Below are 56438 nucleotides of genomic sequence, written 5' to 3'. Positions count from 1 at the left end.
CGCCGACGCGGGCGGCGAGCTGCCGATACGTGTCCTGTCGATCGCGCTCAATCTCATGACACTGCTCCTCGTCGGGCTGCTCGGCCTGGTGATCTACCCACCGCTCGTCGGCCGGAACAATCTGCCTGCACTGGTGCTGGGGTCGGTGGTCATGACACTGATCGTCGCCGCAGAGATCTGGATCGGCGGTACGGAAAACGATCCGGGCATCCTGTCCTGGACCGTGGGCGCGTTCGCCGGAGTCGGGTGGGCCGTTGCCGTGCTGTTCACCTCCCCGCCGGCCGTCCCGGAAATGGGCCGCCCTCTGCCGGAGTGACGACGTCGTACCCAACGTGACGGCATGGCCATCGGTGCGCACGCTCGGCGGCAGAAGAGGACGTCCGAGTGTGGTTCAGTCCGTGAGCTGCGTCCGATGCCAAATTTGCCGCGGCGCATACCCTTCCCGGCGCAGCCAGTGCTCGGTGTAAACGATGCGATCGGCTGGGACTACGCTGATGGGCCCGAGTGGTGGGTCGTCGAGATCGCGCGCTCGCTCGATGTGGTCGGATTGCCACCGAACCACCGGCCAGTAGCTCTCGAAGTCAGCGTGGCCCGGCTCCAGGATCCGAGCCTTGCCGAACAGTTGCGCGCCACGGCTGCTGGCCTGCCCGACAAGCGGCGCGAAGATGCCGATGGACACACGCGGGTCGTTGCGAATGTTGCGCATCTTCGGCGACGTACCCAGCGCCGTGAAGACGATGGTGAAATCCAGGTGGAAGTAGCGTACCGGGGTCGCGAGCGGCCCGTCCTCACCAACGGTCGCCAGAACGCACATGTTCTGCGAGGACAACAGGTTGAGGATCCGCTCCTCCAAACGCTCGGGCTCCAGCCGCCTCCTCGGGCTCGGACCGGCCAACCACGGGTTCGTCACCACCATGATCACAGCCTGCCAGGAGCATCCATTGACCTCACCAGCAGACTGCTACCCAACAGTCATGCCGCCACACAGACTTCTACCGGCAAGATCAGGCCCCGGCGAAGGCGGTCAGAACCAAGTCGGCGCGCTGCGCCGGTATGCGGCCATGAAAGCGCACCGAGAGCTGCGGCATGAACCGGAGGATCGCCCGGGCGATACGGTCGGCCGGTGGACGTTTACCTGCTGTGGCACGTTCGTCATTCGCGGTTCCTCGATGGCAGGCCCACTGAACATCGTGGCGCGGACGGCGAGTTGATCTGGGACGAGGAAGAAGGGGACGATCTGAAGATTCTCGGCACCTACTCCACCCTGCAGAAGGCCCAAGAACGCCTCGTCCGTGCCCGGGAGTTGCCCGGATTCCGCGACGAGCCGGACTGCTTCCTCATCGACCAGTACACACTCGACGAAGACAAGTGGACCGACGGCTTCGTCACCGTGCCGCCAGGCGATTGAGCCACCTCAAGCCGGAAATGACGCCGCGTAGCGACCTGATTGCGGCAAATCCGTGCGCCTGACCTTGGTTCTAGCATGTCGGCTCCCAGCTGGCCGGGAAACGCATTCATCTCGGACAGAAAGGACGTCGCGCTGATTCTGGCGAGCGTTGATGTTGACTCTCCTGCGACCAGAGGTTCGAAGCTTGGTGGGTGAACGGTGATGACCTGCTTAACATCGGTGCGTTCGCTGCGGCGACCGGTCTGACCATCCCTGCCCTGCGTCACTACGACGAGATCGGGCTACTCAAGCCCGCTCAGGTCGATCCAGGCACCGGCTACCGGCGCTACGGCCAAGACCAACTCGACGATGCTCGCCTGATCTGCGGGCTGCGCGCCGTGGGCGTGCCAATCGATGAGGTCCGTGCGGTGGTAGGCCGGTCTCCAGGACAGGTGCGGTCAGCGCTGGACGTGCACCGAGAGCGGCTGGTTGCTCAGGTCCGCGAGGTGTCACAGCGGATCGCCGCCGTCGACGAATTCATCGAGAAGGGAACTCCGATGCCCACATTACAGACTATTCGCCCCGTTCAGATCCGCATCAGGGTCGCGGACGTCCAAGCGGCGGCCGGGTTCTACACGACCGCGTTCGACGTCGTGTTCAACGAATCGATCTCGTCGCTACAGTTCGGCACGTACCGAACGGACCGGTTCTTCTTGATCACACTTGAGGAGCATGACGGAGCTGCCTCAAGGCATGAGGGCACACGATTTGGGCTGCTCGTTGACGACGTCGACACCGCTCACGCCCGTGCGGTCAATGCCGGGGGTGTGGAAGTTCATCCCCCGACCGATTTCGCTTGGAAACCGCGTACGTCGTGTGTCCGCGATCCCGATGGGAACGATATCGACCTGAGCCAAGCATGACTCCCGACCGCACAATGGGACCGCAGCTGCACCCACGGCTGACCCGCCGCGCCGCGTGGATCGACCACGACGAACCGCTGCCGATCATCGCCGGAACCGTCATCCGGCTTACCGTCGACCATCTGCCCAGCCGGGCGAGCCGAAACCGGTCTGGCTGTGTTGGTCCAAGGTCGGCGCCACCGCTGCGGATGTCGACCGGTGCTGGCAGGCGTTCTTGCGCCGCTTCGATCTTGGACACACCTTCTGGCTGCTCAAGCAGACGCTCGGCTGGACCGCGCCGAAGCTCCGCGACCCGGACGCGGCCGACCGGTGGACGTGGCTGGTCCTGGCCGCGCACACTCACTGCGCCTCGCCCGGCCGCTGCCCGAGGACCTGCGCCGGCCCTGGGAACGCCCCACTACCGCCGGAGCGGCTCACGCCAGCCCGGAGGTGACCGGCAGAGTCGCTCTCATTTCGGCTGAAGTGCGCACCTGACCATGGCCATCCACGGGGGCCGCTCGTTCGCCGAGCTCCTGCCCGGATCGCCGCGACCGCGACCGCGTCAACGTCAACGTCAACGTCAACGGATCAGACGACAGCATCATCAATCGCAGCGGCCCGTGACGCGCTCAGCTGCGAACGTCAGCGTGACAAATCGACCCGGCACCCACTCCACCATTCCCCCACCCCTGGCAACTCAGGCCTGCGGCATCCTTGCCCACGGACAGTCACCGGCGCCGGCGATGGACAGCGAGTACGTAGAAGGTTCGTTGGGACGAAGCTGGACCCGAGGGGCGCACGCTGGAGAGTGCCGATTGGGCTTCGCTTCAGACTGCTGGCGGGCCCGGGACCGCGGTCCCCGCTCTCCTGCGGCAGCTCTGCTCCAAGCGACTTCGACGAACCGGCGGACGTGGGGAGGGGCTCGTCGCCGGGTGGCAGCAGCACCTCGGCGTGGTCGTCGAGGGCGCTGCCGGCCAGGGCGGCGGCGCGTCCGCGTGCCCTCGCGGTGGGGTTCCGGCCGCTGTGGGTCGAGGCGGCCGACGCGTTCGAGTCGGGGTTCCTCGCCGACGCCGAGGAGTGGCTGCTCACCCACCCGGATCACGTCCGGGCCGAGGCGGTCCGGGCGTGCGCCGACGACCACCGGCAGCGGTGGCTGCACGGGTACCGGAACAACTTCGGCTTCGGCTACATGACGCTGGGGCGGCCGAAGCTGAACGGATGATGTCCATCGATGGAACAGTGGGTGACGATAGGGTTACCGACAAGGAGGTTGGACCATGATCGAGCTCCCTATAGTCGGCGGCCACGGCCGCGACCCGAAGACCTGCCTCTACCGCTGCGGCAACGCCTGCGACCACCCGGTGCCGAACCGGTCGGCCAACCCGTACCTGGGTGACATCGTCAACGCCGCGCTAAGCCGCCGCCGCGTCGTACAGGCGGGGGCCCTGGTCCTGGGGGTGGCCGCGGTGACGAGTCCCGCGCCGGCCGCGGCGAAGGGACGCCCGGGGGAGTTGACCTTCACGCCGGTGCCGCCGAACGAGCTGGACCGGGTCGTCGTGCCGAGCGGCTACCAGCACGCCGTGGTGATCCGCTGGGGTGACCCGGTGCTGCCCGGCGCGCCCGCCTTCGACCTGAACGCGCAAACCGCCGCGAAGCAGTCCGCACAGTTCGGCTACAACAACGACTTCCTCGGTGTGCTGCCGCTCGGCGGCGACGGCACGCGGGCGCTGCTGGTGTCGAACCACGAGTACACCAACGAGGAGCTGATGTTCCCGGGGTTCACCAGCCAGGAGGCGCTCACCGTCGAGCAGGTGCGGATCGCCATGGCGGCGCACGGGATGAGCGTCGTGGAGCTGGAGCGGGTGGGGTACACCGGGCGGTGGCGGCCGGCGCGCGGGCCCCGGCTGCGCTACAACCGGCGGTTCACGATGCTGGCCACCCCGTTCCGGCTGGCCGGGCCGGTGGCGGGCAGCGCGCTGGTGCGCACGGCGGCCGACCCGCGCGGGCGGGCGGCGATCGGCACGCTCAACAACTGCGCCGGCGGCGTCACCCCGTGGGGCACGGTGCTCTCCGGCGAGGAGAACTTCAACCAGTACTTCGTGGGCGGCGACCAGGCCCCCGAGGCCGCGAAGCCGGGGCTGGCCCGCTACGGCGTCCTCACCACCGGGCGTTACCCGGACGAGTCGCGGCGCTGGGAACGCGCGCAGGAGCGGTTCGACCTGGCGAAGCACCCGAACGAGGCGAACCGGTTCGGCTGGATCGTCGAGGTGGACCCCTATTCGCCGGACGAGGCGCCGCGTAAGCAAACCGCGATGGGGCGCTTCAAACACGAGGGCGCCAACGTGATCGTGGCGCGCAACGGGCAGGTCGCCGCGTACATGGGCGACGACGAGCGGTTCGAGTATCTCTACAAGTTCGTGTCCGCGAAGAAGTACCGGCCCGGCGACCGGCGGCACAACCTGACGCTGCTCGAATCGGGCACCTTGTACGTGGCGCAGCTGCGCGGGGACAGCCCGCCGGCCGAGATCGACGGCACCGGGCGGCTGCCGTCGGACGGGCGGTTCGACGGGACCGGCCGGTGGATCAAGCTTGTGTCCGGCGACCGGTCGTTCGTGCCGGGGATGACGGCGGTTGAGGTGCTGACGTTCGCCCGGTTCGCCGGGGACGCGGTGGGCGCCACGAAGATGGACCGGCCCGAGGACGTGCAGCCCAGCCTCCGTACCGGAAAGATCTATGCGGCCCTGACGAACAACACGAACCGGGGAGTCGGCACGTATCCGGGAGTGGACGAGGCGAATCCGCGCACGGCCAACCGGCACGGGCAGATCTTCGAGATCGTCGAGGACCGCGGCGACCACACGGGGGAGACATTCACCTGGTCGCTGCCGATCGTGTGCGGTGACCCGGCCGACCCGGCGAGCTACTTCGCCGGGTTCGACAAGAGCAAGGTGTCGCCGATCTCCTGCCCGGACAACGTCGCGTTCGACCGTACGGGCAATCTGTGGATCTCCACGGACGGCAACGCGCTCGGCACCAACGACGGCCTGTTCGCGACGCCGATCGAGGGGCCTGAGCGGGGACACCTGCGGCAGTTCCTGACGGTGCCGCCGGGCGCCGAGACGTGCGGGCCGTTCATCGTCGAGGACGAGCGGTCGGTGTTCGTGGCCGTGCAGCACCCAGGCGAGATCGACGGGGCGACGGTGGAGAATCCGGCGTCGACATGGCCGGACGGGGGCTACGCGAAGCCCGCCGTGGTCGTCACGTGGCGCCCGGACGGAGGCCGGATCGGTAGCTGAGCTGTCGGGCAGCGTTAACCCCGCGCTCGCCCGGCATCGGTGTTCGTCGTTCGGTGGCTCTCCTAGCGTCCGGGCAGGCCAACCGACCTTAGAGAGTCCCCCGAATGACAGACACCACGCGCCGCTTCCTGACCTTGCTCGGGCACAGCGGCGGCAGCCGTTACGCGATGACCTGCCTCTACCGATGCGGCAACGCGTGCGACCACCCAGTGCCGAACGCGCTCACCACCGACGAACAAACCATGCTCGCCCAGGTCCGAGCCGAATGCCCACACCTGGACCGGCTGCCACCCACGTCACCACGTTCGCGACCATGCTCATGCACCGCCAAGGCCAGCACCTCGACGCCTGACTGACCGCCGTCCGCGCCGACGACCTCCCGCACCTGCACTCCTTCGCCACCGGGCTCACGCAGGACTACGACGCCGTCGTCAACGGCCTGACCTTGCACCACAGTTCCGGCGCGGTCGAGGGCAACGTGAATCGGATCAAGATGCTTAAAAGGCAGATGTATGGGCGAGCCGGCTTCGATCTGCCCCGTAAGCGTGTCCTGCTCAGCCGCTGATCAGAGCCATCGGGGTCAGATGCGATCACGAAATGGGGGTCAGAACCAGTTTTCAGCCGCCGTCGACACCCATTGTCGCCGATGCGGTTGCAGGCACTCGCTCTCCGGCACAGGCGCGCACCCAACAAAGTCGATCGCTACACGCAGCGTAACGGCGCATTTGGCGCTGGCACGCCCGGATCGCGGCAGATCAGTGAACCCTCACACCACGACGGCCGGTGCATATCTCGATGTTTCGACTGCGGAGATCGCCGACAACGAGCATGAACTGCAGGGTGCCGGTCGGTAAACTAGGCGGGTGAGCGCCACCGAGCTGACCAGTCATCTGCACGACCTCGCCACGGCCGTCCGCTCGACCGCGCCCGGCCTCGAGCGGCTCCGCCGACTCCGGGCTGAGCTGGAGACCGCGGCGGTCGCGCCGGATCTGTGAAGGGATCCCGCGCGTGGGCGGGCGGTCGGCGTCCGCCTCGCCGTCGTCACCCGCGAGCTGACCCGCGCCGAGACGGTGCGCAGGCGGCTCGACGATGCGCTACAGCTACTCGCGCTGGCGGTCGACACCCACGACGATGCGGTCCTCGCTGACCTGCAGGCCGAGGCCACCGCACTGAGCAATGCCGTCGCGGACCTGCGGACCCGGATGCGCCTCGACGGCCCCTACGACCTTCGGGGCGCCGTGGTCGTCGTTCGCGCCATCGGAACCGACGAGGACGCGGTGACCATGGTCGCGACCGTGCTGCGGCGATACCGCGAATGGGCCGAGCGGTACGGCCACGTCATCGTGGTACCCGACAACGTCCCGCCGGAATGGCGCCTGCGGGAAGGAGCGCTGGTCGTGGCCGCGCCGTACGCGTACGGCCTGCTGCGCGCCGACGCCGGCCGGCATCACGCCGGGGCAACCAAGGTCACCGTCACCGTAGCCCCGCTGGTCGAGGACGATGATCCGGAGACCGTCCGGGCTCAGGATGTCCGGCTGGATATGGTGTGCACGCGGAATCCGGCCACGGCGTCAGTTCGATTCACCCATCTGCCGACCGGCTGGAGCGTGTCCTTCCGCAACGATGCGCGGGCCAGGCAACAGCAGGAGGTCGCCTACCGGGTACTCCGTTCGCTACTGCTCGTTGCGGGCGTCGGCAACCGCGGCTATTCGAGCCGCTCAGGCCGGCTGGCGGACCGTCCTGCTCGTAGTCGACCGCAGTGCTAAACCTCGCTGCGCGCCCGGATCGCGGCATTATGCAGGTAATCCTTGTCAAGTTGATCAAGGGTGGTGTGTGTTCGGAGGCTGGAAGAGGTCGCCTTCGGCGTCGCCGCCGAGCAGGAAGATGAAGCGGGCGAGGGTGGTCGATCACGACGCATACACACCTTGGCTAGATACTCATGTTGCTTGTATATTTGGCCGCCATGCGATCAACTTCGCGTCCCGCGCTGCGGGAACCGTCGTACTTTGTGCTTGCCGCCCTGCTCGGTGGCCCGCTGCACGGCTATGCCGTGATCAAGCGGGTGACCGAGCTGTCCGACGAACGGGTGAAACTCGCTGCCGGCTCGCTGTACTCGGTGATCGACCGGCTGCTCGGCGAAGGCCTCGTCACCGCCGACGGTGAAGAGATCGTCAACGGTCGCGCCCGCCGCTACTACCGGCTCACCGACGAGGGGCACCGCGTGCTCACCGAGGAAGCCGACCGGCTCGCCCGCGCCGCCCGGGTGGTCATGGACCGCCTGCAGCATGACGGCTTCCCGCAGGGAAGCACACGTATCCCTTCTACCGCGAGGATCAGACCAGCATGAGTTCCGACGTTCTGGAGAAGCGCTATCGCACGCTGCTGCGCGCCTATCCGGCCGAGTACCGCCGCGAACGTGCCGACGAACTGATCGACACGTTGATCGGCGACGAACCGACCGCCCGCCGCTGGCCCACCCTCCGGCAGGCGGCCGCGCTGATCCGCGGCGGCCTTCGGGTGCACAGCGGCAGCACTGCGGCCCGACCCACCGCCGTGCGGCTCTGGCAGGGAATCCACCTGGGCGCCATGGCGGTGCTGGCGCTGGGTACGCTCTTCGGCCTGAGAGGCGTTCTCGAGGCGTTGCGGTCCGGTGGACTTTCGGATCCCCTGGTGGTCCTGCGGGATCACGGTGTCTACGAAGTCATGGTGGGCGCGGCGCTGGTGGCGCTTGCCGCGGGCCGCGCCCGAACCGCCGCCGTCCTGACGGTGGCCGCGGCGGTGGTGCCGACCGTGATCTCGCCGTACCTGTTCAGCGACGGCCTTCCGCAGTGGTGGGTACCGGTTGTCGCCGACGGCCTTCCGCAGTGGTGGGCACCGGTTGTCGCCACGCCGTTGGTCATGGTGGGCCTGCGGCGTCCGGCGGACGTGCCGCCCGCGCCTCGGGTCAACGCCGTCTTGGTCACCGCCGGCGTCCTCGCCCTGCACCTGCTCCTTGCGGAAGGTTTCCGCAACGTCGACAACATGACCTCGCAGATCCTTGCCGCCGTCGTGGTGATCTGCGGGACAGCGGCTTTCCTGTGGGTGGCCACGGCCGACCAGCGGCTGCTGCTCGCGGTGACCCCCACCTTCCTGCTGGGAACGCTGTATCAACTGAACACTCTGTACGGCGCATATGGCGCGCTGTCGACAGGCCACGTCGACGGCGCCGAGGTGGCAAAACACTTCTACCAGCCGTACGCCCCGCCATCGCTGGTCGTCGCAGCCGTCATCACAGCAGGCATAGTCGGCTCCACCCGCCTGCGGCAGCACAACCGCGCCTGACGAACCGAGAGCGACCCGGCCTACCGCCGAACCACCCGGACGAGAATCGGCGAAACACTGATGACAATGCCTCCGAGTGACGCGTTCCGAAGTCGCAATGAATCCGCATTTCCTTGCGGAACGCTCACCCAACGGATGCACTGTTCTCGGCAGATCAGTGAAACGGGCGGCTTTTACCGATCGCGCCACGCCAGAGGAGACAGTGTTACCGCGGCCTTGGCGATTCGTCGGCTCGTCTCGGTGTGCAGGTCCTTGCGTGCCGAGGCGATCCAGCCGTCCACGCGGCTCACGCCGATGTCTCGGTACTCGATGGCTTGCAGGAGCATCTCCAGTTTGTCGGCGTCCTTGGCGCACAGCGCTTCGAGGGTTTGACGCGTCTCGTACTCGTCGACTGCGGCGCGGACCGTGTCGCGAGAGCGCTCGGGAAGCCGTTCGGTCTGGTCGGCGGTGATTCGGCGCGGGTCAGGCTTGGCCAGGTGGGCCGCCGCGGTGTGCGGGAGGTCGCCGGTGCGGGTTTCCTGGGTGTCGTGCCAGAGGGCGAGGAAAGACGCACGAGCGGGATCGGCGCCCTCTTCGGCCGCGATGAGGGCGGCCAACTGGGCGGTGCGCATGGTGTGTTCGGCGACCGACTCCGGATCACGGACGCCGGCGTGCCACCAGCCGGTTCGGCGGATGCGCTTCAACAGGCCGAGTTCGTATCCGAAGCCGGCGATTGCCTCGGCGTCTTCTGACACTTGGGTCCTTCCTGAAGCCCGGCGAGTCGGGGTGGAAGAAAGCCTATCGAGCGAGGGTCTGATCGGACGTCCCGCCCGGCAGCCGGGCGGGACGTCCATAAAAGGCGTGCTCAGGAGAGGTACGGCACCGCCGACACCAGCTTCGACGTCCACTTCGGGCTGGTGCCCGGAGCCGGCGAGAGAACCGTGATGTCGGTGCCGACCCCGTCGAGCGGAGCCGCATCCTTGACGCTCGTGACGGTGTTGTCCGCGGACACCGCGTAGTACTGGCCGTTGCCGGGCGAGGTCAGGCGGGTGTACCCGGCCCAGCCGGTGGTCTTCAGGGTGTACGGATCCCAGTCACCCGCACCGATGATCTTGTACGACACCAGCCGGCCGTCGCTGACCGTGCCGAGGATCCAGCCGGGACCGGCGGTGGTCAGCGTCTTGAGCGTGAACCCGGCGCCGACCGCGATGCCGCCGGTGATGTTCGCCTCGACCGGCTTGGCGCTGGTCAGCGTGTACCGGCGCAGGTTGCCCGAGGCGATGCCGTAGAGCGAACCGGCCCCGTCGTAGGCCAGCATGTCGTGCGTCCAGCCGCCCCTGGTGTCGATCCGCGTCGAGGTGAACGTCAGCGCCGGGAGGGTGCCGGACACGTCGACCCGGTACAGGAAGCCGTCGGTGGAGTTGATCAGGACCGTGGTGTAGTTCAGTGCTGCGATCGCCTTGGCCGTGAACGGCAGCGCCGCCGCCGAGGCCACCGTCGCGATCGGGGCGCCGAGGCTGTCGGTGGCCGTGTAGGTCAGGTGGTTGTCCGCGTCGACGCCGAAGACCGACAGGTCGGCGGCGTGCTGCGGGTACGAGCGCAGCGGCACGGCCGACAAGGCCACCTGGTTCCAGCCGCTCGTGGCGACCGGGTCGTTCGGGTAGGCGGTGATGTCGGCGCCGTTGCCGTCGACGGGTGTGGCGTCCTTGAACCGCAGCAGCCCACCGGCGGCGGTCCGGGCGTAATAGAGGCCGTTGCCCGGGGACGTCAGCGCCGTGTAACCGCCCCAGCCGCTGGCAGCCACGTTGTACGGCGTCCATGTCCCGGCCGGGCTTACCGCGTACCCACGCAGCACACCGGCGGCGGTCGCGCCGATGAAGAAGTCGGGGCCGGTGGTGGTGAAGTTCTTCAGGGTGAAGCCGCTGGCACCGACCGACGTGTTGTTGATGACGCTGCCCGGGCCGGGTTTCGCGCTGGTGATGGTGTAGCGGCGTACCGCGTCGCCGGCGAGGCCGAACAGGGAGCCGTCACCGTCGAAGGAGAGCCAGTCGTGGGTCCAGCCGCCCTTGGTGTCCAGTTGCACGGGGGTGGCGAACCTGACCTCGCCGGACAGGCCGGTGACGTCGACCCGGTAGAGGTGACCGTCGGTGCTGGTGATCAGCACGGTGTCGGCGTTCAGCGCGGCCATCGCCTTGGGTGTGAACGGCAACGCCGCCGTCGAGGTCACCGTGCCCAACTGGTCGCCCGAGGCCGAGTCGATCGCGGTGTAGGTCAGGTGGCCGTCGGCGAGGGCGCCGAAGATCCCGACGTCACCGGTGGTCACGCCGAGCCAGCCGGCCAGGTCGTCGGCGCGCAGTTCGGTCGCGTCGCGCCGGGTCTCGGTCTCCGCGAGGCAGCCGCCCTGCCAGGACCGCTGGGTCACGGCCACCAGTTCCATCCCGGCGGAGGTGGTGCGCAGCGCCGGGCCACCGGCGTCGCCTTTGCAGACCACGGCGGTGGTGGAGGCCCCGAGCACGGTCAGCGTGGCCGTGTCGGCGGCGGTCACGCCGAACGTGGCGGCGTGCAGCTTCTTCGGCACCCATTCGGTGGCGGTCCGGCCGTATCCGGCCACCGTCAGCTGGTCACCGACTGCGGCGGGGGTGGCGGCCAGTGTGACGGGGGTGATCCCGGTGGCCGGCGTGGCCAGTTTGGCCAGGACGACACCCCGGTCCGGGTGCGGTACCAGGCGGACCACCGGCGCGACGACGCCGTCGGTCTCGGTGAGGTCGGCCCGGCCCAGGGTCACGGTGGTGGGGGTGGCCGGCGCGCCCTCCGCAACCGCGCCGGCGGCGGCGAAACAGTCCACCGCGGTGAGCACCCACTGTGGCGCGACCAGCGCACCTGTACAACCCGCACCCACACCGGCGGCGCCGACGTCGACCTTCGCGACGAAGTCGTACGCCGTGCCGGTGACCGCGTTGCCCTCGACGGCGATCACCGGCACCGCCGGGCTCAGCCCGAGCACGACGGCGGCCAGCCCGACCGCGAGGGCCTTCCGTGGCACTCGCCTCGGCCGACTGGTTTCCCCGTTGTTCATCTTTGTTCTCCCCAGTGCTTGAACGGCACGAATCAGGGGCGGAAACAGATGCACGGCGAACGGCGATGGCACGCCTTGACCAGGGAAATCCGCCCCCGTTGCGAACGCCCCGAAGGCACCTTAAGACATAGACGGTTACTTGTACATGAGATCAATATGGATTCTTACCCATTACCGGGTTCGCACCGATCGGTCCAGGTATTGCGGCCGGCTGATCGCGTACACGTCGACGGTCCGGTCGTTGCCGGGTGTGGTGGTGCGCCTGTCGAAGGTCAGGCCGAGTTTCTCCATCACCCGGGCCGAGCGCACGTTCTCCACCTGGCGGATGCTGACCAGCCGGTCCAGCTCCCGATCGACCAGGCCGAAACGCAGCGCCGCCCGCGCGCCCTCGGTGGCCAGGCCGGCGCCCCAGAACGGCCGGGCCAGCCGCCACCCGATCTCCACCGTCGGCATGACCTCGGGCAGGAAGTACGGCACCGCGAGCCCGACCCAGCCGGTCAGCTGCCCGGTCTCCACCAGCTCGGCCGCGAACAGCCCGAACCCGTGCTCGTCCCAGTGCTGCCGCATCCGGTCCAGGTGCGCGGCGGTCTCCGCCCGGCTCTGCACCGAGCCGTCGCGGATGTAGCGCATCACCTCGGGATCGGCGTACATCTGCGCCAGGGCGTCGAGGTCGTCGTCGCGCCACTGTCGCAACAGGAGGCGGTCGGTGCGCAGTTCGATCATTTCCCGATTATCGGCGCGGTGGTAGGAAAGCCGACATCTGGGTGGTTTGCCCGGGAGCGACCACTTCGACGATGATAGACCCGTGTCACTGGAGCCGACTCTGCGCGTCGTGGTCGCCGAGGACTCGGGGCTGCTGAGGGAGCTACTGGTCCGCCTGCTCACCGAGAACGGGCTGGTGGTCCACGGCCAGGCCACCAACCTGCCCGAGCTGCTGGCGATCGTCGCGGCCGACCCGCCCGACCTGGTGATCTCCGACATCAGGATGCCACCGGCGTTCCGTGACGAGGGCATCGCGGCGGCCGAGCAGATCCGGGCCCGGCATCCCGGGGTCGGCCTGCTGATCCTCACCCACTACCCGGACGCGGCCTACGCGGTCCGGCTGCTCGAGTCCGCCGACCGTGCGGTCGGCTACATCGTGAAGGATCGGGTGCAGGACACCGCCCGGTTCCTCGAGGCGGCCCGGCGGGTCGCCGCCGGCGAGACCGTCATCGACTCGCAGATCGTGCAGGAGATGTTCCGCCGCCCGCGCCCGGCCAACCCGCTGGACCAGCTCGCCCCGTCGGAACGGCGGATCCTCGCGCTGATCGCCGAGGGCCACTCCAACTCGGCGATCGCGACGCGCCTGAGCTACAGCATCAAGACCGTCGAGAAGCGGGTCACCTCGATCGGGCAGGCGCTGGGGCTGCCGTCGGTGGACGACGGCGATCGCAGCCACGTCAACCTGAGAGTGCTGGCGGTGCTCGCCTACCTGCGGCAGGCACAGCACTGATGATCGTCCGGCCGGGGCGACGCCTGTGGATCGGCCCACCGGCAGCCGTCGTGGTGGGTTGCGCCCTGGCGGTGGCCGCACAGTGGCCGGTCCTGCCCTACCGGCCGGCGCTCGCGGTCGCCAACGGGCTGGTGGGTGTGCTGTTCCTGCTCACCGGCGCGTTCCTGGGCGCGGAGGACGACCAGTACGGCAACGGGCGCCTGTTCGTCCTGGCCGGAGTCGCCTGGGCCGGAATCGGGCTGGAGAACTGGGGTTCGCCGCCACTGAAACTGGCCGGATGGCTGTGCAGCGGGCTGTTCTCGGTCGTCGGCGTGATCGTCCTGTTGCGCTACCCGGAGGACCGGCTGGCGCACCGGCACCAGCGGGTGTTCGCCGTGCTCGCGCTCGTCTGGATCGAGGGCGCCGCTGTGGCCATCGCGGCCACCGCGGGCGTCCCGACGCGTGGCGGCCGGCCGGCCGTGCTGTTCGGGGGCGCCGGCAGCCCGCTGGCCGGCCAGCTCGTCGAGACGATCGGCCGGGCCGGTCTCGTCGTGATCGCGCTGGTCTTCGTCGGCCTGCTGGGTGTCCGTCTCGCGCAGGCCCGGGGCCTGGAAAGACGGACGCTGACGCCGGTGCTGGTGGCGGCCATCGCGGTGGGGGTCGTGACCGGGGTGCGCCGGGCCGCGATCGTGCTGTCCGACGCGCGGGTGCCGGCGATCCTGTTGCAGCTGATCGAGCCGATCGCCATGATCGCCATCCCCGGCGGTTTCCTGCTGGCGGCGCTGCAACGACGGCTGGCCCGCGCGGCCGTCGCCGACATGGTGCTGTCGCTGACCCGGCCCGGCGGCGGAGGCGATGTGCTGACCGCGCTGCGCGCCGCCCTGCACGATCCGACCCTGGAGATCCTCTACTGGGTCGACGACGAGACGGGCTACCGGCGAGCCGACGGCACCCCCGAAAACCGGGTCGACGGCACTCCCGGCGACTCCACCGGCCCGCCGGCCGGCCGCCTGTCGATACCGATCACCACCAGCACCGGTGACCGGCTCGCGCTGGTGCACATGGACGCCACGCTCACCCGGCACGCGTCGGTGGTCGACGCCGCGTTGAGCGCGGCCATGCTCCTGCTGGAGAACGCCCGTCTGCAAGCCGGGATCCGGGCGCAACTGGCCGAGGCCCGGGCCTCCCGCGCCCGGATCGTCGAGGCCGGGCTGGCCGAGCGACGCCGGCTCGAACAGAACCTGCACGACGGGGCGCAGCAGCGGCTGCTGGCACTGTCGATGCAGCTGGCCGGGCTGCGCGCAGCCGTGCCCGACCCGGCGGCCGGGCGCCTGATCGACGACGCCAGCGCCAATCTGCGGGACGCGACCCGCGAGTTGCGGGAGCTCGCTCACGGCCTGCACCCGGCGATCCTGACCCAGGCCGGGCTCGGTCCGGCGCTCGAATCGGTCGCGCAGCGGCTCCCGCTGCCTGCCCTGATCACCATCCCGGACCGGCGCTGGGCCGAGGCGACCGAGCTGACCGTGTACTTCGTGGCCTGCGAGGCGCTCACCAACGCGGTCAAGCACGCCGAGGCCACGCGGGTGTCGGTGACGGTCACCGAGGACGACGGTCACCTGCGACTGCGGGTCGACGACGACGGGGTGGGCGGGGCGAGGAACACCGGGCACGGCCTGACCGGGATCCGCGACCGGATCGCCGCGGCCGGTGGCACCTGGAGCCTCGCCAGCCCGCCGGGTGAGGGCACCACCGTCACGGCGATGCTGCCGCTGCGCCGGTAAGGCGGGTTTTCCCTCCCGGTCCGGCGGGTCAGCACCACGGTGCGGCATCCGGCCCCGGAGGCAGACTGGCATCCACCGGCTGGCCGGCGGCGTCAGCGAGGGGGCGACGCCGCCGGCACTCCTCATTTACCCGGCAGGTAATCGTCAGCGCGGCGGGGCGGCGGCACGATCAGATTCATGACCGCTTACGCCGTAGCCCACCTGAGGACCACGTCGACCCACGACGACGTGCTGACCTACATCGAGAAGATCCAGAAGACCATGCAGCCGTACGGGGGACGCTTCCTCGTGCACGGCTCGGCAGTCGAGGTCGTCGAGGGCGAATGGCCCGGCGCGCTGGTCGTGTTGTCGTTCCCGGACATGGCAGCCGCGCACGACTGGTACGCGTCCCCGGCGTACCGGAAGATCCTGCCGTTGCGGACCGATCACCTTGCCGGTGACGTGGTCCTCGCCGAAGGCGTGGGTCCCGGCTACGACGCGCGGGAGACCGCCGCCGCGATGCGCGCGGCCCGGACCCTCTGATTTTAGGAACCTTTACTTATAGACTGTCGTCGATCTACGGATCCCCCGTCCCCGCGTGGAGAGGCACATCCGCATGAACGACAACAGGCGCCTGGCCGCCACCCTCGGCATCGCCGTCGCGCTGATCATCACCGGCGCTCCCACCCCCGCCACCGCGGCGCCGCAGAGGTTCGAATTCCCGGCCGAGGCCCGCCGGCAGATCCCGCTCGTCCAGGCGGCGAGCACGATCCGCCACACCATCGACCCGAGCGCGAACACCGGCTACGCCGGCCTCGAACTCCAGGACGACCGGGTCGTCCTCTGGTGGAAGGGCACCGTGCCGGCCCCGGTGCGCCGGGCGGTCGGCGCCGCCCAGCGCACCGCCCCCGTCCAGATCGCCACCGCCGCCCACTCGCTCCACGAACTGCGGGCGGCCGGCACCACACTGCGTGCCTCGCTGACCGCCGGGAAACCGCGCATCAAGTACGCCGTCGACGGCAGCCGCGTGGTCGTCGACATGGCCGGCACCACCACCGGCTTCACCACCGCGCAGATCCCGGCGGTCGGAGTGCCGGTCGACGTGGTCGACCAGGGCGCGAAGGTCCTGACCAGCCGCCGCGACGACTGGCCGCAGTGGAAGAGCGGCGCCGACCAGATCAACGGCAACTCCCGCTGCACCACCGGCTTCCCGGTCCGTAACGCCGACGCCGAGTTCATCCTGACGGCCGGCCACTGCGGCAGCAACGGCAACACGATCCGCGACGGCGTCGGCGAATTCGTCGGCACCTTCACCGGCGACCGCGACGACCACGACATCGCGCTGGTGCACACCCCGAGCGGAGCCGACAACCTGATGTACGTCGGCGGCCTGGACAGCAACGTCGTCACCACGGTCGAAGGCTGGGACTGGGTGTTCCCCGGCGAGTACCTGTGCCAGTCCGGGGGCTCCTCGGCCCGCGACACCGGCGGCCCGGTCTGCGGCCTGCGGGTCGAGAAGTTCAACACCGACTCGGGCGACGCCGTCGAGGCCCGGCAGGTGGACGGCCGTCCGGCGGTACGCGGCGGCGACAGCGGCGGCCCCGTCTTCGGCCCGTCGGCCAGCGGCAACGTCATCGCCAAGGGCATCAACAACTACACGTACGTCGGCAACAACACGATCCTGGGCTTCCAGGACTTCGGCACCGCGACCCGCGACTACGGCATCTGGATCACCGACTGACACACGCTGACCGGGCGGTTCCGGCCGCCCGGTCAGCTGGCCAGGCCGTTGCGGTACGCGTAGACCACGGCCTGGACCCGATCCCGCAGCTCCAGTTTGGTGAGGATCCGCGAGACGTACGTCTTGACCGTCTCGTGGCTGATCACCAGCGCCGCCGCGATCTCGGTGTTGGACAGACCGTTCGCGATCAGCCGCAGCACCTCCAGCTCACGCGTGCTCAGCGGCGTGCCACCCGAGCCCGCCGACGGCAGGATCCGGGACGCGTACCGGCCGACCAGCTGGCGGGTCACCTCCGGCGCGAGCAGCGCCGCCCCGGCCGCCACCGTGCGGATGCCGTGCAGCAGGTGCGCCGGCGGCGCGTCCTTGAGCAGGAACCCGCTGGCCCCGGCGCGCAGCGACTCGTACACGTATTCGTCGAGGTTGAACGTGGTCACCACCAGCACCTTCACCGGCCGCTGCACACCGGCTCCGGCCAGCCGGGCGGTGGCTTCGATGCCGTTGAGGCCGGGCATCCGCACGTCCATCACGACCACGTCCGGCGCCAGCTCACGCGCCAGCTCGACCGCGGTGTGGCCGTCGCCGCAGTCCCCGGCCACCGCCATGTCCGGCTGGGCGTCGATGATGGTGGCGAACCCGGTCCGGATCAGCGGCTGGTCGTCACAGACCAGCACCCGGATCACGACGCCACCCCGGTCGGGATCCGCGCGGTGACCAGGAAACCACCCCCGGCGAGCGGGCCTGCGCTGAAGTCGCCGCCGAGCGTACCGACCCGGTCCCGCAGCCCGGTCAGGCCACGCCCGCTCCCACCGGCCGACCCGGCGCCGGCGCCCGACCCGTCCGTGCTGATCCGCATGTCTATCTCCTCCGGCCGGTACCGGACCGTGACGCTGGTCCGCGCGCCGTGGTCGTGCTTCAGCGCATTGGTCAGCGCCTCCTGCGCCACCCGGTAGACGGTGGCCACCGCACTGCCGGCAGCCTCCGGCAGGCTGCCCTGTTCGACCAGCTCCACCGGCTGCCCGGCCCGCCGGGTCCGCTCGACCAGCGCCTGCAGCTCACCGCCGTGACCGGGATCGAGCAGATCGAGCACGTGCCGCAGATCGGTGACCGCCTGCCGCCCGGTGTCCGAGATCGCCGCCAGCGCCTCGTCGAGCCGGTCCGGCGCACCGGTCAGATACCGGGCCGCCTCGGCCTGGACCACCATGGCGGTCACGTGATGGGTCACCACATCGTGCAACTCCCGGGCGATCCGGGTGCGCTCGGCGGCCCGGGCCGCGTCCGCCAGATGCCGCCGATGGTCCAGCTCGGCGAGCCGGCTGCGCCGCAGTGTCGCCCCGACCACCCACATCGAACCGAGGACCAGGTAGAACAGCGCGACCACATCCGGTCCCAGCTGCCCGACCCGGCCCAGCACGACGGCCAGGGCCAGGAAGGCGGCGGTCGCCGCGACCACGATCGCCCGCCGGTGCCGGTCCGCGTGCAGGCCCACGCTGATCAAGGCGACCGGCAGGGCGGTGCCGCCCAGCGTGTTGTACCCGGACAGCTGGTCGGCCGCGAACCCGGCGAACACCAGAGCGAGACAGATCGTCGGCCGGATCCGGCGCACCGCCAGCGGCAGGCACTCGACGACGACGATCAGCACCCCCCAGCCGTCGAACGGCCGGGCCGGCACCGCATCGGCGAGCCGGGTGCCGTGCCGATGCCAGTCCGGGACCAGCGCCAGCCCGGTCAGCAGCAACGCGAACAGGAGATCCCGGACCACGACGTCATAGCGGCGCCACCGGTCCCGCAGACCGGCGAAGTCGATCACCCAGCGATTTTAGACGGCTGGGCGGCACGGCGCATCGGCACGAGACGGCCACGCCGCGCGGCCAGCCACAGGAACACCGACGTGACGACCACGCCCGCGACCAGGGTGAAGACGCTCGCCTCCGGACCGAACTGCCCACCGCTGATCAGGGTGTTGCCGCTCGACTCGGAATGCAGGATCCCCTCCCGGACGCCGTTGCCGGAGACCTCCGAACCGAAAATCGCCGACTGGGCGTAGTTCCAGCCGAAGTGCAGGCCGATCGGCAGCCACAGATCGCGGGCGGCGATGAACGCCGAGGTCAGCATCCCGCCACCGGCAATCGCCACACACAGCGCGCCCCACCAGGTGGCGTTGGTGTTCAGCAGATGCACCCCGCCGAACACCAGCGCCGACACCGTCAACGCGAGCCAGGTGCCGGTGACCCGCTCCAGATGCCGGAACAGCACACCCCGGAAGAGCAACTCCTCGGCCGTCACCGCGGCGGCCATGAACCCGGCCAGCCCCACCGCGTTCACCGGGTCCGCACCGAACCCGATGATCCGGTAGCCGCCGTTGACCGCGATCACCCCGATGACCACCGAGAAGACCGCAACCCCCAACAGCAGACCCCGGATCAAACCCGATGCGGCGGTACGGCCAGAGGTCTCGGTCACCACGCGTTTCTCGGTCGCCCGCACCACTGCGGAGTAGACGATCGTCGCGACCACGGCGGCGCCGAGGCCCACGCCCAGCGAAAGCCAGGGCTGACCATCGACCAGGGCGACCGCCTGACCGGCCAGAAAAGACACCGCCAGCACCGCAATAAGCTGGACAACGAACCGCATGGCACACCTTCCGCAGGTTTCCGGGACGAGCCAGAAACCTACGGATTCGCACGGCCGGTGAATGTCCCCGTACAACGGTCACTTGCCTGTAGCTCGCCCGAGCTACAAACCCCAGAAATGGTGCAGCACCCGGTCGGCGATCGAGCGGGCCACCCCGGCGAGAAGCCCGGTGACAGCGGCGGCCGCGATCCGGACGCGGCCTCGTCTCGGTTCGTCGTGGGGACATTCAGTGCGTCGTCCGGAATCGGGCATGGCCTAACCTTCCAGTCTTCGTCGGCAAAACAGCTGGTGGACGCAGGAAAGCCGGAAACCCGTACGGAGTGGTTCGCTGCGAACCACTCCGAACAAGGCCGAGCAGCGAGGTGCGAGTGCCCGACAGCGACCCGAAGACAAGACTGAAGCTGCTGATTCGCGACGCGATGAACCAGCGTGGATGGTCGCCGGCCACACTCGCCAAGAAGTCCGGACTGAGTGCCAGCACCGTCTCCGAGGCACTGAACACAGCCAAGGGAGTGCCTGGCACATCCACGATCGACGCGCTGTGCGACGCCCTGTGCGCGGGCCCGGAAGAGCGCCGGCGGCTCCAGACCGAACTGGTCGACCTGCGCAATCAGGCCGCAGCCGCCACCCCTGCGGCCGCCACCCCTGCGGTGGCCGGCCGGCCGGTGGCCGACTGGAACCCGCAGGTGCTCGGCGTGCACCCAGCGGTGGCGGCCGGCCGCAACGTGACCTCCGAGCTGCCACCCTTCGTCACCCGGGGCCATGACACACAACTGCGGGACGCCCTGGTCGCCGCGACCCGACGAGACCGGCACCACCTGCTCGTGCTCATCGGTGGCTCCTCGACCGGCAAGAGCCGCAGCGCCCTGGAAGCGGTGCGGGCCTGCCTGCCTGACCATCCGGTGGTGGCGCCGCTCGACGCCGGCGAGCTGCGGGACACCCTGCGGGACTGGTCGGCCCACCAGCGGCCGATGGTGCTATGGCTCAACGAGATGCAGCGATTCCTGGACAGCCCCGAGGCAGCCCTGGAACTGCGCCGCTGGCTGACCAGACAGAGCCGGTCGGTGGCGCTAGGGACACTGTGGCCGGACTACTTCTACGACCTCACCTCGGTCGTGGCCCAGGACCACGACGGGCGCCGCGACTCCCGTGAACTGCTCAACAGCGCCGAGGTGATCGTCGTACCGGACACCTTCGAGGAGACGGCCGACCTGGCGAACCTGCGGGAGGCTGCCCGGCACGACGACCGGCTGGCCGAGGCCGCCAAGGCGCCCCGGGGCCAGGTCATCCAGGCACTGTCCGGCGGCCTCACGCTGGTCGACTGGTATGAACGGGTCCTCGAGCCGCGCTGCCGGGCGCTTGTCAGCGCCGCGATGGACGCGCACTGGCTCGGCTTCACCGGGCCGCTGCCGCCCACCTATCTGGAGGCCGCGGCGGGAACCTACCTCACCGGGCCACAGCGGGTCGCCGAGCCGACCTGGTTCGCTGAGGCGATCGGCCGGGCCGCCGCGACGGTGAACGGCGTGGCCGCGCTGACGCCCACCCGTTCCGCCCCCGACCTCGGTCCCGCCGACGGCTACCTGCTCGCCGACTACCTCGCTCAGCACGGGCGGGCCGCTCGGGCCGCCGGCCCGGTGCCAGCCCAGGCGTCACAGGCGCTGGTCGACCACCTGGTTCCGGCGGCAGACCGCAGCGCCGCGGCACGCCGGGCACAGGACCGGGGATTCTTCCGCTTCGCCGAGCAACTGCTGCTGGCCACCGGCCCGGTCGGCGGCGACGACCTGCTGCTGCTGGCCCGGCTGCTGGAACGCCGCGGCGACGTGGCCGGCGCCGAGGCCGCGTTACGCGCCGCCCTCGGCGCCGGCCACATCCTCGCGATGAGTGAGCTGATCAAGTTGCTGAACGGGCACGGCCGGCCGGAGGACGCGATCACGGTGCTGCGCGAGCACGCCGAGCGCGACGACCGCGGCGCCATGCTGGACCTGGGCGCGACCCTGTGGCGCCGTGGCCGGGCGCCGGAGGCTGAACGCTGGCTGCGCACCCTGATCGACCTCGGTGACCAGGCGCCGTCGCATCCACCGAGCATCGATCTGATCTGGACCGGCGCGCTGTACGAGATGGCGCTGCTGCTGGAGCGGACCGGCCGGGCCGGTGATGCGGACGCCATGTTGCGGCAGGCCGCCCGCGAGGGCTGCGGCGACGCCATCCGGCTGCTGGAGGAACGTCATCCCGACGATGCCGTCCAGCGGCTGAAGGAGGATTGGCTGGCTGGCGCCGAGGCCGAGGACTGGAACGCGATGCGCCAGCTCTGCTTCGGGCTGGCCGAGGCGGGCGACAAGGAGGGGTCCGCCTACTGGCTGCGCCGGGGAGCGGTGGCCGGTGACCTGGAGGCAATGGTCGACCTGGCCCGGGAACTGCGCGGGGAGGGCCGCGTCGAGGAGGCCAAAGACTGGCTCCGCAAGGCCGTCGAAGGGTGGAACCACCCGTACATCGGATGCATGCTGCCGTTGCTGGAGACGCCGCCGAAGCCACCCGGCTGGCGGATCGAATCGAACTGCCTGACGACCGCGACCACCGCGCTGGAGGAACTCAGCGAGATCATCGAGGCCGAAGGCGACATCGAGGCCGTCGAGGCGCTCTGGCAGGCGATGGACGAATTCGGATACGGCAGCGCATTACGGCACCGGGCACTGCTGCTCGGCCGCCTTGGCAGATGCCAGGAGGCCGAGCAGCTGGTCCATGCCCGCTTCGAGGACGAGGACAGCGTTGGGCCGCTCTTCGTGCTCGCTGACCTGTTTCGCGAGACCGGCCGCCCGGAGGCGGCCGAGGAGCCGCTGCGCGAGGCCGCGCTCCGGGGGAACAGCTACGCCCTCGACAAGCTGATCAAACTGCTCGACGAGCTGGGCCGAGGAGACGAGGGCGAACAACTGCGGCGGCACGGCCTGTGATCACCGTGGCCACCCCGGGCGTCAGCAGTTCTTGAGGTGCGGCTGGACGTCCGCCGGGACGAAACCGTCGCAGTAACCGGAGGTGCCGCCGCTGACCGCCTTCCATTTGCCGCCGGTGTACTGGAAGACCACCTGGGCGTTGTCGGCCTGCTTCGGGTGGGTCAGGCCCAGCGCCCAGCCCTGGTAGCAGGTGATGCCGGTCAGTGTCTCGGTCGGCGCGAGGGCGTCATTGATCTTGCTGGTGCGCAGCGCCTTGAGCAGGGTCGCCTCCGACGGCGTGCAACCGTCGCCGGCGGCCGGCTTCGTGGTCGCGGAGGTCGGCGCCGGCGCGCTCGTGCTGGTCGCGGTGGGAGCGGTCGTCGCGGCGGCGCTCGTCGCTGTCGCGGTGGTGGTGGCGGGCGCCGGGCTGCTGGTGGTCGTGGTGCTGGAGCAACCCGTCAGGGCGACGGCGGCCATGGCGATCACGATGTACGGCGTACGAACGTTCACGATGTTCTATTTCTCCCCGAGGAAACCTGTCCCGCATCCGGTGATGCGCGGACGACCAACAGCATGATGGCCCGCACCCACCCGGCGAATCCCGGAAACATGCCAGCCGCACGCATCCAGTCGAACACCCTGAGTCACCATCTGGCACGCCGCCCGCGTTGTCCGCCGCCCCCGAGAGACTTAATGTCGTCGATAGAGGCTCTCCCCCTCGGGCACGAAAGCGTGGTCCCCCATGCGCCGTCGTCTCTGCTCCCTCGCGCTCGCCGGCCTCCTGCTCAGCCTGACGCCGGCCGCCCCCGCCCGCGCCGCCGACCTGACGCCGACGCTGGCGAGCCGGATGGCCGCGGTGCTGACCGCCAAAACGATCAACTACTACCCGTCGAACGCCGGCTGGACCTTTATGTGGACCAGTTTCGACCCGGTGCGCATCGACACCGACCTGGCCCGCGCCGCGACGCTCGGCGCCACCGACGTCCGCGCCATCATCTTCCCGCAGGCCTTCGGCTTCCCCACCCCCACCACGGCGTACGCCCAGAAGCTCAGCCAGTTCGTGGACATCGCCGACGCGCACGGCCTGACCGTGAAGCTGACCCTGTTCGACTGGTGGTCCGGCTACTCCGACGTGGCCGGGAGCATCACCTGGGCGCAGGCCATCGTGGGCCCGTACGCCGACGATCCGCGGGTGATCGCGGTCGAGGTGAAGAACGAGTTCCCGCCGGCCAACACCGCCGCGGTCACCTGGGTGAGCCAGGTCATCCCGGCGATCCGCAGCACCGCGCCGGCCATGCCGCTCACCCTCTCCGTGGACGGTGCCACCGGCGCGCCCGGCATGGCGAGCCTCAAGTCGCAGCTGGCCGGCACCCCGCTGGACTACTACGACTTCCACTTCTACGGCGCCTCGGAACGGTCGCTCGCGGAGATCCGGCGGGCCCAGAACGCGGTCACCCCGAGCCCGGTGGTGATCGGCGAGACCGGTGTCAGCACCCACACCGGCACCGAAGGCGAACAGGGCGCCTACCTCGCCCGCGTGTACCGCGCCGCCGCCGAGGCCGGGGTCGGTTCGGTGGCGCCGTGGACGCTCAACGACTTCTCCCCCGGTGCCATCCCGCCCAACTCGGTGGTGTCCACCATGCCCGCCCAGTACAAGTTCGGGCTCTTCCGCACCGACACCAGCCCGAAGATCGGAGCGGGTGTCGTCGACGACGCGTGGACGTCCGGCACCACCTCGAACAGCATCCTGAACCTGGGTTTCGAGGCGGCCGCCGTCGACTCCCCGTGGCGCAACTACCTGCCGGCTGCCGGCACCGCGGTGATCACCACCGAACAGGCGCGCTCCGGCACCCGGTCGGCGCGGTTCACCGGCACCACCCGCAGCGGCAGCAACCTGCCGTCGCTGCTGACCTCGCCGGTCACGCCGGTGCAGGGCGGCGCGTCATGGCACGCCGAGGCGTACGCCCGCGGGATCAACGCGACCGGCATCACCGAGATCTCGCTCAGCTGGTTCGACATCAACGGTGCCTGGATCAGCCAGAACACCTCCAACCGGCTGCCGGTCGGCAACTCCGGCTGGACCAAGCTGTCGGTGGACGCCGTCGCCCCGGCCACCGCGACCAGCGTCCAGCTGCACCTGAAGTGCGGCGACAACACCGGCACCGTCTACTACGACGATGTGGCGATCACCTGAGCCACCTGCGGCTCGGTCGGGTCAGATCTGGTGGAAGCGCCGGAACAGATAGCGGCCGGACGGCAGATCGGCGGTCACCAGGTCCCAGCCGTCGTTGCTCAGCCCGGCCAGCCAGCCCATCACCTCGGCGTGGCTGCGGGCCTCCCACTGGACCGGCTCGGCGAGCACGCTGGTCGACCACTCCGCCGTCCACACGTGTGCGTCGACGACGGTGGTCCGGGTCCTCAGGCCCCGGCGCTGACGCTGCTCGACCGGCAGACTGATGTGGCTGAGGATGGTGAGTTGCCCGTACTCCCAGGTCGCCATGGTCAAGTGTAGATCCGCGTCGCCGGCGGTCCCGAGAACGCAGTCACAGCGGGCACGGAACCGGCGTGCTGCTCAGTGGCGGGCGGGAGCGAGCGCGTACTCGTCGGCCAGGTCCTCGGCCGGCACCGCCCGCTCGAACAGCCAGCCCTGGCCGAGCTGGACACCCAGAGAGGTCAGTGCGGCCGCATCCACCGCGGTCTCGATGCCCTCGGCGACCACGGTGGCGCCGATCGCGCCGGCCAGGTCGACCAGGGACCGCACGACCACCGCCAGGACATGGTCGTCGCCGACCCCGCTGATGATGCTGCGGTCGAGCTTGATGACGTCCGGGGCGGTGGCGACGATGTGCCGCAGCGACGAGTAACCGGCGCCGACGTCGTCGATGGCCAGCCGCATGCTCCGGGCCCGCAACGGCGCCAGGACGGCGCGCAGATGATCGTAGTCGTCGACCGGATCGTGCTCCGACAGTTCGAGCACGATCCGGGCCAGCGGCAGCCCGGCCAGAAACGCCGCCCCGGCCTCGGAGAACAGGGTGTCCGGGGAGATGTTCATGGCGATGTACCCGGACACGTCGGGCAGGTGGTCGGCCGCCCGGCGCAGTGCGGCCAGTTCGAGGTTCACTCGTTCGCCGATCAGCTCGGCGTCGGCGAACACCTCGTCCGGAGGCTGTCCCCATTCCTGCGGGAACCTGCTCAGCGCCTCCGCACCGATCCGGCGGCCACTGGCCAGGTCGACGATCGGTTGCAGGAGGACCACCGGGCCGTCCCGGTCCAGCAGGGGACGCAGCCGGCCCTCGATGCCGGCGTTGCGGCGCCGTTTGTCGATGTCCGGTTCGAGGATCATGGCGGCGGCGTGGGCCAGCACATCCATCAGTGCCCGGTCACGCTCGCTCAGCAACGGGTCGGCCTGGAGTCCGGCGCCACAGAACGTGCCGTACACGGTGCCGTCGCTCAACTCGACGGTTGCCGAGATGTAGCTGCGGATCCCGGCGGCGGCGCCGGGCAGGCTCATCGCCAGCGGGAACTGAGTGACGTCCGGGATCACCGGGGGCAGGTTGCCGTCCAGGATCGCCTGACAGAACGTGGTCTCCTGGGGGTGCATCGTGCCCTCCAGCGCCGCGAACGGGAGGGCCGAGTCGACCACTTCCAGGTGCTGGGTCGTCCCGTCCAGGCGGCTCAGGAAGGTCAGGTCCATGCCGAGCGACTTGCGGGCGGTGTGCAGCAGCTCCGCCACCTGCCCAGCCGCTGCCGAGCGTTCCGGCATCGCCGCCTCCTCGTGACCCGCGACAGTCTCTCCAGACCCCCATCGGCGTCGAACCCGGGACCCTGAGCAGGTGGTCAAGGGCCGCAGGGGACGTTCAGCCAGTCGGTGGCGGGAATGGCGGTGCGGACCTGGTCCAGCTGGCGCAGGATCGGGTCGAGGCGGTCCGGGGACTGGAGGTACTCCAGGATCGCGCGGTAGAAGGCGTTCGTCATCGCGCTCGGCATCAGGTCGGAGGCGTCGAAGCACAGGGCCGCCTCCCCGGTGAGGGTCTGTGCGATGCGCCGGCTCACCGGGTTGTCGTAGATCGCCTGGTCGACGCCGCGGTTCGCGGAGAACACCGAACCGTGGCTCGCCGCCGGCCAGATGCTCTGCGCCTCGTCGGTGGCCAGGAAACGCATCAGCTCGCGGGCCTCCGGCTTGTCGGTGAACAGGGCGGCCAGGTCGGCCGAGACCTCCCAGGCCCGGGGGCCGTCCGACGGGAACGGCACGAAGTCCAGGGCGGCGCCGCGGCTGTCGCCGATCACGAAGGACGCCTGGTGGTGCAGGAGACAGCCGGGCGGGTCGGTGTGCATCGCCTGGCCCGCGTCACCGAACTCGGTGAACAGGACGCCGCCGCGGACGTGACCGGGCCGCAGCGCCACCTGGCTCCACGCCGTCCACGCCTGGCGGATCTCCGGCGCGGTCCACGGCACCTGCCCGGCGGCCCAGCGCTGGTACACGGCGGGGCCGGCCCGGTGCAGCACCAGGTCCTCGATCCAGTCGGTGCCGGGCCAGCCGGAGACCGGGGTGGACCCCATGCCCATGCACCAGGCGGCGGTGTCGCCCGTGCTGAGCCGCCCGCTGAGCTCGACCAGCTCGTTCCAGGTCGGCGGGCGGTCACCGGACAGGCCGGGGACGCGGCGTGGGTCGTACCAGATGAGGCTCTTGAGGGAGGTTTTGATCGCCACCGCGTAGCGTCTGCCGCCGATCTGCTCCAGGCGCAGCCATTGCGGGCTGTGTGACTGCTCGGCGCCGGTGTCGATCACCTCGTCGAGCGGGCGGACCGCGGACCGGCGGACGTAACCGCCGAGGTCGCCGGGGCTGGGCAGGACCGCGATGTCGGGCGGGGCGCCTTTCTGCACCTCGGCGGTCAGCACCTGGTTGAGTGCCCGGGTGCCCCGGTAGTCGACCCGGATGCCGGTCTGCGCGGTGAACCGGTCCAGGACCTGCTGGAACGCCTCGGCCTCGCCGCCGGTCCAGGACGCGAGGACGGTGACGCTCGAACGTTCGCCGCCGGCGCACGCCCCGATCCCGGTGACCAGCAGGGCGACGGCGGCCAGCGTGACGGCCCGCATCGTACGCATGGATCGCCCCTATCTGTATTCGTCGATGCGCGGGTGCAGGCCGAGCGGCACCAGCGCCATGGCGATCAGCGCCGCGAGCATCAGCGGCATCGGCCGGCCGGCGGTGTCGGCGGCCGCCGCGGCGTGCCCGTCGACGTCCTTGATCCGGGCCGTCAGGGCCTCGTCGCCGGGTGGCTCGCCGGTCGCGCCGGGCGTCGCCAGGAGCCGGCCGATGGTCTCGTCGCACCCGTCGGGGCAGGTCTGCGCGACCAGGTCACCGAGCATCTGCTGACCGCGCCGGTCAGTCGCGGCGATCCGCGCCTGCCAGCCGCCGGCCAGCGCGTCGCCCGCTTCCTGGGTCGCGGCCAGTTCGCCGCGGGCGGCGAAATCGAACGACATGCCCCCGGCCAGGACCAGCACCGCGGCGGTCGCCCCGAGCAACGGCAGATTGAAGGTACGGCGGAAGCGGCGGCTCAGGAACACCTGGGTGCCCACCAGCAACACGAGCAGCACGATCATCGGCACGATCCAGGTGGCCACCCAGCCCGCAGCCATCCGGCCGGCCGTGAGTTCGCGGGCCAGCGCCTGCCGTTCGATCGCCAGCAGGTCGTCGAGCTGCGCGAGGATGCCACCGGCAGGCATGTGCAGCAGGCGCGAGGCGTACCAGAGGTCGGCGCGGGCCAGCTCCGAGCCGGGATCCTGGCGGTAGTGCGCGTCGGCCTGCTCGATGAGCCCGGAGTAGGCGGCCAGCTGCCCCTGCACGAGCTGGATGCTCTGGCCGACCCCGGCGCCGGCGATGCTGTCGACGGCGAGCTGGGTGAGGTTCTGACCGGCGAGGGCGATCTGGTTCTGATACCGCTCACCGGGACCGGTCAGTCCGACCGCCCCGGTCCGGAAACTGTCGACGGCGGCCTCGTCGGCCTCCACGAGCGCGGCGTGGGCGGCCAGGATGTGCTGGATCGAGGGGGCCGAGTGCGACCTGACCCGTTCGGCGGCGGCCTGGGTGCCCTGCGACACCCAGGCCGCCGTGCCGAGCGCGACGAGCAGCGCCAGCTCCAGCACGATCAGCGAACGCCACAACGTGGACCGGGTGGTCCGCACGCTGATCCCGAACCCGGTCAAATTCGGACCCTCCCGTACGGCGCCCTCGTTTCGAGGCACAGTAGCGGGCTGTGTCCACCCGGTTACAGCGGCGGGAACCGGAGGATACGGTCGTCGTCGGCGGCCGGAGTGCCCCGGCCGTCCCGGTTACTGGTGGTCACCCACAGTGCGCCGTCGGGGGCGCGTTCGACGGTGCGCAGCCGGCCGTACTGCCCCTGGAGCAGCCCGGTCGGGGTGCCCGCCCCGCCGGCGCCGTTCAGCGGCACCGACCACAGGCGCTGGCCACGGAGAGCGGCGACGTACAGGGTCTGGCCGTCGATGGCCGCGCCGCTCGGCGAGGCCTGCGCGGTGCTCCACACCACGATCGGGTTGCGGAAGCGGGTGTCGGTGCTGTTGCCCTCGACGGTCGGCCAGCCGTAGTTGCCGCCGGCCACGATCTGGTTGACCTCGTCCCAGGTGTTCTGGCCGAACTCGGCGGCGTACAGTCGGCCCTGCGCATCCCACGCCAGGCCCTGCGGGTTGCGGTGGCCGAGGCTGTAGACCAGCGAGTTCGGGAACGGGTTGCCCGTCGCGGGCACCCCGCCGTCCGGCCGCATCCGCAGGATCTTGCCGTTGCGGCTCTGCTGGTTCTGCGCGTTCGACGTGACGCCCGCGTCGCCGACCGTGGCGTACAGCATGCCGTCCGGGCCGAACGCGATGCGCCCGCCGTCATGGATGCTCGCCTTGGCCAGGCCACTGAGGACGACCTGCTGGGTGGCCGGGGTGTCGAGGCGGAACCGGGCGATCCGGTTGTCGGTGGCCGAGGTGAAGTACACGTACACCAGATTGTCCTGCTCGAACGTCGGCGAGACGGCCAGGCCGAGCAGACCCGCCTCGCCGGTGGGGGCGACCCCGGCGATGGTGGTGACGGTGACCGGGGCGCTGCCCGGCTGCACCCGCAGGACGCGGGCGCTGTTGCGTTCGGTGACGAGCGCGCTGCCGTCGGGCAGGAAGTCCAGCCCCCACGGCACCGTCAGGCCGGTGGCCACCACCTGGGGGTTGTCCAGGTCGGGCGCCATCGCGGCGGCGGTGTGCGGAGCGGTCATCACCAGGACGGCTCCGAGACCCAGCGCGAGGATTGTACGGTGCATGAGCACCTCCCAATAGATTGACAAGAATCAATCTACGTCGGGTCTGGCAGAGCCGCGAATCGGGCGATCTTCGCGAGACGGGCCGCGGTGTCCGGGCTGATCCGGTGGCCACCCGACGTGAGGATCTTGTCCAGCTCACGATCGGTGGCGACCAGGCAGCTCGGCGGCACCCCGTTGGTGCTCACGGCGCCCACGCCGGTGAAGGCCAGCACCGCGACGACCGGCACCTTGACGGCCGCCGCCTCGGACAGGGCCACGGCGGCACGGTCGGCGGCACGGCGGGCCTCCGCCACGTACGCCACCCGGCGGCCGTTGATCTGCACCATGTCACCGGCGATCAGCACCCGGAAGAGCCCCTGGTCAGCGACGGTGACCGCATAGACCCCGCCCGGCCCGACAGCCAGGAAACCGGCCCGGGCGCCCAGCGGGTCACTCTCGTCGTGCCGCCGGGACAGGCCGGTCTCCGACCAGTCCACGATGTGCCAGCTCTCGCCGAGGCTGTCGAGCCGGCCGAACGCCCGCGCGCCGGCGACCTCGAGCCGCTTGTCGACGAGGTCGGCCCGGCGCCGCCGCACCCATTCCGCAGGGGACAGTCTGGTAGCCATCAGCCCACCGTAGTCCTCCGCTCAAACGCACGTTCGGGTGCCCGCAATACCCCTAATCCTGCAACAAAGCTGCAAACGATTCGCATTGACTCAAAACGATCTGCGATGACATGTTGGAGATGTCCAACCGGCCTCATCCCCATGACGTCACACGCTGCTGTGACGACAGCCGGTTCCGCCCACCGCCCTCGATGGAGGTGGGCCTCCCCCAAGGAAGGTTCCACATGAGAAGACCGCGTGTGCTCATCGGCGCCGCCGTACTGGCCGTAGCGCTGGCCGGTTCCGTCGCGACGGTGAACCTGGCGTCCGCCGCCACGGACGTGCTGGTCACCGCATCGATCAAGGTGTCCGGCACGTTCGACGGCGGCGGCAAGCGCTACATCGGCTCCGGCGACCTCGGCAGCGGTGGCCAGAACGAGGGCCAGGACCCGATCTTCGACCTGGCCGCCGGCGCCACCCTGAAGAACGTCATCCTCGGCGCCCCGTCCGCCGACGGCGTCCACTGCGCCGGCAGCTGCAACCTGACGAACGTCGTCTGGCAGGACGTCGGCGAGGACGCGGCGACCTTCCGCGGCACCAACGCCACCGTCGTGATCGACGGCGGCAGCGCGGCGAGCGCGTCGGACAAGGTCTTCCAGGACAACCGGGGCGCCGGCGGATCGGTGACCATCAAGAACTTCAAGGTCTCCAACTTCGGCAAGCTCTACCGCTCCTGCGGCAACTGCTCCACCCAGGCGGCCCGCAAGGTCACCATCCAGAACGTCACCGCCACCAGCGGCAAGGTGATCGCCGGCGTCAACACCAACTACGGCGACGTGGCGACACTGAAGAGCAACAGCATCGGCAGCATCCCGACCTGCTGGCTCTACACCGGCAACAACACCGGCGCCGAGCCCGTGAAGACCGGCACCGGCGCGAACGGCAAGAACTGCATCGTCTCCTGACCGCAGGAGCGACCAGACACACCGCAGCCGTCCGGGCAAATCTCGCCCGGACGGCTGCGTTGCGCGCGCGGCACAGAATCAGGTGATGGAGTACTTCCGTGATGTCTCGTGCGCCTACCGGGACCTCGATGCGGCCCGACGGTTCTTCATCGAGGCTCTCGGGTTCGTCGAGCGGTCGGCGCAACCCGACCGGGCCGAGCTCGTTTTCGGCGTGTACCAGCGGCTGATCGCGACCCGGGCCCTGCCCGGCCAGGTGGAGGAGCCGGCGCAGCGATACCGGGGCCGGTTCACGATGGGCGCCAACATGTTCGCCATGGACCGGCTGGTCGAACGGGCGAGGGCGGCCGGCGCCGAAGTCGTCGACGTGGAGGAGGGCTCCTACGCCGACGGGGACGAGGTCGAAGGCGTGTACACCTTCACCGTCGTGGATCCGGAAGGTCACCGTTGGCGCTTCGACGGAGTCGTCGCCCTCACCGGCTGACGCCGACCTGCCTGCGGGGTCTCGGCAACCGGTCCTGGGCCGATACGTTGAGGCGGCCTCCGGCTGCGCTCAGTTCGCCGGCCCGTCGAGGTAGGCGGCCATCCGGCCGCGGTAATCCTGTTCGGCCCGGTCGAACTCGCCGGGGGCCAGCGACAACGGGGTCCCCGACGGCCGGCCGAGTTTGCGCAGGCCTGCCAGGATGCGGTCGGTGCGCCGCTCGGACACCGGCCGGCCGGCCTCGGTCAGCCAGTACTCGCCGTCGCCGAATTCGGCCAGCCCGGCGGCGACCAGGTTGCCCATCCCGCGGGTGAACTCGGATTCGTCGAAGACGGCCCGCTCGATGAAGTCGCCGATGCCGATCAGGTCGGCCAGCGGCGCCCGGTTCTCGTTGTGGGTGCCTTTCAGGGTTCGCAGGACCCAGACGTCGGTACCTGTCCACTCGCTCACGAGGATCGCCTCCATTTATCGTCGATGCGACGATAATGCCAGACGGTCTTTGGGTTCGCTGTGGGTGGCGGATGTGATGGTCGCTACTGCGACGTCCGCCAACCCTCACCGGGTCCAGCGCCCCGCTCTTGGCCGGTTCGCCACCGCTCAGAAGCTTCTTCGGCCCCGGCCGGCCTCGTGGATCTTGCACGGTACTCCGCCCTCGCGGCGACCTTGCATGGTTCTTCATGTCTGGGTGCGGTTTGTCGTGCAAGATCCACTGCGCCGGGGAGACCTTGCAGCTTTCTTCCTGTCGGGGTCTGGAAAGAGCTGCAAGATCGGCGCGAGGGTGAAGATTCGTGCAAGATCCGCGAGAGACGAGCCGAGACGACGAGCCGGGGCGCCGAGCCGTGGGAGGCGTCGCGGGTGAGGAGAGGTCATCCGCCTGCAGGCTGTCCTTTCTCAAGCTGAGGTGGCTGTCCAGAAGTCTCTTGCAGGTGGGTCAATCGCTCAAGAACAGTGGAGTGGCAACCCGGCGAAGGTTGGTGGACACCGCACTACCGACCGGCGAGGCTGTCGCGTAGGCGGGCGTGCCGGAACTGGTAGACGGCGCCGTGGCGGCGCAGCACGCCGATCCGGTGTGCGTCGGCCAGGAACGCGGTCAGGTTCCAGGGCAGTCTCCGGCGCAGCGTCAACCACACGCGGGCCGCCTGATAACGCGGCCAGGCCGCGGTGAAGCCGAACGCCACGGCCAGCACGAACGCGCCGCCCAGGCCGGCGCTCACCCCGTGCACGACGGTGTCCGCGACGCCCTGGTCGAGGGAGACCAGCGCGCCGAGGGTGAAGGCGACCACGATCGTCGCGGTGACCATGGCCAGCAGCGTCAGGTACTGGCGGCGGTCCACGGCCAGCGTCGACCGCAGGTCGTGCGCCTGTTCGACGGCGATCGGGGTACGGGACCAGTGGATCAGCGCGGACGCCGGCCCCACCACGAGACCGAAAACGAGACCGGGCAGCAGACCGAGCACGAGGTCGTCGTCGTAGCGCACTGCGGCGTGCCGGGCGAAGGTGAGCACGCCCTCCTCGACGACGCCGATCACGAGCCCGACGACGACACCGGCCGCGGCGCCCCAGCCGAGCATCCGCGCCAGTCGCCGGCCCCGGCCGCGCAGCCGCAGGTCGGTGGCGGTCGGGGTGGGCACGGCGGCGATCACCGCGCTGAGCCCGAACGCGAATCCCAGCCCCAGGCCGTACGCGACCCCGGCGACGACTCCCCCGGCCGCCGAATCGTTGCCGAGCGCCGCACCGACACCCTGCACCAGCCCGAGCGCGCCGCCGCCGGCCGCCCCGGCCAGCAGAGCCCCGGTCAGCACCCGCCGGCGCCGGGGTGTGTCCTCCGGGCCGGGTGGCGTGATCGCACCGACGCACAGTGCGGCGGCCAGCGTGCCCAGGCTGTACGCGAGCCCCTGTTTGACGGCCAGGACCGAGCATCGTTGCAGAGCGGCGACCAAACCGATCTTGGAAATGTAGTCGGGCAGGTCCTTGACCAGCACGATGACGACCGCGATCACCATGATCAGACCGGCGGCGACGACGGCCCGGCCGGTACGGCTCGCCAGCGCCCGGACCGACCCGGCGAGCTGCCACCAGGCGAGGTCGTACGTCTGCCGGTCGCGCGCGTGGCGGGCCAGGAACGCCAGCCGTTCGTGGAAGACCCGGTCGTTGCGGGCCGTCCGCCCGTCGTCGCGGTGCGCGTCCTGTTCGAGCAAGGTCGGCACCAGCATGGCGAGCAGATGTTCCTCGATCGCCTCGCGATCCGGGAACCGGGCCCGATCCAGCAGTTGCGCCGGGTCGCCGGCCCCGGAGTACACGAGCCGAGTCAGCATCAGCACCAGCGGGCTGGTCAGAGCCGTGGCGAGCGGCCCCTCCGGACGCTCGGTCAACGCGGTCAGGACCGGATCCCAGCGATGTTCACCGGACTGGAGAGCGCCGGCGGCCCGCAGATATTCCACGGCTTCGGGCAGGCGTACCGGCTGCGCCTCAATGATCGTCGCCGCCGTGAGTTGCTCGCCGTCGGCGACCGCGGCCCGGTATTCCGCCGCCCGGGAGGTGAGCACGAACGCGTCACCGGCCAGCACGGCCCGGTTGAGCGCCCGGATCGCCGCGGTCCGGCGGGCGGCCGGCAACTCGTCCAGGCCGTCGAGGACCGGCAGGATCCGCCGGTCGGCCACCAGGTCGGCGATGGCGGTCGGCCCGAATCGGGCCTGGTCCTGCAGCATCGGGTACTGCTCGGCGAGCTGCCGGCGCAGCCAGGCGTGCAGGTGCTCCCGGCCGGGCTCCCAGGAGGACAGCGCCAGCAGCACCGGCACCGGCTCGCCCGGCTGCCGGCGGGCGGCCAGTTCCACGGTCAGCATGACCGCCAGCGTGGTCTTGCCCGCACCGGCCGGTCCGAGCACGACCAGACGCCGCCGGTCCAGCGCCTGGAAGGCCGATGCGACGGCTGCCACGTCAGCGGATCCGTCGCTCCACCGCACCGGGATCGGGTACGGGTCCGACAGCTGGAGCAGGGCGATCTCGTCCTGCCACTGCCAGCGGACCGCACTGGTGAGGGTCTGCGCGGCTGCTTCGAGCCGGTCGGCGGGAAGCATCGACGGCACCCGCGGGACAGCCTCCGGAGTCGACAGCTCGTCCGCCAGGGCGTACAGAAGCGTCGGTGTTGATCCGATCTTGTGCAGCCGGGCGATGGCGTCCTGGCAGGCCGAGACGGCCGCGGACGACTGGCCACTGCGGTGCAGGGCGCTGACCAGCGCGTGGTGCAGGCGCTCGCTGGCCGGGAACTCCTCGATCCAGCGGCCGAGCCCGACGTCGGTGAGCAGCTCCCGGTAGCGGTGCAGGCGCAGGTACGCGTCCGCGGTCGCCTCCAGGGCCTCCAGCCGGGCGGCGTCCAGCCGGGCGACGGTGTCCCGGGCGAACGCCTCCCCGTGCAGGCTGCCCAGCGGACGGCCCCGCCACAGGGCGAACGCGCTGTCGAGCCGTTGCGCCGCGGCGGCCGGCCGGTCGGCGGCGAGCGCGTCCTGCCCCTGCCGGATCAGGTCACGGAACTCGGTCTCGTCGACGTAGCTGTCCGGCAGGTCCAGACGGTAGCCGCCGTCCTCGGTGACCAGCAGCGTGTCCTGGCCGATCGCCTCGGCCACCGGCGCGAGCGCCACCCGCAGGCGGGCGATGTAGGTGAACAGCGCCCCACGTTTGCGGTCCTCCAGCTCCCAGCCGTCGAACGCCTCCGCGTCGGCCGACCAGACCTCCTCGATCAGGGTGCGGCGTGGAACGTTCTCGTTGCGGCGCAGCAGCAGCGACGCCAGCACCCGGCGTTGCAGGGGCGGCCCCAACGGGATGGACTCGCCGTCCAGCAGGACAGCCAGCGGCCCCAGCACCTGGAACTGCAATCGGGCCTCCACAGGCGACACCGGCGGGGAGTACGCGCGCCATCGTACTGACGCCGCAAAGGCCGCTAGACTGGCGGCGGCTGCCAGGGAGCCACCGGTCCGCGGGAATGGGCTCAGCCCACCTGGCCTGTGGTGCATGCTCACCCTTGCTCTCCTTTCGGCCTGACCGAGCGGACATCAGGCGTACGGGAGGAGAAGAACCGTGCCGACCCTCGACATGCCCGAGCGCCCCGACCTCGGCAGCTTCCGCCGGCAGGCCCGGTCCCTGCAACGGGCCGCGCAGTCCGGCGACCACACCGCACTGGCCCGGCTGGCCCGCCATCTGCCCGGTGACCTGCGCCTCGCCGCCGCCCAGCTGGTCATCGCCCGGGAGTACGGTTTCGCCAGCTGGCCGCGGCTCAAGCGATACGTGGCCACGGTGGCCGAACACGGCTGGGAGACCAGACTCGGCACCACCCCGGCGGCCGGCCCGGCTGACGAGTTCTGCCGGCTCGCCTGCCTGAGCTACAGCCGCGACGACGGACCCGGCCGCTGGGCCCAGGCCCGGCAGTTGCTCGCCGAGCGGCCCGAGCTGACCCGGACGCACATCTGGGCCGCCGCGACTGCCGCCCGGCCCGGCGACGTCGCCCGGCTGCTCGCCGAACGGCCCGGGCTGGCCGTCGAGCGGGGCGGCCCGCACCGCTGGCGGCCCCTGTTCCATCTCGTCTACTCACGGCTCGACCCCACCGTGCCGGCCGACGACGTGCTCACGGTGGCCCGGCAACTGCTGGACGCCGGCGCCGACCCGAACGAGGGCTACCTGTTCGACGCGCTGCCGTCGCCGTTCACCCTGATCACCGGGGTGTTCGGTCACGGCGAGCTGGGCACCCGGCGCCAGCCGAGCCATCCGCACCAGCTCGCGCTGGGCCGGCTGCTGCTGAGCCGCGGCGCCGACCCGAACGACGCGCAGACCCTCTACAACCGGATGTTCGACGCCGACGATTCGCATCTCGAGCTGCTGTTCCACCACGGCCTCGGTGCGGGCTCCGGCGGCCCGTGGCACACCCGGATCCCGGAACTGGACCCGCCCGCGCGGATGCTTCGGCTCCTCTCCCGGTGGGCGATCCAACATCATCAACCCGCGCGGGTACGGCTACTCGCCGAGCACGGTGTCGACCTTCGCACGCCGTACGAGGAGGGCGGCCCGACCCCGGTCGAGCTGGCTCACCTCAACGGCGACCCCGGGATCGCCGAGCTTCTGCTGTCGCTGGGTGCCGCCGTGCCCGGCCCGGACCCGGTGCGGGACCTGATCGCGGCGGCCTTCCGCGCCGACCGGGCAGCGGTGGAGCAGATCCGTGACACCCGTCCGGAGGCGGTGGAACAGGCGCGTCGCACCCGGCCCGGCTTGATGGTGTGGGCGTCCACCCGGGCCCCGGCGGAGACCGCGACACTGCTCGCCGAGCTCGGGTTCGACGTCAACGCGTACGGCCGCGGCGACGCGCCGATCGAGGAACCATGGGAGACGGCGCTGCACCACGCCGCCGGCGCCGGCAACGTCGAGCTGACCCGGCGGCTGCTCGAACTGGGCGCCGATCCGACGTTGCGCGACAAGCGGTTCGACGCGACGCCGCTGGGCTGGGCGGTCCACCTCGGCCACACCGAAACCGCATCCCTGCTGGAGCCGGTCACGCCCTGAGCCCGGCGAACCACCGCCCACCGTGCCGGCTGCGGGCGCTGATGCGCCTGCCACTCGATGCCGACCCGGCCCGGATCAGCGAGGGCCCGTGGCCAGCTCACAGCAAGAAGGAGCTCGGACCCGACTCAGATAGACAACTGTTCGGCCAGGGCAGACGACGAAGCTCACTTGCCGACGGTCCGGCCGGACTCAGTTATTCCGGACCCACGGCTTTGTCAGACACCTCGAGGCTGGATCCGGGTTGGCGGTGGTACGGCCGGTAATTTTCCCATGTCAAAGGGTCGTGGGCGACTGCGGACAGCTTGTTCGCCGTCGATGGGGAGATCTTCGCACCGCCGGCGATGAGCAGGCGGTCGAGCTCCTTGTCGGTGGAGACAAGACAGTCCTTCGGCAGACCGTGCACGCTGATCACGCCGTTACCGACGAAGGTGAGCACGGCGGTCACCGGCACGTTGAGCCCGACCACGGAGGTGAGCGCCTTGGCGGCGCGGCGGGCGGCCCTGCGGGCCTCGGGCACGTACTCCGGGCGCTTTCCGTTGATCTGGACCACGTCACCGGCGATCAGGACGCGGGAGCGACCGTGGTCGACCACCGTCACGGCGTAGACGCCGCCGGGGCCGATCGCGAGGAATCCGGCCCGTTCGTCGGCCGGGTTGGGCTCGTAGTAGGCCTGCGAGACATCGGTCCGCGGCCAGTCCACGATGTGCCAGTTCGGTCCGAGGCGGTCGAGCCTGGTGAGTACGCGTGCTCCGGCCGCCTCGATGCGGTGGACACCACGCTCGGCGCGACGACGGCGCGCCCATTCGGCCGGCGTGGTCAACCGCGGAACCTCAAGTAAAGCTGGCGAAACGGGCTGACGCTCGGGGCGGGTCAGCGGCAACGTGCCGAGCAGGTCGACTGCACGATCAACCGATCGATGGGCGCCATCGCCGGTCTCCGTAGCGACCTGCTGTCTCCGCAGCCTTTCCAGTTCGGTTGCGCGGCGGGTCGTGGAACCGGCGCCATGCTCGCGATCCGCAGCGATGTAAGTCAGTTCCCGCTCGGCGGTGACGTAATTGGCCTCGGCAGCGACGGTGCCAGCGTTCTGGCTGCCCAGAACCATCCTCGCCCCGATTCGGGCATCGCCCATTTGCACCAGTGCATGCTGAGCGGCGACGAGGTCGCGACGGGTCCGGGCCAACTCGAATCTGGCAGCAGCAACGCTGACCGCGGTGGTGACCGTCTCCGGATGCGTCGGGCCGAGCATCGTGACCTGCAAAGCCGCCGAGGCTTGGAGACGTTCCCACGCTTCGGTGACCGGCCCTTCACGGCCTGTCCCGCAGGCATGCTCGAACCCCGCCAGGTCCGCTGCGAGTTGTGCCCGTATCGCGTCCGGATGTGTCGCTCCCAGCGCAGCAGAGGTAAGCATCGCCCCGGTTTCCAGAAGCTCCAGAGCATCTCGACGGGCGTTCGGGTCACCCATCGAATCGGCGGCCTCGAACCTGGAACGCGCAACCCGCACGAGGAGGATAGGCAGCCGTGGATCGTCGGGCTCCAGGGGACTCGTCACGACGATCCGGGTGTCCGGAACAGTGAACAGTCGATCATGCAGCTCGACCATCGCGATGCGGACCATCGGAGAAACCACGGCGGCGGGAGCCGCAGCGGCTGCCTCGGCTTCCGTCAGAAGCTGCCAGGCCTTTGGGAGGTCGCCGACTGCGAATTTCAGCGTGGCAAGGCTGACGAGCACTGCGGGACCGGGATCACCCACCTCACAGAGCATGGCGATGGCATCCTCAGTAGCGCCGTTGACGGCTGCGTGTTGCGCCGCCGTGACGATCAACCTGATCTCGTCCGGGGTGCCCGAGTAGGAATGCCTGCCGAACCCCAGCACAGCCGCAGCCTTCGTGTGGAACCCCGCTTCCGCAAGAAGATCCGCGAGGCAAAGGATGTCTTCGACCGCGGGACGAGGCCCGTCACCCGTCAGCAGGTCGTCGATCATCCCGCTGAAATCTCGCGGAAGTTGACCCGTTTCGTTGTATCCGCGCTCGGCCAACTCGGCAACACGTTCCAGGACCGGCCGCCAGCCGGGGTCACCCACCTACATCACCCGCCGATGGTCGGATCCAGTCTTCGAGAATGCGCAGCTCGAAGATCTTGGCCGTCCGGTTGGAAATCACTTCGGTCTCCCGCCATACCCGCAGTCTCCGCAGGCGTCGCTCGACCTCGGTCTCGTCGACCGCTCCCATCCGGCCAGGCAGCACCATGCCGGGGAACAGGTTGGCCATGTCGAACCGGCGGAAGCGCAGAAGCGCCTGCTGGATCCGGGCCGCGAACAGCACGTTACTGGCCCGCTCGGGGTGCGACCGGTCTGGATACTGCTCGAGAAGCACTCCGACCAGGCGTGGCCTTCCGTTCAATTCCGCCTCAACCGGGCCCCCGCTGTAGCCGGCGTAGCTACCGAGAAGCTGATTCACTCCGAGTTGGAGAGCTCGAACCTCGGCACCACCTGTCAGACCATAGGTGCACTCGTCGACGATGACCTGGCCGTCGAGATGTGGATCCGTCACGGATGGCCGGTAGGGCGCGGACCAGGGGTCCTTGGACCGGCACGAATCGGAGTGCGGCGGCGGCACGTCGCACTCTTCGGGATTGACGGCGACCAGCAAGGCCAGATCCCAGTCCACGACCTCCTCGACTCGCACCCGGAGCTTCTGTCCCGAACCGAGAGTCGCGTCAAACTCTTCCTGGTCAGGCGGTAGACCGCGCAAGCAGTGGGCAGCTGTGAGAATCACGCCGCCACGTTGAATCAGCAATCCACCACCGAGGATGTTGCCGTCATGCGACAGCTCCACCCAGTACCTACTGCGGGTCGACTGGCCTGTCCGAGCCATTGGATCAGATTGCGGCACTCCTCGATGCGACGGCAATCGTCCGGAGGTGTCAAAAAATGGCAGCACACCTTCTCGCCCACTCCTGGTCTACTCTTCGTGATTCTCCAGACCGCTTGACGAGGGAAGAGGAAACGATCATGAGTGAGGGCGCCGCCCCGGAGGGGAGGGTTTCCATCGAGACCTTCGAGATCATTGACGGCGGCCGGCAGATCTCCTCTCGGCGCCGGATCAGCGAGCGTCTCGCAGCACGACAGGCAGACGTTGCAAACGCGATCAGCGAGGCTGCGCGACTCATCCAAGAATCGGCGAACGCGGTTCCCGAGCGACGAGGCTGGCGAGTCAGCGGACTGGAAGCGAAATTCGGCATCAAGTTGTCGGCCGGTGCCGGCGTCATTCTCTCCAGCGCGTCAACCGAGGCCTCCTTCGAGATCGTCGTCAAAGTCACTTCAGACTGATCGAATCTCACTCCCGGCAACTGCCCCGTCCAGGAAGACTCTTTCCTCCGGATATGAAAGTTCCAGTACATCGGAATTGGCTGTAGGCCGCCGCCGGAACCGAACGGTGAGTGCATACCAGCCCACCGCACCTGCTCTGGTCACCCTGCCACTCGCCCGCGCCGACGCCGACGCGGTGGCCGTCTGATGCGGGAGCCGACACCAGTGCACTGCTGCCCGGCCAGGTGCCGTAGATGGAGCTGTCGATCGCGATGCTCGGCCGTGAGCTGGCTGCGACCAGCTGGATCGACGACTACGCCACGGCCGGCGTAGTCGTCGATCCACATCTCCATGGTGATCTCGGGCTCGTCAATCGGGCCCGTTGTTGTAGATCGGGCCGGTGCCGGCCTCGGCGGTGCCGCACGCCGTGAGGGTCGCGATCACCAGGACGGCGATCAGGGCAGGGGCGGTCCGTCGGCCGCTGAGCATGTCGTCACTCCTCGTCTGACCTGTGCGAACAGCATGCGGACCGCCGCCCAGAATCCACCGAAGGTCAGAGCAGCGTGCGCCAGTAGTCGGCGAACCTCACCCCGATCAGCGCGGTCAGGACCAGCAGCCAGACCAGCGGCACGGTGCTGTGCACCATCAGCAGCGCCCCGGTGATCCGGCGCGGGGCCGGCAGATGCCCACGTTCGGCGTTGTGCAGCGTCAGATAGGAGAAGATCAAGATCATGACGATCCAGACCACCATGCAGTACGGGCAGAGCGCCCCGATCCGGTAGAGGCTCTGCACGAACAACCAGTGCACGAAGACCACCCCGAACAACGCGCCGGCCTGTAGCGACAGCCACCACCAGCGCGGCAGCCGGGCCCCGGCCAGCACGGCCGCCCCGGTCGCCGCGACCACCGGGAACGCGGCCACCCCGATCAGCGGGTTCGGGAAGCCGAACACCTCGGCCTGCGCGGTCGTCATCACCGAGCCGCACGACAGGATCGGGTTGATCGAGCAGCTCGGCGTGTACGCCGGGTCCTTGAGCAGCGCCACCTTCTCGACCATCAGCACGAACGCGGCCAGCGCGCCGACCAGCCCACCGACGGTGAGGACCCAGCCGATCAGCCGGTCGGTGAGCACCTGCCTCACTTGCTCAGCTCCTCGTCGACGACCGCCTTGAGAGCCTCGTAGGAGGGCTGCCCGGTGAACCGCTCACCGTTGACGAAGAACGTGGGCGTGCCCTGCACCCCGAGAGCCACCCCGTCGGCCGCGTCCGACTTCACCCGCTCGGCGACCTCCGCGCTGGTCACGTCCGCGCTGTATTTCGTCATGTCCAGCCCCAGCTCACCGGCGTACCCGGCGAAGACCGACGCTCGCGACTCCTGGCTGTGTCCCCACCCCTGCTGGTTGTCGAACAGCTTGACGTACATCTCCTCGAATTTGCCCTGCCGCGCGGCGGCCTCGGCCGCATGCGCCGAGTTGAACGCGTTGGGGTGGCTCGCGATCGGGAAGTACCTGACCACGTAGGTGATCCGGTCGCCGTATTCGGCCCGCAGCCTCTCCACGCCGGGATAGGCGGCGCCGCAGGCCTCGCATTCGAAGTCGAGGAACTCGACGACGGTGACCTTGCCGTCGGCGGCCGTGGACAGCCGGTGGCTGTCGGCGCGGACCACCTCGGTGGCGGCGGGCGGTTTCGGCTCGGTCAGGTTGACGACGACGATCAGCAGCAGCACGGCCAGGGCCGCGCCGAGCACACTCAGGGTCACTTTTCAGGTTGGTGCTCATGCCCGGCGCCTTGGTCAGCTGTCGTGTAGCTTTAGAGGCTTTTGTCCGTTTGGTTGTCGACGGCACGATGGGTCCTTTCACGGCGATGAGCCGGCTGGCGGCAGCGCGTGGGGACACGGCGGCGGCAGCCGAGAGCTCTCGGTCAGGAAGAGGCGGAGACGAACGATCCGGCGATGGCGCGGACTGCTATATGCGCAGGACACCCAGGTCGGCCGGGACCACGGCGGACTGCGCCGTGGAATCATCGGCCGGTGCTACCGCAACCGCGAGAAATGGATCGGGCAGCAGAATGCCGGCCGTGTCGGCGGGCGGGCGCAGCAACGGCGCCGGGGCCGGCGCCGCGACCTCGCCCTGCTGGTGCTGGGACGGCGTCGTCTGATCACCGGTGTGCGGGTGCCCGCAGGCCGCCTGCACGAGAACGACGACCGGGCTGTCGACGGCCGGACCGAACGCCCGTTTCACGTTGCCCGGCGAGGAGAGCTGGCTCATCGCGAGCAGCAGCAGCGCCAGGGCGGTCGCCACGATCGCGAGCGGCCGGAGGCCGAGGCGACGTGGGAGCGCGGACATCGCATCACAGTACAACAGCGGATGTCCTCAACCTTTGTGCCGCCGACTTCGTCTACCGAGCATGAAGATCAGACGCCGCCGTCACAACGACGAGACGTTCATCGATTTCGTGGCGCAGCGTTCAGGTCGGCTCGTCGCACATGCGGAACTGCTCTGCGGCAATCACGAGCAGGCGCGCGATATCGTGCAGTCGGTGCTGGTGCGCGCCTACCAGCGATGGCGGCACATCGAGCACGACGACCCGTACGGCTACGTGCACCGCGCGGTGACCAACGCGGTGACCGACTGGTGGCGCACCGCCCATCAGCGCCACGAACAGCCGGTCGGTGAACTGCCCGACCAGCCGGCCACCCCGGAGAACACCGTCGAGGACCGCCGGGCGCTGCTCGCCGCCCTCGATCGGCTGACCAGCCGGGAACGGACCATCGTCGTGCTGCGCTACCTGGACGACTGCTCGGAACGCGACACCGCCGAGGCGCTCGGGGTCAGCCTCGGGACGGTCAAGTCGACCTGCTCACGGGCGCTGCGCAAGTTGAGAGTCGTCCTCACCGACGAGGCACCGCCCACGGGACACGGCGAGTCCGGCCCGATCACCGCCCGATGGAGCCACTGATGCCCACTCACGATCATCTGAGGACTGCGATGAACGACATGGCCCGAACCACCGAGCCGCTGGCGCCCGCGGAGGTGCTGCACGTCGCGCGCCGGGTGCGCCGGAACCGGCGGATGCTGGCCGGGGCGGTGACGGCGGCCGCGGTCGTGCTGGTCACGACCGGGATCGCGCTGCTGACGCCGGCCAAGCACGAGAACAACCTGCCGCCGGCGGTCACCGGGGACGCGGTGCAGCAGTTGCAGAACTCGCTGTCCGGCCTGGCCGACGGGGATTACACCTTCACCCGTACCGGGGCGGGCTGGATCGCCGACGTCCGCCGGGGCGCGGTGCACCTGCCGGACAGTGTGCTGATCGAGCACTCCGACACCTACCAGGTGCTGCGTACCGGGTCCGGCTTCTACATGCGCTACCTGATCTTCGGCAGCCCCGAGCAGTACGACCAGTTCCGCACCTACTTCCAGCAGCACGTCACCGGGGCTGAGGGGCAGGCCGCGATGAAGGTCTTCGAGCAGCTGGACGGCACGCGGTGGGTCCGCGCCGACGAGAAGAAGGTGACGGCCGCGGCCGCCGACGAGTCGCTGAGCCACCTGGACGTGATGGCGGCGCTGCCGACGACCGGCCAGCCCGACGCCACCGGCGCCGGGGCCCTGATCGCCGCGGTGACGACCGCCGAGCGTGCTGGCGACGTCATCACCGGCACGCTCGACGCGACCAGGCAGGATCCGGCCCTCGAACGGATCTTCTCCGACCCGACCTATCTGTACGGGGTGGGCGCCAAGACGATGCCGTTCCGGGCGACACTCGACGACCAGGGCCGGCTCACCGAGTTCGTCGTCACGATGCCCGAGGTGCGGATGGCCTCCCAGCCGGCCGGCGGCGTCGAGCCGGAGCCGCCGCTGATCATCCGGGTCTCCGACTACGGACGGACCGCCGTCCAGCCGCCGCCGGGTCAGGTCGACGGCGAGCTGGCCGCCGACGTCTACGAAACCCTCGCCAACGACAACGACTGACCGGCCGGCAACCCGCCAGCCGTCGCTCACCACGGTCAAACCGGTGCCGAAAGGCACGTGAGCGACGGCCGACGGTCTCAGCCGTCGCTCACCACGGCCAAACCCGTGCCGAAAGGCACGTGAGCGACGGCTGGCGGTCTCGGCCGTCGCTCAGCATGGCGAAACGGGTGCCGGCACAACTGACCGGCCGGGCGCCGTCAGGCGAGCAGTTTCGCCTTGGCTGCGGCGAACTCCTCGTCGGTGAGCAGGCCGGCGGTCTTCATCTCGCCGAGTTTGACGAGCTGTGCCATCAGGTCGCCGCCGCCGGCCGGGGCGGACTCCAGCGCCGGCGCCGGCTCGGCGGCCGGGACCGGGACCGGGACCGGCGGCACTGTGTTGGGCGGGGCCATCACGGCGAAGTTGGTCGAGGCGGCCCCGGCCCGGCGCAGTTCGACGTCGCGCTGGTAGTGATGCTGGGACCAGTACCGGCGGACCGTGTTGGCCTGCCGCAGGATCAGATCGCGCACCTCGGACGGGTTTTCGACGGAGTCCAGCAGGATCTCCTTCTGCCCGTACCTCCCGGCGTGGGCCGGGTCCAGGCGCAGGACGACGTCGCCGACGCCACGGACCCGCTGGGTGATGTGCTGGTTGATGTCGGCGTCGACGACCAGCCAGATCGGGATGACCTCCTCCCGGGTGGAGATGACACCCGAGGAGAACCGGATCGCGTCCGTGGTCACCGTGTAGGAGCCGGTCTGCACGCGGCCACCGGTCGCCAGCGCGGTGAGATCCTGTGAGGACCCCGACCACAGCACGTCGCCGAGCGCCGGGTTCGTCTCACTCGTCCCTGACATCGGTCTCCTTCTGTTCCAGCACCGGCGGAAAGCGAATCACTCTCGCGCATGGCACGATATCCGGCCCGCACCACCGGGTCGACGCCGTCACATAGCCTGCGGGCATGGTGACGGACGGTTTTCGGCTGCGGGCGGCGGAGCCGTCGGAAGCCGGCCGGCTCACCGACCTGGTGCTGCGGTCCAAGGCCTCCTGGGGGTACGACCGGGCGTTCCTGGACGCCTGCCGGGACGAGTTGCGGATCCGGCCGGACGAGGTTCTCGCCCGGCGGACGGTGGTCGCCGATCACGACGGGACGCCGGTGGGTGTGGTCACTCTGGACGGGCGTCCGCCGTACGGTGAGATCGGTTTGTTGTTCGTCGATCCGGACGTGCTGCGCCAGGGTGTCGGGCAGGCGCTCTACCGGCATGTTCTCGCCGAGGCGGGCCGGCTCGGGTTCCATCGGCTGACCATCGGCGCGGACCCGCACGCGGTCCCGTTCTATCGGGCTCTCGGCGCCGAGCCGGCCGTCGTCCCGGAGCCGGCGGGCCCCGGTGAGCTGGTCCGGATGCTCGCGTGGCCGCCGGCGCCGACCCCGTCCTGGTCGACTGTCTGGAACGGCCCGGACCGGCCGATCGTCGTCGGCAACGCCGCCGAGTTCAACGCGCAGTTCGGCGGGCGGCTGCGCGGGCCCGACCACTATTCGTGTCTGGCCGTGTTCGGCGCCGACCGCCCGGCCACCGTCCTGCTGCCGATGCCTGTCGAGGAGTGGTGGACCGGCCACGTCAGCAAGATCCTCGGCTGGACGGACGTGGAGGTGGTCGGTGGGCTCGCCGGTGACGGCCGGATGGACGCGGCCATCGCCGAATCGCCGGTGCTGACGCGGCAGATCGCGTCCGGCCGGAAACGGGTCCGCCCGTGGGGCTGGACACCGGGTCTGGCGGCGACGGCGCTGTGCCCGGCCGAGGTGCTGACGGCGATGCGCGATCACGAGTCCAAGTCGAAGGCGAACGCCCTGTTCCATGCGCTGGCCGCGGACCATCCGGGCATCAGGGTCCTCGACCAGCGGGAGATCACCTCGTCGCGCCGGTTGCGCCGGGAACTGGCCGCCGGCGAGCGGATGGTGCTCAAACGCCGGCACGGTGTCGGCGGCGACGGCACCCTGATCGTGTCGGCCGGCACGCCGGGCCTGCGCCGGCAGGTGTGGGACTGGATGTACGGCGGCGCCCTGCTGGAGGAGTTCGTCGAGGGCGACCCGGTCACCTTCGACGCGGTGGTCGCCGCCGACGGCTGGGTGCACCCGGTCGGCACCGGTCTCATGCACATCGACGCGACCGCCTATCGCGGGGTGACCGTCGGCCCCGGTGTCCTGCCCGACGAGGTGGCCGGCATCGCCACGACGTTCGGGGTGGCTGTCGGCCGGGCACTGTCGGCCGCCGGCTACCGCGGGTGGTACGACGTCGATTTCGTCGCCGCCACGTCCGGGCAGTTGACGCCGACCGAGATCAACCTGCGGCTGACCGGGCCGGCGGCCGCCTTCCACATTCAGGTCGCGCTGGACCGCTCGCTCGGCGGCCGGCATGTCGTGCGCACTGTGGACCAGGTGCCGCTGGGCGCGCGTCTGCCGTCGGCCGCGCTGCGCGAGCACGTCGACCGGCTCACGTCCGAGTGCCGGGGTCTCGGCGCGACGTTGCTGGTCACGATTCCGACTGCCGCGTTCGACGCCGCGCCGTACCTGGGTGTCGCCGTCGCGGCCCGCACCGCGCAGGCGGTGACCGGCGCGGAGACCGCGGTCCGTCAGGCCTGCGCCGCGCTCGGCGAGTTGTTCAGTCCGGTAACGGCTTCGGTCCCGGCGGCAGGTTCAGTCGCGGCGGCGGCCGGCTAGGACGAACACCGCCAGCGTCGCGGCGGCCAGCATCAGCGTGATGTTGAAGCCGTAGACCAGCGCCGCCTGCCGCGGCCAGTCGGTCTTGGCGGCCAGGCGGTAGAAGTTGTCCTGCGGCCACCATGCCACCAGCAGCCACACGATCGACAGGTGCACCGCGGTGGTCCATCCGGGCCCGCGCGCCAGCCGGGCCACCGATCCCCGGCCGACCAGCAGGAACAGGATCCCGAAGGCGAACGACAGCCACTCGGCCAGGTAGAGCCCACGGAACAGCCACGACCAGGGCGACGGCACCGCGGACAGGTCGGTCGAACCGGGCCACAGCACACCGGTCAGCGCCAGCGGCGCGAGCAGCGTCACCGGCAGCAGCAGCAACGCTGCGCCGGCCAGCCACGGATTGACCTTGGGGCCACCGCTCTTGCCGACCGCCGCGGCCGGTAGCGGCGGCAACGGCAGCCCGGACCGATCGACCTCACCGGAAACCGACAACGGCAACACCCGCATGGGTACGACCAACTGCGGCACCGACTCGACCGGAAGGCCGGCCGCCAGCAGATAGGCCCGGATCCGCTCGGGCTCGACGCCGTCAGTCTCCACGTAGGCGATCGTCGTCGAACCGGACCGCTCGGTGGCGGCGACCACGACGGCGCTGCGGCGCACCTGCGGGTGCTCCTCCAGGACCGCCTCGATCTCGTGGTGCTCCATCCGACGCCCTCCAGCCCGCCCGCGACGGTCCCCACCGTATCGGCCGGACGCCAGTCCGACGCCGTGTTGTTCCGGGTGCTCGCAGGTCCACAATGGTGGGATGGGTGAGTATCGGGTCAGCCGCTCGATGTTCGTGCGCGGGACCGTGGTCATCGGCGGCGGGACGGTGGCGCTCGTCCTGATGTTCGCCACCATCGAGTCGATGCCGGCGCTCGCACGGGCCGCAATCACCCTGGTGATCGTGGCCGCGGGTGGGCTCGCGTTCTGGTCGACGCTGTCTCGCACGAGTTTCGACGACGACGGCGTCCATGTGCGGATGCTGTGGACGCGCCGGAGCTTCCCGTGGCCGCAGATCCAGGACGTGCGCGTCGACAGTCAGCGGGCCGCCGCGGCCATGTCGAACCTGGCCCCCGCCGAGCGCGCGGTTCTCGTCGACAGGTCCGGCCACATGGTGAACCTGCCGTACCTGGAGAGTCTCAACGTCGAGCTGCGCGGCTCGTCCTTCGCGCTGGAGTTCGACCGGGTCCACGCGGCCTGGGTGCAGCGCCGGGGCGCGGACTGGGCGCCCGATCCGGCCGCGGCCGCCCGTTTCGGGTACCGGCTGAGGCACGGCAATCCCTGGCTGCGGTCCGCCTACTGGGCGATCGGCGCGCTGGTGGCCGGCATCTTCCTGGAGGATCTGCCGTTCCCGTTCGGGCCGGGCTCGATCGTCTGGTTCCCGCTGCTCACCTACGCGGCGGTGGCGGGGCTGCTGCTCAGCCGGCGTCGCCGGGCTCTCCGCACGGTCTGAGGCCCAGCCCGACCGGGACGAATGTTGCCAGTCGACATCGAACCGGTTAAATTCTGGGAGCGCTCCCACTCCCATCCCCAGGAGAGGACCCATGGCCCGTTCCCGCGTCGCCGCTGCTGCTGCCGCCTGCACCACCGTGGCCGCAGCCGGCGTACTGATCGTCACCGGCACCGCCTCAGCCGGCACCATCTCCGGAACCCTCTACCGAGACCCGAACACCGCCGTCGCCCGCTGGCTCGCCTCGAACTCCGGCGACTCCCGGGCCGCGGTGATCCGCGACAAGATCGCCAGCCAGCCCGCCACCCGCTGGCTGTCGAACTTCAACATCTCCACCGTCGGCGCCGAGGTCGCCGGCTACGTCAGCGCCGCCAACGCGGCCGGGCAGATCCCCGCCCTGACCGTCTACGGCATCACCAACCGCGACTGCGGCGGCGCCAGCTCCGGCGGCGCGCCCGACCTCACCCAATACCAGACGTGGATCGGCAACATCGCCCGCAACCTGGGCGGCCAGACCGTCGTCCTCAATCTGGAACCCGACTCGATCGCCCTGCTCACCTGCCTGAGCAGCACCGAGATCGCCGCCCGCAACCAGGCCCTGCGCACCGCCACGCAGACCCTGAAGGCCGGCAACCCGAACGCCAAGGTCTACCTCGACGGCGGGCACTCGGCCTGGAACAGCGCCGGCGACCAGGCGTCCCGCCTCGTCGCGGCCGGGATCGCCAGCGCCGACGGGTTCTACACCAACGCCTCCAACTTCCAGCCGACCAGCGCCGAGTCGGCGTACGGCCGCTCGATCATCTCCTCGCTGAACGGGCAGGGCGTCAGCGGGAAACGGCAGGTGATCGACACCAGCCGCAACGGCGGCGCCAGCGGCGACTGGTGCGGCGACGACAACACCGACCGCCGGATCGGCCAGTACCCGACGGTGAACACCGGCGACGCGAGCATCGACGGCTACCTGTGGATCAAGCCGCCGGGCGAGGCGGACGGCTGCCGGTACGCGGCCGGGTCGTTCCAGCCCGACCTCGCCTACAGCCTGGCCAGCACAGCGCCCAACCCGCCGTCCTCGCCGACCTCGTCACCGTCGTCGCCGTCGTCCTCCCCCTCGTCGTCACCGTCCTCGTCACCGTCGGCCTCGTCGTCACCGTCGCCGTCGCCGTCACTGCCGACCGGCGCCTGCGGGGCGACCCTGCGGGCGGTGAGCACCTGGAACGGCGGCTATCAGGGCGAGGTCAAGGTCCAGGCCGGCAACGGTACGCCCAACGGCTGGACGGTCTCCTGGACGCTGCCGGCCGGGTCCACGATCAGCCAGGTCTGGAACGGCACGCTGACCTCGTCGGGCTCGACGGTCAGCGTCCGCAACGTCTCCTGGAACGGCAACCTGCCCGCCGACGGCTCCACCACGTTCGGTTTCATCGCCACCGGCACCACCGGAACGCCGACCCTGACCTGCACCTCTCCCTGACGTGACGGCCGGGGCGCGCCCGCACTCGCGCCCCGGCCGTCCGCCTTCACCGATCGCGGCCGGCAGCCACCCGCGCCGCGCCCGGCCAGCGCCAGGCGAGCCGGACGACGACCGCCAGGAGCACCATCTCGATCAGGGTGCCGGCGATGTAGTACGCCCAGCTCTCCCCGATCAGCGTCACCGCCACGGTGACCAGGAAGATCAGGCCGACGACCAGGTTGGCGATCCGGTTGGCCCGTGCCGGGGCGAGCAGCGAGACGGCCACCATCAGCGCCGCGACCACGATGTACAGCGTGGTGAGCAGCAGGAACGTCTGGTCGATGGTGAACCCGGCGCCGGACACCCGGTCGGCGAGCACCCCGTTGATCACGTCGGCGCGGAAGAAGCCGAAGATGTCGACGTAGGCGAACACCAGCAGCGTGGTCACCCACAGGCCGCTGAGCACCACCTTGACGTCGACCCTGGTGTCGAGAAGTTCTCCGTGCACGGGACCGTCTCCCTCCGGTTGGACGGCCCCCAGTGTCCGCCGCACCGGCGCCCGAGCGCCCGGCTCCGGTGGCCGGGACCGACCTGGACCATCGGACAGGCGAACCGCTGGTCGTTCGGCGGGGCCGGCGCAAACGCCCGGTCGCTACTGTGAATCCCGTGTGGAACGTCGCGCGCCTGTCGCCGTACACCCGCCTGGATTTGACCCTCGCTCTTCTGGTCTTGACCGTGCTCGTCGTGCAGACGGCCCTCGCCGAGCCGGCCCTGCCGCCGGTCGCCGTGGTGTTCGGCTGTGGTCTGGCGGTCGCGGCCCTGGTCCGGCGGATCCATCCGCTGCCCGCGGTGGTGTACGCGTTCGGCGGTTTCGCGTTCCTCGACGCCGCCGCGTTCGCCGCGGGCCGCGCACCCGTGGTCCTGCACTGCGGGTGGGTGGTGCTGGTGCTGGCCTACACGCTGCTGCGATGGCGGTCCGGCCGCGACGCGGCCATCGGGTCGGCGGTCATCGCGGCGGCTGTGGCGGTCATCGTCGGCGTCGACTTCCCGGGGTACGCCGAGACGGCCGCCGGGATCGCCGTCGTGCTGTGCGCCGGCGCCCTGGGCGCGTCGATGCGCTACCGGGCCGTCGCCCGCGAACAGCTGATCGTGCGGGCCCGCCTCGAGGAACGCGAACAGCTGGCCCGGGAACTGCACGACACGGTGGCCCACCACGTCTCCGCGATCGCGATCCAGGCGCAGGCCGGCCTGTTCCTGGCCCGGTCGTCGTCGCTGAGCGGAGCGACCGACGCCCTGTCGACCATCAACCGGGAGGCCGCCCGGACGCTCGCCGAGATGCGCGCCATGGTCGGCACCCTGCGTGACCGGCGGCCGCAGCCGGCCCCGGTCCCCCAGCGGCGGATCGCCGACCTCGAACGCCTCGCCAACAGCGGCGCCGAGGATCTGCGCATCGGCGTCGAACTGCACGGTGACCTGACCGGCCTCGCGCCGGCCGTCGAGGGCGCCCTCTACCGCGTGACCCAGGAGTCGATCACCAACACCCGGCGGCACGCGCGACAGGCGACCCGGGTGCGGGTCGAGGTGACCGGCGACGCCACCGACGTCCATCTGACGGTCAGCGACGACGGCGCCCGCGGCACGCCCGCCGGTGGCCCACCCGGGTTCGGCCTGGTCGGCATGACCGAACGGATCACGCTGCTGGGCGGCACCCTCACCGCCGGGCCGTCCCCAGACCGTGGCTGGACCGTCCGCGCCGTCGTTCCCCGCCGGGGCGTGACCTGATGACCATCCGGGTCCTCATCGCCGACGACCAGAACATCGTCCGGGCCGGACTGTCCACGATCCTCAACGGCCAGCCCGGCATCGAGGTGGCCGGGCAGGCCCCCGACGGGCGCACGGCCGTCGCGCTCGCCCGCCGGCTGCGGCCGGACGTGTGCCTGTTCGACATCCGGATGCCGGTCCTGGACGGCATCGAGGCCACCCGGCTGCTCGCCGGGCCGGACGTGCCCGACCCGCTCGCCGTCGTCGTGATCACCACGTTCGACACCGACGAGCACATCTACGGCGCGCTCCGGGCCGGCGCCCGCGGGTTCCTGCTCAAGGGCGCCGAACCCGACCAGCTGGTGCAGGCGATCCACGCCGCGGTGCGCGGTGACGCGCTGATCGACCCGGCCGTCACCGCGCGGCTGCTCGCCACGTTCGCCGCCGGCCGCGCCGCCACCCCCGCCGAGCCGATCGACGCCCTGACCGACCGGGAGGAGGACGTGCTGGCCCGGGTGGCGCTGGGCCGGACCAACGCCGAGATCGCCCGGGACCTGCACATCAGCACGAGCACGGTCAAATTCCACCTCACCGGCCTGCTGGCCAAACTCGGCGCCCGCAACCGCGTCGAACTGGCCATGTGGGCCTACCAGACCAACCGGATCACCTGACCCGGCACGAGGGAACCGGTGGCCGCTCACACCATCGGGGCATCGGCAGAGCAGGAGTACGTCTGGGAACCTTCGCCGGTGAAAACGCGCTGGATTCCGATCGTCGCTCTCTCGCTCGCCGGCACCATGGCCCTGCCGGCCTGGGCCGAACCGGTCGCGGCCAAACCCGTCGAGCCACAGCATCTGAAGGTGATGACCCACAACATCTACCTCGGCGCCAGCCTCACCCCGGCCCTCACGGCCCAGACCACGCCGGCGTTGCTCACCGCGGTCGCCACGATCTACGCCCAGGTTCGGGCGACGGATTTCACCGTACGCGCGGAGGGGCTCGCCGAGGAGATCAAGCGGGAGCGCCCCGACCTGATCGGGTTGCAGGAGGTGACCACGTGGACGACGAGCGGTCCGGGCGCCGGCCCGTCCCAGGACTTCCTGGCCATCCTGCGGCAGGCGCTCGCCCGGCGCGGCCTGCACTACGCGGTGGCGGCCACCTCGCCCGCCACCGACGTCGGCCCGATCCCGCTGGTCGCGCCGTGTGCCTCCGCCACCGTCGGGGCGTGCACGCTGCGCCTGCAGGACAGCGACGTGGTGCTGGTGAACGAACGCACGCCGGGTCTGCGCTGGTCGACCCCGCGCAACGGCCTCTACCAGGCCCGGCAGAGCATTCCGCTGCCGGCGCCCGGGGTGCCGCCGGTGCAGCTGGTGCACGGCTGGGCGTCCGTCGAGGCGAAACATCACGGGGTGCCGTTCCGGTTCGTCACCACCCATCTGGAGACGACGCAGGCGCCTGCCGTGCAGCGGGCCCAGGCCACCGAGTTCCTCGCCGGTCCGGCCGCCGGGCCGGGGAACGTCATCGCGGTCGGTGACTTCAACTCCGCCGCCGACGGCAGCACCACCGACACGTACCAGCTGCTGACCAGCCGCTTCCGGGACGCCTGGACCCGTGGGCCGGGTTTGACCTGCTGCCAGAACTCCGACCTGAACAATCCGGCCCCGCAGCTGACCTCCCGGATCGACCTGGTGCTGCTCAAGGGCGCCGCGTCCGCGAAGACCGCCCGTGTCGTCGGAGCGAACCCGTTCCGGGCCACCGCGCCGCGCTACACCTCCGACCACGCCGGCGTCGCCGCGACCATCGGCTGGCACCGCCCGGCCGGCCCGCGGAAGTAGCCCGCCGACCGCGACCGGACCGGATCCGTCGAGGACTGACCGATCCGGTCCGGTCGCCCGGTCAGGACGGGGCCTCGTCGGTGATGTGCCACAGCCGCACCTTGTTGTCGGCGCCGGCGGTGACCAGGCGTTTGCCGCCGGCGCTGATCCGCAACGCCCAGACCGGGCCGACGTGGCCGGTCAGCGGCGCGCTCTCGGCGGCGCCGGTCGCGCTGTCCCACAGCCGTACGGTGCCGTCGTCGCTGCCGGTGACCAGCAGATCCCCGCCGCGGGCGAACCGCATGGCGCGGATCGGGGCATTGTGTCCGGTCAGCGGCGCGATGCTCGGCTGCCGGGTCGTGGTGTTCCACACCTGGACGGTGAAGTCGCCGCCGGAGGAGGTGGCCAGCAGCTTGTGGCCGAGGCTGAAGGTGAGCCCGAGCACCGGCCCGGAGCTGGCGGCCAGCGGTTCACCTGCGGGTTCGCCGTTCATCGGGTTCCAGAGCCGAATCAGGTTGCCGCCGCCGGACGCGGCCAGGAGCCGGCTGTCCGGGCTGAACCCCATCGCGTAGACCGGGCCGGGGGCGACGGTCCGCGGCTCGCCGACGGGGCGGCCGGTCACGGGCTGCCACAGCCGCACCGTGTTGTCGGTGCCGGTGGTCGCCAGCCGTTTGCCGTTGCGGCTGAACACGACGTTGCGTACGCCACCGGTGTGCCCGGTCAGGGTGTGCACCAGGCGCCCGGTGGCCGGATCCCACAGCCGGACGGTTCCGTCGTCGCCGCCGGTGGCGACCAGTTTTCCGGTCGAGCTGAACGACACCGTGCGCACCGGCCCGGTGTGGCCGGTCAGCGGCGCCCCGAAACGCTCGCCGGTGGCCGGGTCCCACAGTGCCACCCCGCTCTCGCCGGCGACGGCCAGCAGCTTGCCGTCCGAACTGAACTCGACGGCGTGGACGGTCCCGGTGATGCCGGTGATCGGCACGCCGGCCGGACGCCCGGTCGCCGAACTCCAGACGCGCACCGCGCCGGCGCTGACGGTGGCGAACATCCGGCCGTCCGGGCGCAGCGCGATCCGCCCGTTCACACCGTCCACGACGGCACGGAGCTGGGCGTCGAGGTCATCGCCCTTCGGCGCCGCGACCGCGGATGCCAGGGCGAGCGAAGGTTGCCAGGTGACGGGCACGGCGACGGTGAACCCGAGTAGGGCCACCGCGGCCGTCACACCGGCACCGCCCGCACGCAGAAGTCCTCTTTGAGTATTGGTAGCCACGTCCGTACCGTAAGAAGACGTTTTGGGGGAATCTTAGTTTTTGGCCGTTTTCATTCCGCCGAGTAAACGTGGGCGCCTTGACCGGCCCGCGTGTATACCCGGTATATTACTCGGTATGAGTATCCGGCACACCCTGTTGGCCCTGCTCAGCGAGGGCCCGAAATACGGCCTTCAGCTGCGGCAGGAATTCGAGGCCAGGACCGGTGAGGTGTGGCCGCTCAACGTCGGGCAGGTCTACACCACCCTCCAGCGGCTCGAGCGGGACGGCCTCGTCGAGTCGGACGACAGCGGCGACGGGAAACCGCAGAACGCCTTCACCATCACCCCGGCCGGCACCGACGAGCTGCGCACCTGGCTGCTCACCCCACCCGACGTCGTCCCACCGCCACGCGACGAGCTGGTCATGAAAGTGCTGGTGGCCATGCGGGTGCCCGGCGTGGACATGCCACAACTGCTTCAGGCGCACCGGCGTCACCTCGTCCAGGCGATGCAGGAGTACACCCGGCTGAAAGCCGACCTCACCGACTCCGAAGTGGAGCTGTCCCTGGTCGCCGACTCCGAGCTGTTCCGGATCGAGGCGATCGTCAGATGGCTCGACATCGCCGACGCCAGGCTCGCGCGCCTGCCCGCCACGACCACCGCCGACCGCCCGGCCGCCACCGCCCGGCCCGGCCGCCGGATCGCCGGGATCCGGCGATGACCGCCGTCCTCGAGCTGCGCCGGGTGTCCAAGACCCACGGATCGGGTCCCACCGAGGTGCACGCGCTCCGCGAGATCGACCTGTCCGTGCGCGGTGGCGAACTGGTCGCGGTGATGGGCCCCAGCGGATCCGGCAAGAGCACCCTGCTCACCATCGCCGGCACCCTGGAGGAACCGACCAGCGGCAACGTCGTCATCACCGGCCACGACCCGGCCGGCCTGTCCCGCGACGCCCGCGCACGCCTGCGACGACAGGCCATCGGCTACGTCTTCCAGGACTTCAACCTGCTGGCCGGGCTCACCGCCGTGGAAAATGTGGCCCTGCCCCTGGAGCTGGACGGCACACCGGTCAAGGCCGCCCGGGCCGCCGCCATGGACGTGCTCACCAAACTCGATCTCGCCGACCGCGCCACCCGGGACCCCGACGAGCTGTCCGGCGGCGAACGGCAACGCGTCGCCATCGCCCGCGCCGTCGTCGGGCAGCGCCGGCTGCTGCTGGCCGACGAACCCACCGGCGCCCTCGACTCGCTCAGCGGCGAGACCGTCATGCGCCTGCTGCGCCGGGCCGCCGACGACGGCGTCGCCTGCGTGGTCGTCACCCACGA

At 70.4% G+C, this 56438-nt stretch carries 54 protein-coding genes and 3 pseudogenes (2 of these 57 only partly in view); 32 read left to right on the top strand and 25 right to left on the bottom strand.

The window, feature by feature from the left end; translation table 11 throughout:
• Positions 1–316, top strand: partial view of a hypothetical protein gene (locus tag AB0E94_RS30685; protein WP_360333180.1) — the 3' portion only. The gene continues 224 nt to the left of window position 1, outside the view; 316 of the gene's 540 nt are visible here — the last part of the coding sequence; its start codon lies beyond the left edge, outside the window; it ends in the stop codon at positions 314–316.
• Positions 317–391: 75 nt separating this feature from the next.
• On the opposite strand, the gene AB0E94_RS30680 is transcribed toward AB0E94_RS30685, so the two are convergent.
• On the bottom strand, positions 392–916 hold the full coding sequence (locus AB0E94_RS30680; RefSeq protein WP_360333177.1) for a pyridoxamine 5'-phosphate oxidase family protein: 525 nt from the start codon (positions 914–916) through the stop codon (positions 392–394).
• A 207-nt stretch (positions 917–1123) separates the two neighbouring features.
• Between AB0E94_RS30680 and AB0E94_RS30675 the strand changes: the two genes are divergently transcribed.
• The 11 genes and pseudogenes from AB0E94_RS30675 (at position 1124) to AB0E94_RS30625 (ending at position 8906) form a co-directional block, all read left to right on the top strand.
• Entirely contained in the window at positions 1124–1408 is a 285-nt protein-coding gene (locus AB0E94_RS30675; protein ID WP_360333174.1) for a hypothetical protein, read from the top strand.
• A 191-nt stretch (positions 1409–1599) separates the two neighbouring features.
• Positions 1600–2310 carry a MerR family transcriptional regulator gene (locus tag AB0E94_RS30670; RefSeq protein WP_360333171.1) on the top strand — a complete coding sequence of 237 codons (711 nt, stop codon included), beginning with the start codon at positions 1600–1602 and terminating at the stop codon, positions 2308–2310.
• A gap of 23 nt (positions 2311–2333) precedes the next feature.
• Positions 2334–2737, top strand: a pseudogene (locus AB0E94_RS30665) (transposase); the annotation flags it as partial.
• Positions 2738–3199: 462 nt separating this feature from the next.
• Positions 3200–3511 carry a hypothetical protein gene (locus AB0E94_RS30660; RefSeq protein ID WP_360333168.1) on the top strand — a complete coding sequence of 104 codons (312 nt, stop codon included), beginning with the start codon at positions 3200–3202 and terminating at the stop codon, positions 3509–3511.
• Between the two features lie 55 nt (positions 3512–3566).
• Entirely contained in the window at positions 3567–5585 is a 2019-nt protein-coding gene (locus AB0E94_RS30655) for a PhoX family phosphatase (protein ID WP_360333165.1), read from the top strand.
• Positions 5586–5689: 104 nt separating this feature from the next.
• On the top strand, positions 5690–5941 hold the full coding sequence (locus AB0E94_RS30650; RefSeq protein WP_360333162.1) for a hypothetical protein: 252 nt from the start codon (positions 5690–5692) through the stop codon (positions 5939–5941).
• Positions 5942–5946: 5 nt separating this feature from the next.
• Positions 5947–6150: pseudogene (locus tag AB0E94_RS30645) on the top strand (transposase); the annotation flags it as partial.
• Between the two features lie 298 nt (positions 6151–6448).
• Positions 6449–6580 carry a hypothetical protein gene (locus AB0E94_RS30640; protein WP_360333160.1) on the top strand — a complete coding sequence of 44 codons (132 nt, stop codon included), beginning with the start codon at positions 6449–6451 and terminating at the stop codon, positions 6578–6580.
• 33 nt (positions 6581–6613) lie between these two features.
• Positions 6614–7351: pseudogene (locus tag AB0E94_RS30635) on the top strand (PCRF domain-containing protein); the annotation flags it as partial.
• Positions 7352–7548: 197 nt separating this feature from the next.
• The gene (locus AB0E94_RS30630; RefSeq protein WP_360333157.1) at positions 7549–7932 is read left to right on the top strand and encodes a helix-turn-helix transcriptional regulator; all 384 of its coding nucleotides are present in this window, start codon (positions 7549–7551) and stop codon (positions 7930–7932) included.
• A complete protein-coding gene (locus AB0E94_RS30625; protein ID WP_360333154.1) occupies positions 7929–8906 on the top strand; it encodes a hypothetical protein in 978 nt (325 codons plus the stop codon). Before AB0E94_RS30630 ends, AB0E94_RS30625 begins: the two co-directional genes overlap by 4 nt.
• Before the next feature lie 173 nt (positions 8907–9079).
• Here the strand turns inward: AB0E94_RS30625 and AB0E94_RS30620 are convergent, their stop codons facing one another.
• The 3 genes from AB0E94_RS30620 to AB0E94_RS30610 all read right to left on the bottom strand — a co-directional run bounded on the left by AB0E94_RS30620 (position 9080) and on the right by AB0E94_RS30610 (position 12684).
• On the bottom strand, positions 9080–9640 hold the full coding sequence (locus AB0E94_RS30620; RefSeq protein WP_360333152.1) for an HD domain-containing protein: 561 nt from the start codon (positions 9638–9640) through the stop codon (positions 9080–9082).
• Between the two features lie 110 nt (positions 9641–9750).
• Positions 9751–11928 (bottom strand): S1 family peptidase, encoded by a 2178-nt coding sequence (locus tag AB0E94_RS30615; RefSeq protein WP_360333149.1) that lies wholly within the window; start codon positions 11926–11928, stop codon positions 9751–9753.
• 204 nt (positions 11929–12132) lie between these two features.
• Positions 12133–12684 (bottom strand): GNAT family N-acetyltransferase, encoded by a 552-nt coding sequence (locus tag AB0E94_RS30610; protein ID WP_360333147.1) that lies wholly within the window; start codon positions 12682–12684, stop codon positions 12133–12135.
• An 82-nt stretch (positions 12685–12766) separates the two neighbouring features.
• On the opposite strand from AB0E94_RS30610, the gene AB0E94_RS30605 reads away from it, so the two are divergent.
• From AB0E94_RS30605 to AB0E94_RS30590, 4 genes are all read left to right on the top strand, one after another.
• Positions 12767–13453, top strand: a complete 687-nt coding sequence (locus tag AB0E94_RS30605; RefSeq protein WP_360333145.1) for a response regulator transcription factor — start codon at positions 12767–12769, stop codon at positions 13451–13453.
• Complete coding sequence (locus AB0E94_RS30600) at positions 13453–15213, top strand: sensor histidine kinase (RefSeq protein WP_360333143.1); 1761 nt, start codon at positions 13453–13455, stop codon at positions 15211–15213. The genes AB0E94_RS30605 and AB0E94_RS30600 overlap by 1 nt, the downstream gene beginning before the upstream one ends.
• A 177-nt stretch (positions 15214–15390) precedes the next feature.
• Positions 15391–15735 (top strand): DUF1330 domain-containing protein, encoded by a 345-nt coding sequence (locus tag AB0E94_RS30595; RefSeq protein ID WP_360333140.1) that lies wholly within the window; start codon positions 15391–15393, stop codon positions 15733–15735.
• A 73-nt stretch (positions 15736–15808) separates the two neighbouring features.
• On the top strand, positions 15809–16933 hold the full coding sequence (locus tag AB0E94_RS30590; RefSeq protein WP_360333138.1) for a peptidase: 1125 nt from the start codon (positions 15809–15811) through the stop codon (positions 16931–16933).
• A gap of 32 nt (positions 16934–16965) precedes the next feature.
• Here AB0E94_RS30590 and AB0E94_RS30585 read toward each other — a convergent pair whose 3' ends face one another.
• Genes AB0E94_RS30585 through AB0E94_RS30575 form a run of 3 tightly spaced genes read right to left on the bottom strand, consistent with a single transcriptional unit; the run spans position 16966 to position 19564 of the window.
• Positions 16966–17613 carry a response regulator transcription factor gene (locus AB0E94_RS30585; RefSeq protein WP_360333135.1) on the bottom strand — a complete coding sequence of 216 codons (648 nt, stop codon included), beginning with the start codon at positions 17611–17613 and terminating at the stop codon, positions 16966–16968.
• Positions 17610–18740, bottom strand: a complete 1131-nt coding sequence (locus AB0E94_RS30580) for a histidine kinase (protein WP_360333132.1) — start codon at positions 18738–18740, stop codon at positions 17610–17612. The genes AB0E94_RS30585 and AB0E94_RS30580 overlap by 4 nt, the downstream gene beginning before the upstream one ends.
• Complete coding sequence (locus AB0E94_RS30575; RefSeq protein WP_360333129.1) at positions 18737–19564, bottom strand: type II CAAX endopeptidase family protein; 828 nt, start codon at positions 19562–19564, stop codon at positions 18737–18739. The genes AB0E94_RS30580 and AB0E94_RS30575 overlap by 4 nt, the downstream gene beginning before the upstream one ends.
• 368 nt (positions 19565–19932) lie before the next feature.
• Between AB0E94_RS30575 and AB0E94_RS30570 the strand changes: the two genes are divergently transcribed.
• Positions 19933–22512, top strand: coding sequence for a helix-turn-helix domain-containing protein (locus AB0E94_RS30570; RefSeq protein WP_360333126.1), 2580 nt, complete (start codon positions 19933–19935; stop codon positions 22510–22512).
• A gap of 21 nt (positions 22513–22533) precedes the next feature.
• On the opposite strand, the gene AB0E94_RS30565 is transcribed toward AB0E94_RS30570, so the two are convergent.
• Positions 22534–23001, bottom strand: coding sequence for a hypothetical protein (locus AB0E94_RS30565; RefSeq protein ID WP_360333123.1), 468 nt, complete (start codon positions 22999–23001; stop codon positions 22534–22536).
• Between the two features lie 232 nt (positions 23002–23233).
• On the opposite strand from AB0E94_RS30565, the gene AB0E94_RS30560 reads away from it, so the two are divergent.
• Entirely contained in the window at positions 23234–24685 is a 1452-nt protein-coding gene (locus AB0E94_RS30560; protein WP_360333120.1) for a cellulase family glycosylhydrolase, read from the top strand.
• Between the two features lie 21 nt (positions 24686–24706).
• Here the strand turns inward: AB0E94_RS30560 and AB0E94_RS30555 are convergent, their stop codons facing one another.
• The 6 genes from AB0E94_RS30555 to AB0E94_RS30530 all read right to left on the bottom strand — a co-directional run bounded on the left by AB0E94_RS30555 (position 24707) and on the right by AB0E94_RS30530 (position 30412).
• Entirely contained in the window at positions 24707–24991 is a 285-nt protein-coding gene (locus tag AB0E94_RS30555; RefSeq protein WP_360333117.1) for a hypothetical protein, read from the bottom strand.
• 72 nt (positions 24992–25063) lie between these two features.
• A complete protein-coding gene (locus tag AB0E94_RS30550; RefSeq protein ID WP_360333114.1) occupies positions 25064–26254 on the bottom strand; it encodes an EAL domain-containing protein in 1191 nt (396 codons plus the stop codon).
• Between the two features lie 74 nt (positions 26255–26328).
• On the bottom strand, positions 26329–27597 hold the full coding sequence (locus AB0E94_RS30545) for an ABC transporter substrate-binding protein (RefSeq protein WP_360333111.1): 1269 nt from the start codon (positions 27595–27597) through the stop codon (positions 26329–26331).
• Positions 27598–27606: 9 nt separating this feature from the next.
• Entirely contained in the window at positions 27607–28698 is a 1092-nt protein-coding gene (locus tag AB0E94_RS30540; protein WP_360333108.1) for a hypothetical protein, read from the bottom strand.
• Positions 28699–28760: 62 nt separating this feature from the next.
• Positions 28761–29807, bottom strand: coding sequence for a PQQ-dependent sugar dehydrogenase (locus AB0E94_RS30535; protein ID WP_360333105.1), 1047 nt, complete (start codon positions 29805–29807; stop codon positions 28761–28763).
• 32 nt (positions 29808–29839) lie between these two features.
• Entirely contained in the window at positions 29840–30412 is a 573-nt protein-coding gene (locus AB0E94_RS30530; RefSeq protein WP_360333102.1) for a hypothetical protein, read from the bottom strand.
• A 224-nt stretch (positions 30413–30636) separates the two neighbouring features.
• Here AB0E94_RS30530 and AB0E94_RS30525 point away from each other — a divergent pair, with 224 nt between their 5' ends.
• Positions 30637–31356 carry a pectate lyase gene (locus tag AB0E94_RS30525; protein WP_360333099.1) on the top strand — a complete coding sequence of 240 codons (720 nt, stop codon included), beginning with the start codon at positions 30637–30639 and terminating at the stop codon, positions 31354–31356.
• Positions 31357–31441: 85 nt separating this feature from the next.
• Positions 31442–31837: a VOC family protein gene (locus tag AB0E94_RS30520; RefSeq protein WP_360333096.1), complete on the top strand. Its 396-nt coding sequence runs from the start codon at positions 31442–31444 to the stop codon at positions 31835–31837.
• 69 nt (positions 31838–31906) lie between these two features.
• Here the strand turns inward: AB0E94_RS30520 and AB0E94_RS30515 are convergent, their stop codons facing one another.
• Positions 31907–32284, bottom strand: coding sequence for a hypothetical protein (locus AB0E94_RS30515; protein WP_360333094.1), 378 nt, complete (start codon positions 32282–32284; stop codon positions 31907–31909).
• 536 nt (positions 32285–32820) lie between these two features.
• Positions 32821–35727, bottom strand: coding sequence for a BTAD domain-containing putative transcriptional regulator (locus AB0E94_RS30510; RefSeq protein ID WP_360333091.1), 2907 nt, complete (start codon positions 35725–35727; stop codon positions 32821–32823).
• A gap of 181 nt (positions 35728–35908) precedes the next feature.
• Between AB0E94_RS30510 and AB0E94_RS30505 the strand changes: the two genes are divergently transcribed.
• Positions 35909–37381 carry an ankyrin repeat domain-containing protein gene (locus tag AB0E94_RS30505; RefSeq protein ID WP_360333088.1) on the top strand — a complete coding sequence of 491 codons (1473 nt, stop codon included), beginning with the start codon at positions 35909–35911 and terminating at the stop codon, positions 37379–37381.
• Between the two features lie 193 nt (positions 37382–37574).
• Here the strand turns inward: AB0E94_RS30505 and AB0E94_RS30500 are convergent, their stop codons facing one another.
• The gene (locus tag AB0E94_RS30500; protein WP_360333193.1) at positions 37575–38255 is read right to left on the bottom strand and encodes a hypothetical protein; all 681 of its coding nucleotides are present in this window, start codon (positions 38253–38255) and stop codon (positions 37575–37577) included.
• Between the two features lie 1198 nt (positions 38256–39453).
• Complete coding sequence (locus AB0E94_RS30495; RefSeq protein WP_360333085.1) at positions 39454–40254, bottom strand: trypsin-like serine protease; 801 nt, start codon at positions 40252–40254, stop codon at positions 39454–39456.
• A gap of 137 nt (positions 40255–40391) precedes the next feature.
• Between AB0E94_RS30495 and AB0E94_RS30490 the strand changes: the two genes are divergently transcribed.
• The gene (locus tag AB0E94_RS30490) at positions 40392–40709 is read left to right on the top strand and encodes a CU044_2847 family protein (protein ID WP_360333082.1); all 318 of its coding nucleotides are present in this window, start codon (positions 40392–40394) and stop codon (positions 40707–40709) included.
• Positions 40710–41241: 532 nt separating this feature from the next.
• Here AB0E94_RS30490 and AB0E94_RS30485 read toward each other — a convergent pair.
• From AB0E94_RS30485 to AB0E94_RS30475, 3 genes are all read right to left on the bottom strand, one after another.
• Positions 41242–41829 carry a vitamin K epoxide reductase family protein gene (locus tag AB0E94_RS30485; protein WP_360333079.1) on the bottom strand — a complete coding sequence of 196 codons (588 nt, stop codon included), beginning with the start codon at positions 41827–41829 and terminating at the stop codon, positions 41242–41244.
• Positions 41826–42446, bottom strand: a complete 621-nt coding sequence (locus tag AB0E94_RS30480) for a thioredoxin domain-containing protein (RefSeq protein ID WP_360333076.1) — start codon at positions 42444–42446, stop codon at positions 41826–41828. The genes AB0E94_RS30485 and AB0E94_RS30480 overlap by 4 nt, the downstream gene beginning before the upstream one ends.
• Before the next feature lie 205 nt (positions 42447–42651).
• The gene (locus AB0E94_RS30475) at positions 42652–43032 is read right to left on the bottom strand and encodes a hypothetical protein (protein WP_360333073.1); all 381 of its coding nucleotides are present in this window, start codon (positions 43030–43032) and stop codon (positions 42652–42654) included.
• A 61-nt stretch (positions 43033–43093) separates the two neighbouring features.
• Between AB0E94_RS30475 and AB0E94_RS30470 the strand changes: the two genes are divergently transcribed.
• Positions 43094–43645, top strand: a complete 552-nt coding sequence (locus AB0E94_RS30470) for a SigE family RNA polymerase sigma factor (RefSeq protein WP_360333070.1) — start codon at positions 43094–43096, stop codon at positions 43643–43645.
• Positions 43645–44655, top strand: a complete 1011-nt coding sequence (locus tag AB0E94_RS30465) for a hypothetical protein (protein ID WP_360333067.1) — start codon at positions 43645–43647, stop codon at positions 44653–44655. The genes AB0E94_RS30470 and AB0E94_RS30465 overlap by 1 nt, the downstream gene beginning before the upstream one ends.
• Before the next feature lie 197 nt (positions 44656–44852).
• On the opposite strand, the gene AB0E94_RS30460 is transcribed toward AB0E94_RS30465, so the two are convergent.
• Positions 44853–45488: a PH domain-containing protein gene (locus tag AB0E94_RS30460; RefSeq protein WP_360333064.1), complete on the bottom strand. Its 636-nt coding sequence runs from the start codon at positions 45486–45488 to the stop codon at positions 44853–44855.
• Positions 45489–45592: 104 nt separating this feature from the next.
• Between AB0E94_RS30460 and AB0E94_RS30455 the strand changes: the two genes are divergently transcribed.
• Positions 45593–47350: a GNAT family N-acetyltransferase gene (locus AB0E94_RS30455; RefSeq protein WP_360333061.1), complete on the top strand. Its 1758-nt coding sequence runs from the start codon at positions 45593–45595 to the stop codon at positions 47348–47350.
• On the opposite strand, the gene AB0E94_RS30450 is transcribed toward AB0E94_RS30455, so the two are convergent.
• Positions 47327–48055: a hypothetical protein gene (locus tag AB0E94_RS30450; protein WP_360333059.1), complete on the bottom strand. Its 729-nt coding sequence runs from the start codon at positions 48053–48055 to the stop codon at positions 47327–47329. The genes AB0E94_RS30455 and AB0E94_RS30450 overlap by 24 nt on opposite strands.
• A 100-nt stretch (positions 48056–48155) precedes the next feature.
• Between AB0E94_RS30450 and AB0E94_RS30445 the strand changes: the two genes are divergently transcribed.
• Both AB0E94_RS30445 and AB0E94_RS30440 read left to right on the top strand, forming a co-directional pair.
• Positions 48156–48845, top strand: coding sequence for a PH domain-containing protein (locus AB0E94_RS30445; RefSeq protein WP_360333057.1), 690 nt, complete (start codon positions 48156–48158; stop codon positions 48843–48845).
• A gap of 91 nt (positions 48846–48936) precedes the next feature.
• Positions 48937–50310 carry a glycoside hydrolase family 6 protein gene (locus tag AB0E94_RS30440; protein WP_360333054.1) on the top strand — a complete coding sequence of 458 codons (1374 nt, stop codon included), beginning with the start codon at positions 48937–48939 and terminating at the stop codon, positions 50308–50310.
• Positions 50311–50356: 46 nt separating this feature from the next.
• Here AB0E94_RS30440 and AB0E94_RS30435 read toward each other — a convergent pair whose 3' ends face one another.
• Positions 50357–50797 carry a DUF6326 family protein gene (locus AB0E94_RS30435; protein WP_360333051.1) on the bottom strand — a complete coding sequence of 147 codons (441 nt, stop codon included), beginning with the start codon at positions 50795–50797 and terminating at the stop codon, positions 50357–50359.
• A gap of 158 nt (positions 50798–50955) precedes the next feature.
• Between AB0E94_RS30435 and AB0E94_RS30430 the strand changes: the two genes are divergently transcribed.
• The 3 genes from AB0E94_RS30430 (at position 50956) to AB0E94_RS30420 (ending at position 53885) form a co-directional block, all read left to right on the top strand.
• A complete protein-coding gene (locus AB0E94_RS30430; RefSeq protein WP_360333048.1) occupies positions 50956–52071 on the top strand; it encodes a histidine kinase in 1116 nt (371 codons plus the stop codon).
• Complete coding sequence (locus AB0E94_RS30425) at positions 52071–52721, top strand: response regulator transcription factor (RefSeq protein ID WP_360333045.1); 651 nt, start codon at positions 52071–52073, stop codon at positions 52719–52721. Before AB0E94_RS30430 ends, AB0E94_RS30425 begins: the two co-directional genes overlap by 1 nt.
• Before the next feature lie 78 nt (positions 52722–52799).
• Entirely contained in the window at positions 52800–53885 is a 1086-nt protein-coding gene (locus tag AB0E94_RS30420) for an endonuclease/exonuclease/phosphatase family protein (protein ID WP_360333042.1), read from the top strand.
• Positions 53886–53946: 61 nt separating this feature from the next.
• Here AB0E94_RS30420 and AB0E94_RS30415 read toward each other — a convergent pair whose 3' ends face one another.
• The gene (locus AB0E94_RS30415; RefSeq protein ID WP_360333040.1) at positions 53947–55086 is read right to left on the bottom strand and encodes a WD40 repeat domain-containing protein; all 1140 of its coding nucleotides are present in this window, start codon (positions 55084–55086) and stop codon (positions 53947–53949) included.
• A 163-nt stretch (positions 55087–55249) separates the two neighbouring features.
• Here AB0E94_RS30415 and AB0E94_RS30410 point away from each other — a divergent pair, with 163 nt between their 5' ends.
• Both AB0E94_RS30410 and AB0E94_RS30405 read left to right on the top strand, forming a co-directional pair.
• The gene (locus AB0E94_RS30410) at positions 55250–55834 is read left to right on the top strand and encodes a PadR family transcriptional regulator (RefSeq protein WP_360333037.1); all 585 of its coding nucleotides are present in this window, start codon (positions 55250–55252) and stop codon (positions 55832–55834) included.
• Positions 55831–56438, top strand: the 5' portion of a protein-coding gene (locus tag AB0E94_RS30405; RefSeq protein WP_360333034.1) for an ABC transporter ATP-binding protein. 118 nt of this gene lie beyond the right edge of the window; only the first 608 of its 726 coding nucleotides appear in the window; its start codon is at positions 55831–55833; its stop codon lies beyond the right edge, outside the window. Before AB0E94_RS30410 ends, AB0E94_RS30405 begins: the two co-directional genes overlap by 4 nt.

The sequence above is a fragment of the Actinoplanes sp. NPDC026670 genome, assembly GCF_040638175.1.
In the GTDB taxonomy this organism is placed as follows: Bacteria; Actinomycetota; Actinomycetes; order Mycobacteriales; family Micromonosporaceae; genus Actinoplanes.
This window is presented reverse-complemented; position numbering and strand designations above follow the sequence as displayed.

Excerpts from the sequence above, each read along its gene's own strand:
- AB0E94_RS30445 (WP_360333057.1), top strand. The coding sequence starts at position 48,156 with ATGGGTGAGTATCGGGTCAGCCGCTCGATGTTCGTGCGCGGGACCGTG.
- AB0E94_RS30490 (WP_360333082.1), top strand. The coding sequence starts at position 40,392 with ATGAGTGAGGGCGCCGCCCCGGAGGGGAGGGTTTCCATCGAGACCTTC.
- AB0E94_RS30465 (WP_360333067.1), top strand. The coding sequence starts at position 43,645 with ATGCCCACTCACGATCATCTGAGGACTGCGATGAACGACATGGCCCGA.
- AB0E94_RS30560 (WP_360333120.1), top strand. The coding sequence starts at position 23,234 with ATGCGCCGTCGTCTCTGCTCCCTCGCGCTCGCCGGCCTCCTGCTCAGC.
- AB0E94_RS30680 (WP_360333177.1), bottom strand. The coding sequence starts at position 916 with ATGGTGGTGACGAACCCGTGGTTGGCCGGTCCGAGCCCGAGGAGGCGG.
- AB0E94_RS30460 (WP_360333064.1), bottom strand. The coding sequence starts at position 45,488 with ATGTCAGGGACGAGTGAGACGAACCCGGCGCTCGGCGACGTGCTGTGG.
- AB0E94_RS30625 (WP_360333154.1), top strand. The coding sequence starts at position 7,929 with ATGAGTTCCGACGTTCTGGAGAAGCGCTATCGCACGCTGCTGCGCGCC.
- AB0E94_RS30495 (WP_360333085.1), bottom strand. The coding sequence starts at position 40,254 with ATGGCTCGGACAGGCCAGTCGACCCGCAGTAGGTACTGGGTGGAGCTG.
- AB0E94_RS30525 (WP_360333099.1), top strand. The coding sequence starts at position 30,637 with ATGAGAAGACCGCGTGTGCTCATCGGCGCCGCCGTACTGGCCGTAGCG.
- AB0E94_RS30535 (WP_360333105.1), bottom strand. The coding sequence starts at position 29,807 with ATGCACCGTACAATCCTCGCGCTGGGTCTCGGAGCCGTCCTGGTGATG.
- AB0E94_RS30520 (WP_360333096.1), top strand. The coding sequence starts at position 31,442 with ATGGAGTACTTCCGTGATGTCTCGTGCGCCTACCGGGACCTCGATGCG.
- AB0E94_RS30475 (WP_360333073.1), bottom strand. The coding sequence starts at position 43,032 with ATGTCCGCGCTCCCACGTCGCCTCGGCCTCCGGCCGCTCGCGATCGTG.
- AB0E94_RS30590 (WP_360333138.1), top strand. The coding sequence starts at position 15,809 with ATGAACGACAACAGGCGCCTGGCCGCCACCCTCGGCATCGCCGTCGCG.
- AB0E94_RS30425 (WP_360333045.1), top strand. The coding sequence starts at position 52,071 with ATGACCATCCGGGTCCTCATCGCCGACGACCAGAACATCGTCCGGGCC.
- AB0E94_RS30600 (WP_360333143.1), top strand. The coding sequence starts at position 13,453 with ATGATCGTCCGGCCGGGGCGACGCCTGTGGATCGGCCCACCGGCAGCC.
- AB0E94_RS30410 (WP_360333037.1), top strand. The coding sequence starts at position 55,250 with ATGAGTATCCGGCACACCCTGTTGGCCCTGCTCAGCGAGGGCCCGAAA.
- AB0E94_RS30630 (WP_360333157.1), top strand. The coding sequence starts at position 7,549 with ATGCGATCAACTTCGCGTCCCGCGCTGCGGGAACCGTCGTACTTTGTG.
- AB0E94_RS30655 (WP_360333165.1), top strand. The coding sequence starts at position 3,567 with ATGATCGAGCTCCCTATAGTCGGCGGCCACGGCCGCGACCCGAAGACC.
- AB0E94_RS30530 (WP_360333102.1), bottom strand. The coding sequence starts at position 30,412 with ATGGCTACCAGACTGTCCCCTGCGGAATGGGTGCGGCGGCGCCGGGCC.
- AB0E94_RS30595 (WP_360333140.1), top strand. The coding sequence starts at position 15,391 with ATGACCGCTTACGCCGTAGCCCACCTGAGGACCACGTCGACCCACGAC.
- AB0E94_RS30575 (WP_360333129.1), bottom strand. The coding sequence starts at position 19,564 with ATGCGGTTCGTTGTCCAGCTTATTGCGGTGCTGGCGGTGTCTTTTCTG.
- AB0E94_RS30555 (WP_360333117.1), bottom strand. The coding sequence starts at position 24,991 with ATGGCGACCTGGGAGTACGGGCAACTCACCATCCTCAGCCACATCAGT.
- AB0E94_RS30545 (WP_360333111.1), bottom strand. The coding sequence starts at position 27,597 with ATGCGTACGATGCGGGCCGTCACGCTGGCCGCCGTCGCCCTGCTGGTC.
- AB0E94_RS30450 (WP_360333059.1), bottom strand. The coding sequence starts at position 48,055 with ATGGAGCACCACGAGATCGAGGCGGTCCTGGAGGAGCACCCGCAGGTG.
- AB0E94_RS30455 (WP_360333061.1), top strand. The coding sequence starts at position 45,593 with ATGGTGACGGACGGTTTTCGGCTGCGGGCGGCGGAGCCGTCGGAAGCC.
- AB0E94_RS30610 (WP_360333147.1), bottom strand. The coding sequence starts at position 12,684 with ATGATCGAACTGCGCACCGACCGCCTCCTGTTGCGACAGTGGCGCGAC.
- AB0E94_RS30650 (WP_360333162.1), top strand. The coding sequence starts at position 5,690 with ATGACAGACACCACGCGCCGCTTCCTGACCTTGCTCGGGCACAGCGGC.
- AB0E94_RS30550 (WP_360333114.1), bottom strand. The coding sequence starts at position 26,254 with ATGCCGGAACGCTCGGCAGCGGCTGGGCAGGTGGCGGAGCTGCTGCAC.
- AB0E94_RS30440 (WP_360333054.1), top strand. The coding sequence starts at position 48,937 with ATGGCCCGTTCCCGCGTCGCCGCTGCTGCTGCCGCCTGCACCACCGTG.
- AB0E94_RS30470 (WP_360333070.1), top strand. The coding sequence starts at position 43,094 with ATGAAGATCAGACGCCGCCGTCACAACGACGAGACGTTCATCGATTTC.